At 58.4% G+C, this 55,978-nt stretch carries 53 protein-coding genes and 2 pseudogenes (1 of these 55 cut by a window edge); 24 read left to right on the plus strand and 31 right to left on the minus strand.

Annotated features, from left to right (window positions below):
* Window positions 1–727: IS630 family transposase (locus AB4Z52_RS28845; RefSeq protein ID WP_442221309.1), on the plus strand; the 727-nt coding region annotated here is incomplete at its 5' end.
* 162 nt (window positions 728–889) lie between these two features.
* Here AB4Z52_RS28845 and AB4Z52_RS28850 read toward each other — a convergent pair.
* Together AB4Z52_RS28850 and katG are read right to left on the minus strand one after the other, a co-directional pair.
* Window positions 890–1,024 (minus strand): annotated as a pseudogene (locus AB4Z52_RS28850) (VapC toxin family PIN domain ribonuclease); the annotation flags it as partial.
* 505 nt (window positions 1,025–1,529) lie between these two features.
* A complete protein-coding gene (gene katG, locus AB4Z52_RS28855; protein ID WP_442221310.1) occupies window positions 1,530–3,710 on the minus strand; it encodes a catalase/peroxidase HPI in 2,181 nt (726 codons plus the stop codon).
* A 139-nt stretch (window positions 3,711–3,849) separates the two neighbouring features.
* On the opposite strand from katG, the gene AB4Z52_RS28860 reads away from it, so the two are divergent.
* Window positions 3,850–4,764 (plus strand): LysR substrate-binding domain-containing protein, encoded by a 915-nt coding sequence (locus tag AB4Z52_RS28860; RefSeq protein ID WP_442221311.1) that lies wholly within the window; start codon window positions 3,850–3,852, stop codon window positions 4,762–4,764.
* Window positions 4,765–4,992: 228 nt separating this feature from the next.
* Window positions 4,993–5,163, plus strand: coding sequence for a hypothetical protein (locus AB4Z52_RS28865; protein WP_442221312.1), 171 nt, complete (start codon window positions 4,993–4,995; stop codon window positions 5,161–5,163).
* Between the two features lie 154 nt (window positions 5,164–5,317).
* Here AB4Z52_RS28865 and AB4Z52_RS28870 read toward each other — a convergent pair whose 3' ends face one another.
* Window positions 5,318–6,403: a LacI family DNA-binding transcriptional regulator gene (locus tag AB4Z52_RS28870; RefSeq protein ID WP_442221313.1), complete on the minus strand. Its 1,086-nt coding sequence runs from the start codon at window positions 6,401–6,403 to the stop codon at window positions 5,318–5,320.
* A gap of 221 nt (window positions 6,404–6,624) precedes the next feature.
* On the opposite strand from AB4Z52_RS28870, the gene AB4Z52_RS28875 reads away from it, so the two are divergent.
* The 5 genes from AB4Z52_RS28875 to AB4Z52_RS28895 all read left to right on the plus strand — a co-directional run bounded on the left by AB4Z52_RS28875 (window position 6,625) and on the right by AB4Z52_RS28895 (window position 12,474).
* Window positions 6,625–7,578 carry a sugar phosphate isomerase/epimerase family protein gene (locus tag AB4Z52_RS28875; protein WP_442221314.1) on the plus strand — a complete coding sequence of 318 codons (954 nt, stop codon included), beginning with the start codon at window positions 6,625–6,627 and terminating at the stop codon, window positions 7,576–7,578.
* A 58-nt stretch (window positions 7,579–7,636) separates the two neighbouring features.
* Window positions 7,637–8,869, plus strand: a complete 1,233-nt coding sequence (locus tag AB4Z52_RS28880; protein WP_442221315.1) for an ABC transporter substrate-binding protein — start codon at window positions 7,637–7,639, stop codon at window positions 8,867–8,869.
* Between the two features lie 70 nt (window positions 8,870–8,939).
* The gene (locus AB4Z52_RS28885; protein WP_442221316.1) at window positions 8,940–9,827 is read left to right on the plus strand and encodes a carbohydrate ABC transporter permease; all 888 of its coding nucleotides are present in this window, start codon (window positions 8,940–8,942) and stop codon (window positions 9,825–9,827) included.
* The gene (locus AB4Z52_RS28890) at window positions 9,827–10,711 is read left to right on the plus strand and encodes a carbohydrate ABC transporter permease (protein WP_442221317.1); all 885 of its coding nucleotides are present in this window, start codon (window positions 9,827–9,829) and stop codon (window positions 10,709–10,711) included. The genes AB4Z52_RS28885 and AB4Z52_RS28890 overlap by 1 nt, the downstream gene beginning before the upstream one ends.
* 104 nt (window positions 10,712–10,815) lie before the next feature.
* A complete protein-coding gene (locus AB4Z52_RS28895; RefSeq protein WP_442221318.1) occupies window positions 10,816–12,474 on the plus strand; it encodes a GMC oxidoreductase in 1,659 nt (552 codons plus the stop codon).
* A gap of 61 nt (window positions 12,475–12,535) precedes the next feature.
* On the opposite strand, the gene greA is transcribed toward AB4Z52_RS28895, so the two are convergent.
* Window positions 12,536–13,018, minus strand: coding sequence for a transcription elongation factor GreA (gene greA / locus AB4Z52_RS28900; RefSeq protein ID WP_442221319.1), 483 nt, complete (start codon window positions 13,016–13,018; stop codon window positions 12,536–12,538).
* Window positions 13,019–13,317: 299 nt separating this feature from the next.
* Here greA and AB4Z52_RS28905 point away from each other — a divergent pair, with 299 nt between their 5' ends.
* On the plus strand, window positions 13,318–13,755 hold the full coding sequence (locus AB4Z52_RS28905; protein ID WP_442221320.1) for a VOC family protein: 438 nt from the start codon (window positions 13,318–13,320) through the stop codon (window positions 13,753–13,755).
* Between the two features lie 35 nt (window positions 13,756–13,790).
* Here AB4Z52_RS28905 and AB4Z52_RS28910 read toward each other — a convergent pair whose 3' ends face one another.
* A complete protein-coding gene (locus AB4Z52_RS28910; RefSeq protein ID WP_442221321.1) occupies window positions 13,791–14,753 on the minus strand; it encodes an MYG1 family protein in 963 nt (320 codons plus the stop codon).
* Between the two features lie 507 nt (window positions 14,754–15,260).
* Between AB4Z52_RS28910 and AB4Z52_RS28915 the strand changes: the two genes are divergently transcribed.
* The 3 genes from AB4Z52_RS28915 (at window position 15,261) to AB4Z52_RS28925 (ending at window position 16,906) form a co-directional block, all read left to right on the plus strand.
* Window positions 15,261–15,959 (plus strand): RNA polymerase sigma factor, encoded by a 699-nt coding sequence (locus AB4Z52_RS28915; protein ID WP_442221322.1) that lies wholly within the window; start codon window positions 15,261–15,263, stop codon window positions 15,957–15,959.
* 88 nt (window positions 15,960–16,047) lie between these two features.
* Entirely contained in the window at window positions 16,048–16,569 is a 522-nt protein-coding gene (locus AB4Z52_RS28920) for a DUF4142 domain-containing protein (protein ID WP_442221323.1), read from the plus strand.
* Between the two features lie 46 nt (window positions 16,570–16,615).
* Entirely contained in the window at window positions 16,616–16,906 is a 291-nt protein-coding gene (locus AB4Z52_RS28925) for a cupredoxin domain-containing protein (protein WP_442221324.1), read from the plus strand.
* A 233-nt stretch (window positions 16,907–17,139) separates the two neighbouring features.
* Here AB4Z52_RS28925 and AB4Z52_RS28930 read toward each other — a convergent pair whose 3' ends face one another.
* The 7 genes from AB4Z52_RS28930 to AB4Z52_RS28960 all read right to left on the minus strand — a co-directional run bounded on the left by AB4Z52_RS28930 (window position 17,140) and on the right by AB4Z52_RS28960 (window position 22,644).
* Window positions 17,140–17,292, minus strand: coding sequence for an entericidin (locus AB4Z52_RS28930; RefSeq protein WP_442221325.1), 153 nt, complete (start codon window positions 17,290–17,292; stop codon window positions 17,140–17,142).
* Window positions 17,293–17,427: 135 nt separating this feature from the next.
* Window positions 17,428–17,766: a hypothetical protein gene (locus tag AB4Z52_RS28935; RefSeq protein ID WP_442221326.1), complete on the minus strand. Its 339-nt coding sequence runs from the start codon at window positions 17,764–17,766 to the stop codon at window positions 17,428–17,430.
* Window positions 17,767–17,918: 152 nt separating this feature from the next.
* Window positions 17,919–19,199, minus strand: a complete 1,281-nt coding sequence (locus AB4Z52_RS28940) for a TRAP transporter large permease (RefSeq protein ID WP_442221327.1) — start codon at window positions 19,197–19,199, stop codon at window positions 17,919–17,921.
* Window positions 19,190–19,756, minus strand: coding sequence for a TRAP transporter small permease (locus tag AB4Z52_RS28945; RefSeq protein WP_442221328.1), 567 nt, complete (start codon window positions 19,754–19,756; stop codon window positions 19,190–19,192). The genes AB4Z52_RS28940 and AB4Z52_RS28945 overlap by 10 nt, the downstream gene beginning before the upstream one ends.
* 122 nt (window positions 19,757–19,878) lie before the next feature.
* Window positions 19,879–20,856, minus strand: a complete 978-nt coding sequence (locus tag AB4Z52_RS28950) for a TRAP transporter substrate-binding protein (RefSeq protein WP_442221329.1) — start codon at window positions 20,854–20,856, stop codon at window positions 19,879–19,881.
* 75 nt (window positions 20,857–20,931) lie between these two features.
* Complete coding sequence (locus AB4Z52_RS28955) at window positions 20,932–21,837, minus strand: amidohydrolase family protein (RefSeq protein WP_442221330.1); 906 nt, start codon at window positions 21,835–21,837, stop codon at window positions 20,932–20,934.
* A 45-nt stretch (window positions 21,838–21,882) separates the two neighbouring features.
* Complete coding sequence (locus AB4Z52_RS28960; protein ID WP_442221331.1) at window positions 21,883–22,644, minus strand: FadR/GntR family transcriptional regulator; 762 nt, start codon at window positions 22,642–22,644, stop codon at window positions 21,883–21,885.
* Between the two features lie 154 nt (window positions 22,645–22,798).
* Between AB4Z52_RS28960 and AB4Z52_RS28965 the strand changes: the two genes are divergently transcribed.
* Window positions 22,799–23,074, plus strand: a complete 276-nt coding sequence (locus AB4Z52_RS28965; RefSeq protein WP_442221332.1) for an FAD-dependent oxidoreductase — start codon at window positions 22,799–22,801, stop codon at window positions 23,072–23,074.
* A gap of 82 nt (window positions 23,075–23,156) precedes the next feature.
* On the opposite strand, the pseudogene AB4Z52_RS28970 reads toward AB4Z52_RS28965, so the two are convergent.
* Both AB4Z52_RS28970 and AB4Z52_RS28975 read right to left on the minus strand, forming a co-directional pair.
* Window positions 23,157–23,453 (minus strand): annotated as a pseudogene (locus AB4Z52_RS28970) (PfkB family carbohydrate kinase); the annotation flags it as partial.
* Window positions 23,454–23,503: 50 nt separating this feature from the next.
* Window positions 23,504–24,031: a hypothetical protein gene (locus tag AB4Z52_RS28975; RefSeq protein ID WP_442221333.1), complete on the minus strand. Its 528-nt coding sequence runs from the start codon at window positions 24,029–24,031 to the stop codon at window positions 23,504–23,506.
* Window positions 24,032–24,184: 153 nt separating this feature from the next.
* Between AB4Z52_RS28975 and AB4Z52_RS28980 the strand changes: the two genes are divergently transcribed.
* Window positions 24,185–24,751, plus strand: a complete 567-nt coding sequence (locus AB4Z52_RS28980; protein WP_442221334.1) for a hypothetical protein — start codon at window positions 24,185–24,187, stop codon at window positions 24,749–24,751.
* 266 nt (window positions 24,752–25,017) lie between these two features.
* On the opposite strand, the gene AB4Z52_RS28985 is transcribed toward AB4Z52_RS28980, so the two are convergent.
* The 4 genes from AB4Z52_RS28985 to AB4Z52_RS29000 form a co-directional block, all read right to left on the minus strand.
* Window positions 25,018–25,461 carry an SRPBCC family protein gene (locus AB4Z52_RS28985; RefSeq protein ID WP_442221335.1) on the minus strand — a complete coding sequence of 148 codons (444 nt, stop codon included), beginning with the start codon at window positions 25,459–25,461 and terminating at the stop codon, window positions 25,018–25,020.
* A 283-nt stretch (window positions 25,462–25,744) separates the two neighbouring features.
* A complete protein-coding gene (locus tag AB4Z52_RS28990) occupies window positions 25,745–29,140 on the minus strand; it encodes an acyl-[ACP]--phospholipid O-acyltransferase (protein WP_442221336.1) in 3,396 nt (1,131 codons plus the stop codon).
* 91 nt (window positions 29,141–29,231) lie between these two features.
* Window positions 29,232–29,513: a YiaA/YiaB family inner membrane protein gene (locus AB4Z52_RS28995; protein WP_442221337.1), complete on the minus strand. Its 282-nt coding sequence runs from the start codon at window positions 29,511–29,513 to the stop codon at window positions 29,232–29,234.
* A 31-nt stretch (window positions 29,514–29,544) separates the two neighbouring features.
* Window positions 29,545–30,231 carry a PspA/IM30 family protein gene (locus tag AB4Z52_RS29000; protein WP_442221338.1) on the minus strand — a complete coding sequence of 229 codons (687 nt, stop codon included), beginning with the start codon at window positions 30,229–30,231 and terminating at the stop codon, window positions 29,545–29,547.
* A gap of 109 nt (window positions 30,232–30,340) precedes the next feature.
* Between AB4Z52_RS29000 and AB4Z52_RS29005 the strand changes: the two genes are divergently transcribed.
* From AB4Z52_RS29005 to AB4Z52_RS29015, 3 genes are all read left to right on the plus strand, one after another.
* Window positions 30,341–30,943 (plus strand): TetR/AcrR family transcriptional regulator, encoded by a 603-nt coding sequence (locus AB4Z52_RS29005; RefSeq protein ID WP_442221339.1) that lies wholly within the window; start codon window positions 30,341–30,343, stop codon window positions 30,941–30,943.
* 463 nt (window positions 30,944–31,406) lie between these two features.
* Window positions 31,407–32,357, plus strand: a complete 951-nt coding sequence (locus AB4Z52_RS29010; protein WP_442221340.1) for a tagatose kinase — start codon at window positions 31,407–31,409, stop codon at window positions 32,355–32,357.
* The gene (locus tag AB4Z52_RS29015) at window positions 32,354–33,631 is read left to right on the plus strand and encodes a D-tagatose-bisphosphate aldolase, class II, non-catalytic subunit (protein WP_442221341.1); all 1,278 of its coding nucleotides are present in this window, start codon (window positions 32,354–32,356) and stop codon (window positions 33,629–33,631) included. Before AB4Z52_RS29010 ends, AB4Z52_RS29015 begins: the two co-directional genes overlap by 4 nt.
* 26 nt (window positions 33,632–33,657) lie before the next feature.
* On the opposite strand, the gene AB4Z52_RS29020 is transcribed toward AB4Z52_RS29015, so the two are convergent.
* From AB4Z52_RS29020 to AB4Z52_RS29030, 3 genes are all read right to left on the minus strand, one after another.
* On the minus strand, window positions 33,658–34,653 hold the full coding sequence (locus AB4Z52_RS29020) for an alcohol dehydrogenase catalytic domain-containing protein (RefSeq protein WP_442221342.1): 996 nt from the start codon (window positions 34,651–34,653) through the stop codon (window positions 33,658–33,660).
* A gap of 57 nt (window positions 34,654–34,710) precedes the next feature.
* Window positions 34,711–35,481: an L-iditol 2-dehydrogenase gene (locus tag AB4Z52_RS29025; protein ID WP_442221343.1), complete on the minus strand. Its 771-nt coding sequence runs from the start codon at window positions 35,479–35,481 to the stop codon at window positions 34,711–34,713.
* Window positions 35,482–35,794: 313 nt separating this feature from the next.
* Entirely contained in the window at window positions 35,795–37,120 is a 1,326-nt protein-coding gene (locus AB4Z52_RS29030; RefSeq protein WP_442221344.1) for an ABC transporter substrate-binding protein, read from the minus strand.
* 338 nt (window positions 37,121–37,458) lie between these two features.
* Here AB4Z52_RS29030 and AB4Z52_RS29035 point away from each other — a divergent pair, with 338 nt between their 5' ends.
* Window positions 37,459–38,475 carry a LacI family DNA-binding transcriptional regulator gene (locus AB4Z52_RS29035; protein WP_442221366.1) on the plus strand — a complete coding sequence of 339 codons (1,017 nt, stop codon included), beginning with the start codon at window positions 37,459–37,461 and terminating at the stop codon, window positions 38,473–38,475.
* A 46-nt stretch (window positions 38,476–38,521) separates the two neighbouring features.
* Here the strand turns inward: AB4Z52_RS29035 and AB4Z52_RS29040 are convergent, their stop codons facing one another.
* The 6 genes from AB4Z52_RS29040 to AB4Z52_RS29065 form a co-directional block, all read right to left on the minus strand.
* The gene (locus tag AB4Z52_RS29040) at window positions 38,522–39,337 is read right to left on the minus strand and encodes a 3-methyl-2-oxobutanoate hydroxymethyltransferase (RefSeq protein WP_442221345.1); all 816 of its coding nucleotides are present in this window, start codon (window positions 39,335–39,337) and stop codon (window positions 38,522–38,524) included.
* A 58-nt stretch (window positions 39,338–39,395) separates the two neighbouring features.
* A complete protein-coding gene (locus tag AB4Z52_RS29045; protein WP_442221367.1) occupies window positions 39,396–39,707 on the minus strand; it encodes a MocE family 2Fe-2S type ferredoxin in 312 nt (103 codons plus the stop codon).
* A gap of 160 nt (window positions 39,708–39,867) precedes the next feature.
* The gene (locus tag AB4Z52_RS29050; protein ID WP_442221346.1) at window positions 39,868–40,692 is read right to left on the minus strand and encodes an ATP-binding cassette domain-containing protein; all 825 of its coding nucleotides are present in this window, start codon (window positions 40,690–40,692) and stop codon (window positions 39,868–39,870) included.
* Complete coding sequence (locus AB4Z52_RS29055; protein ID WP_442221368.1) at window positions 40,689–41,657, minus strand: ABC transporter permease; 969 nt, start codon at window positions 41,655–41,657, stop codon at window positions 40,689–40,691. Before AB4Z52_RS29055 ends, AB4Z52_RS29050 begins: the two co-directional genes overlap by 4 nt.
* Window positions 41,658–41,882: 225 nt before the next feature.
* Window positions 41,883–42,869, minus strand: a complete 987-nt coding sequence (locus AB4Z52_RS29060; protein ID WP_442221347.1) for a sugar ABC transporter substrate-binding protein — start codon at window positions 42,867–42,869, stop codon at window positions 41,883–41,885.
* 134 nt (window positions 42,870–43,003) lie between these two features.
* Window positions 43,004–44,032: a sterol desaturase family protein gene (locus AB4Z52_RS29065; protein WP_442221348.1), complete on the minus strand. Its 1,029-nt coding sequence runs from the start codon at window positions 44,030–44,032 to the stop codon at window positions 43,004–43,006.
* 303 nt (window positions 44,033–44,335) lie between these two features.
* Between AB4Z52_RS29065 and AB4Z52_RS29070 the strand changes: the two genes are divergently transcribed.
* The 3 genes from AB4Z52_RS29070 (at window position 44,336) to purU (ending at window position 47,681) form a co-directional block, all read left to right on the plus strand.
* On the plus strand, window positions 44,336–45,364 hold the full coding sequence (locus AB4Z52_RS29070; protein ID WP_442221349.1) for a LacI family DNA-binding transcriptional regulator: 1,029 nt from the start codon (window positions 44,336–44,338) through the stop codon (window positions 45,362–45,364).
* Between the two features lie 202 nt (window positions 45,365–45,566).
* Entirely contained in the window at window positions 45,567–46,736 is a 1,170-nt protein-coding gene (locus AB4Z52_RS29075; protein ID WP_442221369.1) for an NAD(P)/FAD-dependent oxidoreductase, read from the plus strand.
* A gap of 60 nt (window positions 46,737–46,796) precedes the next feature.
* Window positions 46,797–47,681: a formyltetrahydrofolate deformylase gene (purU, locus tag AB4Z52_RS29080; RefSeq protein WP_442221350.1), complete on the plus strand. Its 885-nt coding sequence runs from the start codon at window positions 46,797–46,799 to the stop codon at window positions 47,679–47,681.
* Between the two features lie 109 nt (window positions 47,682–47,790).
* Here purU and AB4Z52_RS29085 read toward each other — a convergent pair whose 3' ends face one another.
* Both AB4Z52_RS29085 and AB4Z52_RS29090 read right to left on the minus strand, forming a co-directional pair.
* The gene (locus tag AB4Z52_RS29085; protein WP_442221351.1) at window positions 47,791–48,252 is read right to left on the minus strand and encodes an SgcJ/EcaC family oxidoreductase; all 462 of its coding nucleotides are present in this window, start codon (window positions 48,250–48,252) and stop codon (window positions 47,791–47,793) included.
* A 206-nt stretch (window positions 48,253–48,458) separates the two neighbouring features.
* Window positions 48,459–50,495, minus strand: a complete 2,037-nt coding sequence (locus AB4Z52_RS29090) for an oxidoreductase (protein WP_442221352.1) — start codon at window positions 50,493–50,495, stop codon at window positions 48,459–48,461.
* Window positions 50,496–50,641: 146 nt separating this feature from the next.
* On the opposite strand from AB4Z52_RS29090, the gene AB4Z52_RS29095 reads away from it, so the two are divergent.
* Together AB4Z52_RS29095 and AB4Z52_RS29100 are read left to right on the plus strand one after the other, a co-directional pair.
* Window positions 50,642–51,280 carry a TetR/AcrR family transcriptional regulator gene (locus AB4Z52_RS29095; RefSeq protein WP_442221353.1) on the plus strand — a complete coding sequence of 213 codons (639 nt, stop codon included), beginning with the start codon at window positions 50,642–50,644 and terminating at the stop codon, window positions 51,278–51,280.
* Between the two features lie 170 nt (window positions 51,281–51,450).
* Window positions 51,451–52,764 carry a DUF3422 domain-containing protein gene (locus AB4Z52_RS29100; protein ID WP_442221354.1) on the plus strand — a complete coding sequence of 438 codons (1,314 nt, stop codon included), beginning with the start codon at window positions 51,451–51,453 and terminating at the stop codon, window positions 52,762–52,764.
* On the opposite strand, the gene AB4Z52_RS29105 is transcribed toward AB4Z52_RS29100, so the two are convergent.
* Complete coding sequence (locus AB4Z52_RS29105; protein ID WP_442221355.1) at window positions 52,727–53,590, minus strand: DMT family transporter; 864 nt, start codon at window positions 53,588–53,590, stop codon at window positions 52,727–52,729. The two genes, AB4Z52_RS29100 and AB4Z52_RS29105, sit on opposite strands and share 38 nt — an antisense overlap.
* Window positions 53,591–53,680: 90 nt before the next feature.
* On the opposite strand from AB4Z52_RS29105, the gene AB4Z52_RS29110 reads away from it, so the two are divergent.
* A complete protein-coding gene (locus AB4Z52_RS29110; protein WP_442221356.1) occupies window positions 53,681–55,099 on the plus strand; it encodes an aminotransferase-like domain-containing protein in 1,419 nt (472 codons plus the stop codon).
* A gap of 68 nt (window positions 55,100–55,167) precedes the next feature.
* On the opposite strand, the gene AB4Z52_RS29115 is transcribed toward AB4Z52_RS29110, so the two are convergent.
* On the minus strand, window positions 55,168–55,978 hold the 3' portion of the coding sequence (locus AB4Z52_RS29115; protein WP_442221357.1) for a LacI family DNA-binding transcriptional regulator. It continues 206 nt past the right edge of the window; only the last 811 of its 1,017 coding nucleotides appear in the window; the start codon falls outside the window, past its right edge; the stop codon is at window positions 55,168–55,170.

Consider the following 55,978-nt stretch of genomic DNA (forward strand, 5'->3'; position numbering starts at 1 on the left):
GGCGGCCAAGGATCATGGCTATCCGCACGAACTGTGGACGACGCGGCTTTTGGCCCGCCATGCGCGCGAGCACGGACCGGAGGCCGGACATCCCTGTCTGGCCCGTCTGGTTCAGGGCACGGTGAGCAAGCTTCTGAGCCAGGAGGAAATCAAACCGCACAAGATGCGCTACTATCTGGAACGTCGCGATGGCGAGTTCGAGCAGAAGATGGCGGAGGTCTTGTGTGTCTATCGCCAGGTGCAGGTCCTGAAAAAGGCCGCAGCCGGATCGAACAAATCGGCTAAGCAGGTCGCGATCGTCTCTTACGACGAGAAACCTGGGATCCAGGCGATCGCGACGACGGCACCGGATTTGCCGCCTGTACCAAGCGTCTATCCGACCTTTGCGCGTGATTTTGAATATAAGCGTCATGGCACGCTCAGCCTGTTGGCTGGAATTGACCTGCTGACAGGCAAGGTCCACGCGCTCGTCAAGGACCGCCACCGCAGCCGCGAGTTCATCGAATTCCTCAAGCTGCTCGATTCCGCCTATCCGGCCGGCACCGCGATCAGGTTGATCCTCGACAATCATTCCGCACACATCTCGAAAGAAACCAAAGCCTGGCTCGATAAACAACCGGCAGGCCGCTTCGAATTACCTTCACCCCTAAACACGGCTCCTGGCTTAACCTCATCGAGGGCTTCTTCTCCAAGTTCGCCCGCTCCGTCCTGCGCCACATCCGGGTGAGTTCAAAGCACGAGCTCAGGGAACGCATCATGGCCGGCATCGACGACGTCAATAACCACCCCGTCATCCATACTTGGTCCTACAAGCTCGCCGAGGCTTGATATGATTCAAACCAAGAAAACGCGCTACTAGGAATCGAACTCACGACGACTTAGATTAATATCATTTATGTGGGGACCAAGGATCGATCACTTTCAACCCGCCCGCCTCGAAAGGGCTGGTGTCGCGAGTTGCGACCGCGAGGCCGTTCGCTGCTGCCGTAGCTGCAATATATCCATCAGCCTTGCCGATCGCTTTGTCCCCATTGAGGGACGGCGTCGTCGTGAGCGATCTCACATCGGTGTTGCCTTGATAGACATTGCGTCAGAGGACGCAGGTATTGCGCCCATAGGTTTAAAGATGTTCGATGCGGAAATCGGATAATTGTTTCCAGCGATTTCATTATTTCGAGCGGGCCCGCCGCTTTGGGATCGGTGCTGGTTAGTCTGATCGGCAGATTGACTGCAGCGGCAGGTGGCGGCGATGCGGCCCCTTATGCCACACCGTAGTACCAGTACAATTATCTCTACCATGCTGATGATGATGCACTGAATGCTTCAAAGCCGTTGTAAGCGCCGGAACGAGCAGAACATTGGTCGAGCTCGTCGGCGCAGTAACGGTCGCGGCTGGTAGAGTTTGAGGATTCGGCAAGCGTCCGCGGTCCAGTTGAGCCGCTTAACACGGCGAGCTCCGCTGATCAAATTTGCGTATAGCGATGCCTGGACGTAGCAACAAAGACTACGTCCAGGCGAGTTTTTGTCGATCAGACGAGATCGAAGCGATCGGCGTTCATCACCCTGGTCCAAGCTGCGACGAAGTCCGTTACGAACTTCTCCTTCGCGTCGGACGAGGCGTAAACTTCCGATAGGGCGCGCAGTTGCGAGTGCGAACCGAAGATCAGGTCGACGCGCGTTGCCGTCCACTTGACCACGTTCGTCTTGCCGTCGCGTCCTTCGTAAACGCCGTCCCTGCCATCAGCGGGAGACCACTGCGTGCCCATGTCGAGCAGGTTGACAAAGAAATCATTCGTCAACGTCTCGGGGCGCGATGTGAAGACCCCGTGCTCGGGCTTGCCGACATTCAGCACACGCAAGCCGCCGACGAGCACGGCCATTTCCGGTCCGGTCAGAGTGAGAAGCTGAGCGCGGTCAACCAGTGCCTCTTCCGGCTTCATGAACTGCCGGCCGCCGACAAAATTGCGAAAACCGTCGGCGCGCGGCTTGAGTGCGGCGAAAGACGCAGCATCCGTCTGCTCCTGCGACGCATCCATGCGGCCCGGCGTGAACGGCACGACGATATCCTGGCCGGCAGCCTTTGCCGCTTTTTCGACGCCGGCAGCGCCGGCAAGAACGATCAGGTCGGCAAGCGAGATCTTCTTTGCCCCTGGCTGCGCGGCGTTGAAATTCTTCTGAATGCCCTCAAGAGCACCCAGAACCTTCGCGAGCTGCGCGGGCTGGTTCACCTCCCAGTCCTTCTGCGGTGCAAGCCGGATACGTCCGCCATTGGCACCACCGCGCTTGTCGGAACCGCGGAAGGTGGAGGCGGAAGCCCAGGCGGTCGAGACCAGTTCCTGGACCGAGAGGCCGGTCGCAAGGATCCTACCCTTCAGGTTGGCGATATCCGCGTCGTCTATGAGCGGATGATCAACGGCGGGGATCACATCCTGCCAGATCAGGTCTTCTGCGGGGACTTCCGGGCCGAGGTAGCGAACCTTCGGTCCCATGTCGCGGTGGGTCAGCTTGAACCATGCGCGCGCGAAGGCATCGGCGAACTGGTCCGGATTTTCGAGGAAGCGGCGCGAGATCTTTTCGTATGCCGGATCGAATCGGAGCGCCAGGTCGCTGGTCAGCATGGTAGGAAGGTGCTTCTTCGATCCGTCATAGGCATCCGGAATGGAAGCCTCGGCATTCTTCGCCGTCCATTGATGGGCGCCGGCGGGGCTCTTGGTGAGCTCCCATTCAAAGGCGAACAGGTTTTCAAAGAAGTAGTTGCTCCACCGGGTCGGCGTCTGTGACCATGTCACTTCCAGACCAGCGGTAATGGCGTCGGCGCCGATGCCGGTTCCATACTTGCTTTTCCAGCCGAGCCCCTGATCCTCGATGGCACTCCCTTCAGGGTCCGCGCCGATCAGCGACGCATCGCCGGCGCCATGGGTCTTACCAAAGGTATGACCGCCGGCGATCAGCGCCACGGTCTCTTCATCGTTCATCGCCATGCGGGCAAACGTTTCGCGAATGTCGCGTGCGGAGGCGAGCGGATCCGGATTACCATTGGGACCCTCCGGATTGACGTAGATGAGACCCATCTGCACCGCACCGAGCGGTTCGGCCAGCTCGCGTTCGCCGCTATAGCGCTCGTCGCCGAGCCAGGTGCCTTCCGGACCCCAGAAGAGCTCCTCCGGCTCCCATACATCGGCGCGGCCGCCGGCGAAACCGAAGGTCTTGAAGCCCATCGATTCCAGGGCAACGTTACCCGTCAGGATCATCAGGTCGGCCCAGGAGATCCTGTGTCCGTATTTCTGCTTGATCGGCCAAAGCAACCGGCGGGCCTTGTCGAGATTGGCGTTGTCCGGCCAGCTGTTGAGCGGCGCAAAACGCTGCTGGCCGGCGCCGGCGCCGCCGCGGCCATCGGTAATGCGGTATGTACCGGCGCTGTGCCACGCCATGCGGATGAACAGGCCGCCATAGTGACCGAAGTCTGCCGGCCACCATTCCTGCGAATCCGTCATCAGTGCGGTAAGGTCTTTCTTCAGGGCGTCGAGATCGAGCTTCTTGAACTCCTCGGCGTAGTTGAACGCCTTGCCCATGGGATCAGCACGACCGGCCCCATTGTGAAGGATCTGGACGTTCAGTTGGCTAGGCCACCAGTCGCGGTTTGCTCTGCCACTTCGGGCCGTATTGTGTGCGACGGGACATTTGCTCGCATTGTCGGTTTCCTGGTCCATGATCTTCTCCATGATAGCTTTTAGTGTCTGCCGTCTGAGAGGTCGCGTCGTCTCGCGCAGCCCTCCCTCGCCTCTTCCATATCGGAAGTACCTCATAAATTTAAGTTGGATTTACTGATCGTCGCGATAAGGTGGGGTTATGACAAACTTCACATTGAAACAGCTTCGTTATTTCGAAGCCCTGGCACGAGACGGTCGTTTCCGGCGCGCAGCGGACGCCTGTTCGATATCTCAGCCGGCGTTGTCAATGCAGATCAAGGAACTCGAGCAGGAACTGGGCAGCGCGCTTTTCGAGCGGACCGCGCGTCAGGTGAAACTGACGGCCTTCGGCCAGATGTTCGCGCTCCGGGTTCGTGACATCCTTCGTGCGGTGGACGAACTGGGGGATCTGGCCCGCGCTTCGCGAGATCCGCTGCTGACGCGCCTGCGTATCGGCATCATTCCAACGATTGCGCCCTATCTGTTGCCGGCAATCATAAACGATCTGACGAGAACGTTCGATGGTATCGAGATACAGGTGCGCGAGACGCTGACGGGAAAGTTGATTCAGGAATTGGCGCAAGGCGAGCTGGACATGGCAATCGTTGCGCTGCCAGTGTCGGAACCTGCCTTCACCGAGCTCAAGTTATTTGAGGAGGAGTTCGTGCTGGTCCGGCGACGCGAAGACGAAGGCAAGCCGGTACCCGAACGCGATGCGCTGCGCGAAATGCGGTTGCTGCTGCTCGAGGAAGGGCACTGTTTTCGTGATCAGGCTTTGTCATTCTGCAAGATAGGGTCGACGCGCCCGCGCGAAGTTATGGAAGGGAGCTCCCTGTCGACGCTGGTCCAGATGGTAAGCGCCGGCATCGGCATAACCTTGATCCCGGAGATGGCGGTATCGGTGGAACAGCGCTCGGCAGAGGTTTCGATCTCGCGATTCCAATCTCCCCAGCCCTCACGTACGATCGGAATGATCTGGCGCAATTCAACGCCACTTGTCGCACAGTTCCTGCAGATATCCGAAGTCATTCGCCGCTCGGCCGACACCGTGCGCGAGCGGCATGCTGTCGGATGACCGTTGTGAGGGGAAGCGAATTGGAGATCCTGCAGTGAAATGAATTCTCTGCGCGTTTTGCGGGCATCAACCCGACAAGGTCAGCCGATTAAAGGGCGATTCCTTTATCTTGATCCTTGCTCCGCGCGGATATGTCGAAAAAATGTGATTTTATCGACATATATTCTCGTCTTGTCGTCGCTGTCGACATATCAGCATGACGTGTCGACAAATCTGGGGAACCCCGACATGTCATTCGATTCCAAACGCCCCTACAATGATCTCCATCCCCTTCTCCCGAGCGTCGAAATTAAGACGCTTGTCGGTCTCGGGCTTCTTGAAGAAGTGAAGGCAGGGCGCGAAAATCTTTATATCTACCCTGCCCTATTGATTCTGCTTTCGGACAGGAGCACGCCTTAAGACGCCATCTCGATAGATGGCTCTCGATATAGCAGTAATGATGCCGATCGGTACGGCGATATTACTTTGTAAGTAATAATATAAAAAATAATATATTGAAGATGGTATTGTTATTATTTTAAGAAAATTCGGCATCACTTTTGGTTGCGGCCGATCATCTTTCGCGCACATCCGAAGGCGGGCTCCCGATGCTCTGGCGGCGGATAAACCGACTTGAAATAACCTGCAGCAATGGCTCCTCCTCTTCTGCACCTTCCATTAGCCGCAACAACGTCGACACGGCAGCCTGCCCCATTTCCGCAACCGGTTGCTCGATCGTCGAGAGTGGCGGATGGCAATATTCGCAGACCGGCGAGCCGTCAAAGGACACCATAGAAAGATCCTCAGGAATGCGAACGCCCCTCGCCTGGATGCCGCTGATGAAGGAAATCGCCATATCGTCGCTTGCAGCGATCACAGCTGTTGGCTTGATTTCGAGTTTCGTGAAATCCTCGACTGCCTGCCTGCCCGTCTCGAAACCGAACTGATAAGATAGCACGCCACCCGAGCGCACGATGGTATTCGTATCGAGTCCGGCATCCTCCAGGGCCTCGACGAGCCCCGCGAAGCGTTCGATGTCATGGTAGTTGTCGCCTGGGCCGGCGATGTAGAAAAAGCGCCTGTGGCCAAGCGTAATGAGCACTTCCGCCGCCTCCTTCACCGCACTGCGATCATTGGTGACGACTGACGGAAGCGCTGCCCCGCTCATGTCGAGCAACAGCGAGACGATCGGCAGCCCCGCTTCGGCAAGCGATCTTTCTCCGACTTCCGGCAGTTGCGAGGAGAGAATGATCGCACCGCACACCGTGCCGCCAAAGGCGAGATTGAGAATGTGGCGCTCAGAGGTCTCATCACGGTCAAGGTTGGCGATCATCAGATGATAGCCGTTCTGGCTCAGCGACTGGTTGATGCTCTGCAACACCTGGGGGATGACCTGCGATGCACCATAATGCAGCGAACCCGGCAGAATGATCATGATCATGTTGGATTTGCCGACCCTCAGATTGCGCGCCATCGCATTCGGCGTGTAGCCGAGGGCTTCCGCCGCCGCTTTGATCTTGACACGCGTCTTCTCATTTACTCGGCCAGGGTTGGCGAGCGCCCGGCTGACGGTGGATATTGCCACCCCCGCCAGTTTCGCCACGTCGGCCATCAGCGGGCCAGAGCTTTCCTCCTGAGGCAAGTTTTTGTTTTTTTTCACGCTTTGGTCTTTCGTCGGAAGGCTTGCTTTGGCCGATGCTAGGACAATCGTGTCATTTTAGCAAACGATTGCCAAAATCCGCTTGCATAAAAAAGCGACCTGTCTATTATCTAGTCACGGCAATCGTTTGCCATTTGCAGTGCATTGAAATTATTCGAGTAATTTGCTGCAGAACCTCGGTTCCGCAAGCGATTTTCTACGCCCAGAAAACGGATGGCGTCATGACTTCAACCGAACGGCTTCGCTTTGGCGTCGATCTCGTCACCTTCTTCCACCCCGGATTTTGGGGTGTCGAGGACTATGATGGCATCATCGATTTGTCCCGCAACGAGCCACGCGCCTTCTGGGACAAAATTCTCGACAGCGTGCAAGCCTCCGGCGTCACCGGCGTGGAGCTGACCTTCTCGCCTTTCAACTGGCAGGATGCGACGAAGACCTACGGCTCGGTCGAAGCTTTCGCCGGCGAACTAACCAGACGCGGGCTGACGCTAGCAAGCGGCTTTTTTGCCGAGCTGGAGGCCGCCGGCGACTTTACGGAAGCTGCTGCGCAGGTTGCCATTATCGAAAAAGCTAAGAAATATGCCGAATTCCTGAAGGCGTGCGGCAGCGACATCATGGTCATCGGCGCGCCGTTGCGCCAGACGCTCGGCGCCCAACCGGTGCGATTTTATGATTTCGAACAGGCGCGCAAGATCGCCGACTTTCTCAACCGCCTGGGCGCTGTTCTTTACGCCAGGGGTGTACGGCTTGCGCTCCACACCGAGGCGCACTCGATCTTTGCCGCCGCACGCGATGTCGATCTGATGATGCTGCTGACGGACCCGGCTTATGTCCATATGTGCCCGGATACGGCTCATATCATCGTCGCGGGGTCTGATCCACTCCAGCTTGTCGACCGCCATCACGAGCGTGTCATCATCGCACACTGGAAGGATGCGCTCGGGGCCATGCCGGCAGAAACCCCGATCGACCAACATATCCATGATCGCCACCGCCCCTATTTCTGCGGTTTCGGCCTTGGCCGCGTCGATTGGCCGGGCTGGATCAGGCTGCTGCGCGATCGCGGCTATCAGGGCTGGGCCATTCTCGAGCTTGACGCCGCCCCCGATCCGATCAGTGACATCGCAAACGGGCTGACGCTCGTCCGGCAGGCGTTATTGCCGATCTATCGTTAGGTTTCATAACCCGAAGACCAACGGCCCCGCCAAGAGGGCCTTTTGAAGAGGTGGAACAATGAAGAGTGAAATCAAACTGCTATTGGCGGGTGCAGCGCTGTTTGCGGCCCTCGCTCCGGCCCGTGCGGAAGACAAACCGAAGGTCGAGGTCATGACCTCCTGGACTTCCGGCGGCGAAGCTGCGGCTCTCGAGGTTATCAAGCAGGAATTCGAGAAGCGCGGCGGGGTCTGGAAAGATTCTTCCATCGCCGGCTTTGGCGCCGCCGACGCCGCCTTCCAGAACCGCCTGGTAGCAGGCGACCCACCGACCGCCAAGCAGAGCGTCCTTGGTTTCGCCAATGCCGATTTCGTCAATCAGGGCCTTTTGAGCCCGATCGGCGAGGTGGCCAAAGCCGGCAAATGGGCCGATGTACTGCCGAAAGCGATCTATGATTTGGTGTCCTACAACGGCCAGGTCTATCTTTCCCCGACCGGTGCCCATGGCGAAAGCTGGGTGTTCTATTCCAAGGACACCTTCGCCAAGGCCGGAATTGCCGAGGAGCCGAAGAGCTGGGACGAATTCTTCGCGGCTCTAGACAAGCTCAAGGCCGCCGGCGTGCTGCCAGTCGCCTGGGGCGGCCAATCCTGGCAGGAATCCAAGGTCTTCAACATGATCCTGCTGACCCAGGTCGGCATTGACGGCTTCCAAAAGATCTATGCCGACAAGGACAAGGGTGAAGCCTCAACCGCCGGCGTGAAGAAGACCCTCGATATTCTCGGCAAGCTGCGCGCCTATGTCGATGAGGGCGCGCCGGGCCGCAACTGGAACGACGCCACCGCCATGGTCATCACCGGCAAGGCCGGCGTGCAGTTCATGGGCGATTGGGCCAAGGGCGAGTTCATCGCTGCCGGTAAAGAGCCGGGCAAGGATTACGGTTGCATGCTCGTCCCGCAATCGCCAGGCATGGTCTATGTCGCCGACTCCTTCTCTTTCCCCAAGCTCGGTGACGCGGCTGCCCTGAAAGGCCAGACGCTGCTGGCAGAAGTCGCCATGGATCCGGTCGTCCAAGTCGAGTTCTCGCTCAAGAAAGGCTCCATACCAATGCGCACCGATGTCGACAAATCGAAGCTCGACGTTTGCGCGCAGAAGGGTCTGGAGCTGATGAGCGCGGGCAAGATCGTGCCGGATCAAGCGCTGATCCTTTCCCCGCAGCAGGCCGGTGCGCTCAATGACTTCGTCGACGAGTTCTGGACCAACACCTCCGAGGGTTCCGCCGCCGGCGCCGAGAAGTTCTTCGCGATCTTCGAATAGAACGTCGTCGGGGCCGGTTGGCAAAAAGCAGCCGACCGGTCCCATTCATTCCTTTTGAGCGAGTTTGCCGATGCAGGCCAAGCGCAAACGTTCCCTTGCTGCGACATACGCGCTGCTGCCGACGTGGATTGTGGCGATCTTCATCTATATCGGCACCATGGTCTGGTCCGTGAGGCTATCCTTTACGGATTCGACAATCTTTCCCTCGTCCAATTATGTCGGTTTCGCTCAGTACGCGAAGCTGTTCCGGACTTCGAAATGGCTGATCTCGCTGGAGAACGTCGTGATTTTCGGCGTGCTTTATGTCGGCGGTTGTCTGGCGCTGGGCTTTCTGCTTGCAGCCTCGCTCGACCGCAAAGTCCGCTTCGAAAGCGTCTTGCGCACCATCTTCCTCTATCCCTATGCGATGTCCTTCGTGGTCACCGGCCTTGTCTGGCAATGGATGCTGAACCCTACGTTCGGCATTCAGGCGAATGTGCGGGCGCTGGGCTGGAATAGCTTTGTCTTCGACTGGATCGTCAGCCGCGACATGGCGATCTACACCGTGGTCTTTGCCGGCGTCTGGCAGGGCGCGGGCCTCGTCATGGTCATTGCCCTCTCCGGCATGCGCGCGATCGGGGAAGACCAATGGAAGGCAGCGCAGATCGACGGCATTCCGATCTGGCGTATCTACCTGTCGATCGTCCTGCCGCAGCTTGGACCGGCGCTTGGAGCATCGGGCATGTTGCTCTCCATGGGCGTCGTCAAGACCTATGATCTCGTCGTGGCACTCACCGGTGGAGGGCCGGGCTCTGCAACCGAGGTGCCGGCAAAATTCATCATGGACAATCTGTTCGAGCGACAAAATCTCGGCCTTGCCACCGCAGGTGCCACGGTGCTGGTGCTCTCGGTCGTCATGGCGGTCGCCCCGTTTCGTTATGCGCTTTATGTGCGCGCCAAAAGAAACAGAGCGCACTGATGGCAGCCCGTCATCCAAACGGCCCCAAACCTTCCCGGCTGACGGTCGGTCGCATCGGGCTCTATGTGTTCCTGATCATCTCGGCGCTGTTCTTCCTGCTGCCGCTTTATACGATGGTTGTCACCTCGTTGAAGACGATGGAGGAGATCCGCCAGGGCCGCATCTTCGCCTTGCCCAACACTGTCGATTTCAACGCCTGGAAAACCGCGTGGTCGGGCGCCTGCATGGGCACGCAGTGCCTCGGCGTGCGCCTCGGTTTCTGGAACTCGGTGAAAATCACCGTGCCGGCGGTGGTAATCTCAGTCTTCATCGGCGCCGTCAACGGCTACGCTCTCTCCTTCTGGCGGCCGAAAGGCTCCGGTTTCCTCTTCGGGCTGCTGATGGCCGGAGGGCTGATCCCCTATCAGATCTTCCTCTATCCGCTCGTCCGGCTGCTCGCCAACCTCAGTCTCTATAATTCGGTGGCGGGGGTCGTCCTTGTCCACGTGATCTTCGGCCTGCCCCTGGTGACGCTGCTCTTCCGCAACTATTTCGTCGCGATCCCCGAAGAGCTCTGCAAGGCCGGGCGCGTCGACGGCGCCGGATTCTGGCGCATCTTCTTCGAGATCATGCTGCCCATGTCGGTTCCCATGGTGGTCGTCGCCTCCATATTCCAGTTCACCGGCATCTGGAACGACTTCCTGATCGGGCTCGTCTTTGCCGGCCGCGATAATCTGCCGATGACGGTTCAGCTCAACAATATCGTCAACACCACGATGGGCGAGCGTGCCTACAACGTGAACATGGCCGCCACCATCCTGACCGCCCTCGTTCCGCTCGCCATCTACTTCTTTTCCGGCCGCTGGTTCGTACGCGGCGTGACCGCCGGTGCCGTGAAGGGGTAATTCCATGCAATCCGCCGTTTCCATCAAGAATCTGAAGATTGCCACGACCTTTCTCTGCGGCGCGCTCCTGTAAACACCGCTTCCAGAACATACGGATATTGCTCATGTCTCAGACTATCTATGACGCGCTGGTGATCGGCTCTGGCGCCGCGGGCTCCTTTGCCGCCAAGGAATTGACGGCGCAAGGGCTTTCGGTGCTACTGCTCGAAGCGGGGCCTTCCGTGACACAGAAAGACTTCGATCCATCCCGCAAAAAAGCGCCGGCCAGCAGTATCAATATCTGGGAGCGCGCACGCGCCACGGTCAGGGGCCAGCCCATTCAGGCGCGCGCTGCCTTCTTTACCGAGCGTTTCAGCCATTTCTTCGTCAACGACCGCAAAAATCCCTACACGACACCGAAGGATGCGCCGTTTCTCTGGATTCGCGGTCGCCAGAGCGGCGGGCGCCTGCACAGTTTCGGCCGTGTGTTGCTGCGCTGGACCGACGATGATTTCAAGATCAAGTCGCGAACCGGCAAGGGCGTCGACTGGCCGGTTTCGTATGACGAGCTGGCACCCTACTACGCGGAGGTGGAATCCTATCTCGGACTTTATGGCAATGAAGACGGTGCCGAGACCCTGCCGGACGGCATCTATACGCATCCCGCAAAATTGACGCCCGCCGAAGAGACCTTCAAGGCCGAGGTGGAAAGCCGCTGGCCGGGGCGGCGTGTCGTCTCCTGGCGCTATATTGCCCCGGACACCGAACGTACGCCAATGCCGTTGCGCGAAGCGCTGGCGACCGACCGTCTCACCATTCGTCACGACGCTATCGTCCGCCGTATCACAACGGATGACAGGAGCGGCAAGGCGACGGGCGCGGAATTCATCGATCGCCTAACGGGCAAGGTGGAGAATGCCCACGCCGCACTGGTGGTGCTTTCGGCGTCCCCGATCGAGAGCGTGCGGCTGCTGCTCAATTCGGCGTCCGCGAGGCACCCCGATGGGCTCAGCAACAGCTCAGCTACGCTCGGACGCTATTTCATGGACCAGCTGCCTTGCCTCGCCTTCGGATCTTTTCCGAAAGCAAAAGGCTGGGCGGTCGACAATTCCGCGCCAGCCGACCCTTTCTACAATCCCTCGGGCGGCATCTTCATCCCGCGTTTTGCAGCGAGCGATGCCTCTCGCGGAGACTTCGACTATCAGGGCAGCGTCGGCCGCGCGCCGGTGGCGGATGACCAACCTTCACGGTTCGCCTTCTTCGGCTTCGGCCGCATGCTGCCCGATGCGGATAATCGCATCATGCTCGACCCCAGGCGCAAGGACGCCTGGAATATCCCTGTTCCGCATATCCGTTGCATCATGGGTGCAGAGGAACATGCGTTGCTGCGCCGGCAGGAAGAGACGCTGATTGAGACAGTGCGCAGCGTCGGCGGCGACCTTGAATTCATCGGTTCGCCCACGGGGCTCAAGGAAATGGGGCGCGGTGCATTCCCCGACGCCGATCCGTTCAGCCGGTTCATGTTCCGCAAATGGTTCCGCAAGACCATGTGCATGGGAGCTGCGATCCATGAAACCGGCGGCGCCCGCATGGGATCGAACAAGGAGACCTCGGTGCTTGATCCATATAATCGCAGCTGGGATGTCCCCAATCTCATCGTCACTGATGCATCCGCCTTCCCCGGCAGCGGGGTAGCAGGGACGACGCTGACTGTCATGGCGCTTACATTGCGTGCCTGCCGAAATCTTGTCGCCGACTACCGGGCAGGCAGGTATCGTGTATGAATTCGTCGTGAAAGCCGCTGTTGGAAAGCCGTTGCATTTGAATTATGGCCATTTGGGCGTTCTACGAGATGGCAACGATCTCAAGCTCCTGAGCGCCTACGCCCACGAGATCGCCAACGGCTTTGCCCATCAGCAATCTTGCCACCGGCGACACGAAGGAAATTGATCCCTCCTTGGGGTCCGCTTCGTCCTCTCCGACAATACGATAGGTCTGCACGCGCCCGTCGTTACGGCTGAAGGTCACGGTACTCCCAAAGGCGACGGCGTCAGTTGAAGCAGGCTGCGGGACAAGCTGGGCCGTGCGAACTCTTGCCGCAAAGTAGCGCGTATCACGCAAGGGGTTTGCTGCTTGCCGCCGTCGTTCATTCACGTCTTCGATCGTGCTCGCAGCATCGTAGGCTTCTCGAGCGTGTTGGAGCTGTAGCTCTAGGGCCTTCAACCCCGCGTCCGTAACAAGGTTCGGGTGCGGCGAAATTGAACGATCAGGCAGCAGGGTTTCCGAAGCAGTTTCGAAACTCTCTTCTTTGGTGAACGCAACGGCCATCGAACTCCCTTTAAGCGCGGTGCGCGCCCTAAAGCGCATGGGGCGATTGCCACACGTTTGTCAGAGCATACACTGACAACCGATGAAGCGCCAATCGTGCACCATCGCCTGCCGACGCCGACCGACGCTCTAAGAGACCGTTTGAAAACGGGGCGGCGGGCGGCCCATTATCCAAGCTTCTGATGTGGACAGCAGCGAACCGTGCCTGGATGGCCGCGGGTGTTGGGGGCACCTCAAGCGTCCGTTGTTAGACCGGGCGACGCCTTGTAGATTGGAACGACCCTTTGGAGATTGGAAACATGGCGCTCAAGCGGATGGACAACGTCGGAATCGTCGTCGAAGACCTCGCGGGGACGATTGATTTCTTTGGCGAACTCGGCCTCGAACTCGAAGGGCGGGCCACGATCGATGGAGAATGGGCCGGACGTGTCACTGGACTGGGCGATCAGCGTGTCGAGATCGCCATGATGCGCACACCGGACGGCCACAGCCGGCTCGAGCTCTCCTGCTTCCTCACGCCGCCTGTCGTCGCAGATCACCGGAACGCCCCGGTCAACGCCCTAGGCTACCTCCGCGTCATGTTCGCCGTGGACGACATCGACGAGACGCTGGAAAGACTCCGCAGGCACGGCGCACAGCTCGTAGGCGAAGTAGTGCAGTATAAAGACGCGTATCGGCTCTGCTACATCCGCGGGCCTGAAGGACTTCTCATCGGACTTGCCCAAGAACTCAGCTGAGCGCAGTACAAATACAAATGGCAAAGAGTGATGGCTCAGCTTGAGACGAAGCCAGTATCGGCTGTTGATTTCAGGCCGATGGACATAGCCTCCCTTACCGCCAGCTCTGCCATGGCAAGAGCTGCCTCGCGGGTCCTTGCAGCAGCGATGAAGCGGCCATTGTGGCAAAAGCTCGCGCCATCTATACCGCAAGCCGCCTCCAGATCACCATTGGTCAGACCAGCCCAGGCCGCAGGCAGATCGGCCCGCAGCTCAAACCCTTCGTCCCGGCAGCGGATGCCGGTCAGGCACCAATCCTTTTCGCGCGGGTGAACGACAAACAGCAGATGATCGGCACCCGCTTTCGCGATGGCAGGATAGAAGGGCATCCCCATTGGCAGTTCCAGAATGCGACCTTGCCCGGTATCCGCAATTGCCCTTTTCACAAGCGCCTCGGCCCGCAATTTCGCAGCACTTTGGCCTATCCTCGCCTCGACGAAACTACGGGCAATGGCGAGCGCTGCATAGAACGCGCGATCCTCAGCCTCGGGAGCCGTCTCGTCGAAAACAGGCTTCAAGGTTTCCAAGAGCGCCGGGAGTGTGAGCCCAGCCAGCGGCCCTGCGACGGAAGGACTGATCGCACCGTTGTCCAACAGATCGACCGGCAGCACAAAACCGGCATCGAAAGAGGCGTGCACCATCTCGATATGTGCTTCGGGAAGGCCATAGGCGGAAAGATAGTCACGGCCGTAGTGCTTCCAGATCAATCCGAACGAACTCAACGGTTGACCATCGTCCCGCAGTGGCGCGCCGCGCTGGTGATGATCGAAGATCTGCGCGGCGGCGTCATATATGCCGCCCACATCGTAGATAACGCGGTCGACGCCCGGTGTGATCCATTCCGGCGCTCTGCTGCGGATGACACGAGCCTGCGGGAAAAGCCGGGTCAGGATGACGCTGGACAACAATTCGTCGGCATGGAAGCCACCGGAATGGGTGACGAGGAAATCTGGGATCATGCCGGATGCGCCTTGTTTTTCGCGGAGGGCCAGTTGCGGTTGGCACCTGATAGCCTTTGCAGGATGCCACCTCAACCCACCATTCGCCCAAACAGCGTCTTGGTCTACCCTGATATCAGGCGGCTAGGCTGTGTGCACTCGACATGCGGCAAAGGCATATGGCTTTGATTCCAGGTCAGGGACGCTTTGAACCGATCATATCGGTCGCACCTTTCGCTGCGCTGCGCTATGCTGACACCTTGCGATACTCTTCATGGTTCGCCCTGGAATGCGACCGAGGGCCGGCTGGTCTACGTGCAAGGGAAATGGCGCGCGCGGTCGCTTCTTCATCACAATCGATGCACACCTCGGGCTTAATTCCGACCGGTCGTGGTAGAAGGGAGAACCCCGCTTTTCGACGGGGTCTCTTTGTCGTTCGGTAGCGGTTCGGCCGGGACCAGATAGGGAAGTGCTCTTTTTCGGAACGTTTTTGCGTCGGCGACGTCCAATCGCCGACTGGAGGTGGAGATGAAGATATTTGCTCAGCACGCAGGCGAAACGGAGCGGTCGTCTGGCCGTGATGTGGACCTCGATCTCATCCAGCGCGCACTTCGACGTGATCCTGATGCGTTTCGAACGATCATGCGGACCCATAATCAACGCCTTTTTCGCATCGCTCGAAGCGTCGTGCGGAATGACAGCGTCGCGGAAGATGTCGTACAGGAGGCCTATGCTCGGGCGTTCCAGCATTTGCAAAGCTTTGAAGGCAACTCCTCCATTGCGACCTGGCTATACCGGATCGTCCTGAACGAAGCATTGGATCGCCTGCGCAAGGCATCTCGAAGGCCGGAAATCCACCTGCCGCCGAGTGGGCCGCAGGCGGACATATTGCAGTTTCCAAACGGAATAGCCATTGACGACCCGGAGAAGACCATGGCGCAACGCCAGATACTGCGCATGGTAGAGCAAGCGGCAGATGAACTGCCTGACGTCTATCGTCTCGTCTTCGTGGCAAGGGTGATCGAGGGCATGAGTGTCGAGGAAACGGCAGTTCTCCTTGAGATAAAGGCGGAAACCGTCCGGTCCAGATTGCATCGGGCAAGACATCTGCTGCGAAAGCAGATCGACAAGCAGATCGGCCCCCTTTGCCTTGACGCCTTCCCGTTCGCCGGAAAGCGATGTGAGCGATTGACTGCCAATGTCATGAAGCGGCTCAGCCTGGAATAATAATCGGGAACGTTTGCTTCCAGCCGGCATCCAATGGGCATCAACAACAGCGCCGGCGTCGTATCGACGCCGGATAGAGGAGCCCAAAATGTTCACGCGATTGACTGCGGCATTCGCCGCCATCTGCCTATTGAGCCCGGCCGCCTATGCGGCCGGCCCTGCCCCGACTGACCCCCAGATTGCGCACATCGCCTACACCGCCGGCGTTATCGATATCGAGGCGGCCAAGCAGGCAATCAAGATATCCAAGAATGGCGACGTGATGGCATTTGCCAAAGACATGATCCGCGATCATGAAGCCGTCAACAAGGAAGCCCTTGCTCTCGTCAAGAAACTCAAGGTGACGCCTGAGGACAACGACACCAGCCGCGCCTTGACGAAGGCAGCGACCGAAGAACGTCAGCACCTGGCAAAACTCCAGGGTGCGGCGTTTGACAAAGCCTATGTCGAAAACGAGGTCGCATACCACAAGCAGGTCAATGGCGCCCTGGAAACGCTTTTGATCCCTTCAGCGCAGAACGCCGAGCTCAAGGATCTTCTGCAAACGGGGCTCAAGCTCTTCCAGGGCCATGAGCAGCATGCGGAACACGTCGCCACGATGCTGAAGTGAGATAAAGCCAATGCGATCAACGCGGTGCGTTTTGGCGCTGGGAGGAGTGGCCTTGATTCTGGCCGCTCCGCCTTCCCAGGCCGCAACCCTTCAGGTCACCATTGAGAAGCTGAGCTTCCAGCCTGCCGAGATCAACGCCGCGGCTGGCGACACTATCGAATGGATCAACAAGGATGCAATGGCGCACACCGCGACGGCAGATGGTGTCTTCGACGTGGTCATTCAACCACACAAGTCGGCATCGCTCGTTTTGAAGAGCGCTGGCGCGTTGAACTACTATTGTCGCTTTCATCCGAATATGCGGGCACGCATCATCGTGTCCGCCGCAGGGCAGTGACGTTCTGGCTTTCAACTCGATCGACCGACACTGTGAGGATCTCGTCCCATTTCTGGGAGGAAACCGAATTAATTCTCCCCGGCCATCTCGATAGGCAAATACATGATTTGTTGTCGGTCGCCCCTGCAGGCGCGCGCGAGCCCGCCTTGCGGTATCCTGGCAAAGGCGGAGGTCTTCCTGCGGTATAGCGTTGAACTGGGTGCCGTCCGATCCGAAGCGGCGAGTAAGCAATGCTAGTTGGAAGATGCCTTCAGGACGCGCTTTGTGCTGGAGTTCATTGCATCGCCTGTGGCATGCGCATCTTTAGCCATGCCAGCCACGGTGTTGGCACAGGACGTCAGCACCAAAAAGGCGAGCATGGCTGAGGCGACGTAAATGTAGCGCATTGAAAACTCCTACTGAATGCCCGGAACGAATTTCTCCCAATTTACCCGAGAGCTCATCGTTTTCAAGCAGATCGGCCCGGCTGCGCGCGAGGTGGCACGCAGCCGGAGGCATCGCGATGGAGGGTGACCTGTGCGCTAGTCGATAACCGGGCAACCGCGTCTGTTGGCAAAGGACATGCGGTCGGGGCCGCCGTCATTCCAACCGCGCACGACAATGCGTCGTCCGTTCATCTGAATAGAATCGATGCGTCGGAAGCCTTCGGCGCGCGCGGCATCGACGAGGTCGCGCCGACTGCAGCCCCCTTGGTCCCAGTCCCGTGGGCGATCCCAGTTCTGGTCTTGCCTGTGGCTCCATCGTGGCTGCCCATAACCCTCGTCGTTGTTGTATTGTGCCATTGCAGATGAGGGTATGAATTGTGTCGCAGCCAGGCCGGCCAACGCGATGACAGAAATTCGTGCGAAACGTCCAAACATCTTTTGCTCCTTCAGTCAGGTGACGCCATGAACAAATAATGCGGCACCCTACCTGAACGCAATCCGAACAAGCCTGTCATCGTTCTCCTGGCTCGGTTTTATCGCAACTGGCCGAGCGGCAGGCAATGATCGTCCAGGCGAGGTCGGTCTTCCTATCGAAAGAGATCCTGGATGAACATGGAGGTTTCCGGTACCAGCGTCACGATCATGAGCGTGATCCAAAGTGCAAGCATGAACGGCCATATCGACCGCACAACCTTGCTCACAGGCACCTCGCCAATGGCACAGCCCAGATAGAAGACGGCGCCGACAGGCGGGGTATTCAACCCGATCGTGGAATTGAGCAGGACAATGATCCCGAACTGAACAGGGTCCATGCCGTAGTGGGTGACGATCGGCAAGAAAATGGGCGTGCAGACCAGGATGTGCGCTGCCATGTCCAGGAAAATGCCGAATATGAAGAGTGCCAGGTTGACTAGTATGAAGATCACCCAGGGCTGGGTGCTGACATGGCTGAGCGCGTCGCCCGCCATGTCGGCAACGCCGTATATGCTCATCAGATAGCCGAACATGGTCGATATCCCGATAAGCAACAGCACCACGCCGGTGGTTTTCGTGGCTTTCGCCACGGCTTTCAGGAAACTTTCGAATGACAGGCTTCGATAGACCAGAACTGTCAGAAACAGCGCGTAGAGCACGGCAACAGCGCCGGCCTCAGCTGCTGTGAAGACGCCCGACAGGATACCTCCAACGATGATGACGATGATGAAGAGGCCGGGAACCGCTGCGGCAAGGCTCCGCCAAACTTCGCTCCATCCTGGAAACACACCTTTGCTATAGCCGCGGGAGCGAGCAACAAAATAGGCGGTCAGCAGGTTGGCGACGGTGAGTATCATGGCAGGAATAGCACCTGCCATGATCAGGGCATTCATCGATACGACGCCTCCGGCGGCCAACGAATAGATGATCATATTGTGGCTTGTCGGCATCAGGGCGCCGACGAGCGAAGAGTAAGTCGTGACGTTGACGGCGTAGTCCGCATCGATCCCTTCCTTTTTCATTAGGGGGATAAGCGCCGAACCCATCGCGGAAACGTCGGCGACCGGCGAACCTGAAACGCCACCGAACATCGTGCAAGCGACGACATTGGTCATTCCGAGGCCGCCGCGGACATGCCCAACCATCGCCTTCGAGCAACGGATGAGCCGGTCGGCAATGCCGCCATACATCATCAATTCGCCGGTAAAGATGAAAAACGGTATCGTCAGGAACGAGAACGTACCCATGCCTGAGGCCATACGCTGAAAGACGACGGCAAGCGGCAATCCTTCATAGAGAACCGTGGCGATTGACGAAAGGCCGATGGCAAAGACTACCGGCATGCCGAGAAGCAACCCGACCGCGAACGTTATGCAGAGTATAATCAATGCCATGAAGGTATTACCTTGATTTTCAAAATGGCCGCCACGATCCGCTCGATCGCAAAGAGGGCGATCAGCACCCCGCCCACCGCCAGCGGCACGTAACTCCAGGCCTGCGATATCGTCAGGCCGGGGTTGACGTAGGGGGCCATCGCGACACCCAGGACGACGCCGCTCCATGCCATCGACAGCCCGAAGACGACCATACCGAGATAAACGATAACCTCGGCCGCAAGACGAAACGGGTAAGGTGCCAAGTTCAGCAGGGAATCCATGCCGATGTGGCGCCCGTCCCGCACACCGACCGCAGCCGCAAGACAGGTGACATAGAGGATGACGACGAGGGCGAATATCTCCGTCCAGGCCGGCGAATCGTTCAACACGTAGCGCCCGAAGATTTGGTAAAGCACGGCCACGACGATCAGGATCGTGCCGACGACCGCTATTTTGAGGCATATCCGCGAAAGCCAGGCATGGAACGCAAAGTAGGCCCCGAGCAAGCCGCTGGTATTGATTGTGGTCCGGACATCCTCGCGATTGTCCTGTGGTGCGTTCAACTGCGCAGCCATGGTCTGTCTCCGTCGCTGGAAGGGTAAGCGGAACTCGCGCACTCTCCGGCGACCATTTCAGCCGCCGGCGGTGGGTCATCGAAGAGACGCCGGGCGCCTGCGTCAGTCGCTGTGCGGTTCCGTTATTTCATTGTCTTGATCTGGGTAATCATGTCCTTCAGCGCCGGATCACTGACGAACTGATCGTAGATCGGCTTCATCGCCGTTTCGAAGGGCGCTTTGTCGATCGTAATCACTTCGACGCCGGCTTGCTTTATCTTGTCCTGCGATGTGGTCTCCATCGCGTCCCAGAGCTGACGCATATAGGTGACCGACTGCTTGGCGAGTTTACGCACCAGCACCTGCTCTTCAGGCGTGAATCCGTCGTAGACAGTCTTGGACATGAGAAGGACATCGGGCGACATGGAGTGCTCGGTCAGCGTGTAGTACTTGGTCAGTTCATAATGATGAAAATTATAGTAGCTCGGCCAGTTGTTCTCCGCACCGTCGATCAGGCCGGTCTTCAGACCGGTATAAACCTCGCTGGTCGGCATTGGGGTGGCATTGGCGCCGAGCGCCTTCATCATGGCCACCCAGACGTCCGATTGCTGGACGCGAATTTTCATGCCCTTCAGGTCTTCCATCTTCCGCACCGGCTTTGTGGTGTAGAAGGAGCGGGAGCCGGAATCGTAGAAGGCCAGCCCAACGAGGCCATGCGCGTCGCAATCCGAAAGGATCTTGTCGCCGATCGGTCCGTCGAGAACCGCGCGCATTTGCGCCTTGTCATGAAACATGAAGGGCAATACCGGAACCATCATGGCCGGGCAGATGGTGTTCAGCACACCGGCATTGACGCGAATAAAATCGAGTGCACCAAGCTTGACCTGCTCAATGGTGTCTTTTTCGCTGCCGAGCTGAGAGTTTGGAAAGACCTTGATCGTATATTTGCCATCGGTCGCCTTGCCAAGCTCGTCGCTCAAATATTGCACAGCCTTGACTGTCGGATAGTCCGGTGGCTGGACGTCCGCCGAGCGGAACTGCCGGGCTTGCACTGAAGAAAGCGGACCAAGTGCTGCTAAGGCTACCAATGCAGCCGTGATGATATTGATGCGATATTTCATTATTTCTCTCTCCCAATTTACAAGGCAACTTCATGTCGTTTTGTCGCGCCGAAACCTCCTCGCACCGGCAAGACCTCAGTCGGGCGCGCGCCTCTTCGACGGAAATCCGTAAAGTGTCTCGGGATTGTCGACGAGCGCCAGGTTGCGGGCATTGATGTCGGGAAACCATCCCATGACAGTGTCCGTCAACGCAGCATCGTTTGGGTATTGGGCTTGTACTCTGGCAAGGTTATGCGGCCAGTTGGTTCCCCAGACGATCCGCTCTGGCGCATGGCCTGCTATCGCTCGCGCCATCGCAGCAACATCCTCGTAGGATGGTGCGCCGGTCCTCGACGATTCATAGCAGCCCGCGAACTTGAACCAGCATCGGCCCTTGTCGATAAGGCGCTTCAAAGCACCAACTTGACGGCTTTCCGGATTGTTGCCTGAGAAGAACTTGCCGTGATGATCGAGCACCCAGCGGGATTTGAGCCGCGCAAGCCGCTGTTCGTGCGCGAGAATATCGCCGCCGTCGAATTGTATGGCCAGCATCCAATCCCTCTCGACTGCCAGCGCGTCCACGGCTTCAAGCGCATCGAGGCCGACAGCACCGCCGGGCAGATCCATGATCCTTGCGCCGACGACGCCGGCTTGCGCAAGCGCGTCGAGTTCCGCCTCGGAGGTTTGCGCACTGATCACTCCCACGCCACGGGCGATCCCGCCCATTTCCCCCAGGCAGGCGAGAAGATTCCCGTTGTCGCGTTGATGCGAATTGCCCTGGGTAACAACCACGCGTCCAATGCCGAGCCAGTTCATCACCCGGCGATATTGATCAGGCGTCGGCAGGCTACCCGCCGGCAGATCCGGCCCGGGGGGCAAGGACGGAAATCCAGGAAGATACATGTGCGCCTGGGTATCGACCGCGTCCTCGGGAAGTGCCGTGCGTGGTGGCTCTCCAGAAAGAGCACGTACCAGATTGGCCTCAATTCCTAGCGCCGTCATCAGGACTCCCCGCTCTCCTCCAGCAGAGTTGTCGTATATGTCGGCCTAACTTCTGTCAATGACATCATACATGTTTCGTTGCTCTCGCAGCAGCATGCGGTAACGTTCCTGGCTTCCTCTCAGATGCCTTCGCATTGCCGCGCGGGCTCCCTCTTCATCACCCATCGATATCGCTGCGACGATCTGCCGATGCTCTTCGTCGATAAGCACAATGTAGGCCGATTGATCCACGTCAAACTCACCGCCGCCCATGGCCGCGCGCGGTATGACACTCGGTCCTAGCGCGGACAGAAATTCCCTGAAGCGGAGGTTGTTCGTAGCCTCGGCAATGGAAAGATGCAGGGCGAAGTCGGCCCCACTCGTCGGCATCCCTGCATCGAGGCATTTGCGAACCGCATGATGTCTCTCGAAGATCATCTCCTCCTGAGCCGGCGATCTGCGCAGTGCTGCAAGGCCCGCAGCTTCAGTCTCCACGGCGGCTCTGAGCTCCAGAAGCTCGATCACCGAGGACACCTGCGCGGGATCGAGTTTTCCGAAGGACGGTATCGATGGCCACGGCTGCGGATTGAGAATGAAGACCCCCGCACCTTGGCGAGCTTCAACCAGGCGATCTGCCCTCAGACCCGAGATCGCCTCTCGAATGACCGTGCGGCTGACCCCGTGAATTTCCGCCAGACGCAATTCACTTGGCAATTTGCTTCCGGGCGGAAACTCACCGGCCGCAATTGCCTGGCGCAGGCTGGCGCTGAGGCGACCCACCAGCGTTCCCGGTTTTGCCTCCCATTGCGGCTTTTGCTGTACAGCCAATTCGGTGTCTCCTTCGAGCGGCACGGGCGCGTTGATGCGTTACGAACTCGTACATCAACTTGTCGGTCGAAGCCATGCTTCCGGTCGCACGGCAATCAAAAAGAATGGCAGCTTGTATGATGACTTTTAAAATCACTTAGCCGATCAGGCGCGGGTGGGCATAGCGTTGGTCGGCGATGGCGCGCACGTCATATCGCCCTTCGGTGGCGAGGGCGTCAATGTCACCATGCTCGATGCAGCCGAGCTTGCTCGCCATCTGATCACCATCTCGGCTTGGCCGGACGCCGTCCGTCGTTTCGAGGCAGGTAATTTTGGTCGCCTCGTCGAACCGGCAACTCACGCCGCCGAGGCTGCTGCGACCGCACTCTCCCGCCTCGGCCCGGAGTTAACGCTGAAGCACCGGCGAGTTCAGGCGCCTGGCCGTACCTAGCGCAAGGGAAGGGCCTAATCGGCAGTAACGTGCGCAACCGCGGCCCGGATAGTTCCCGATTACGAAATAAAGCGCCGTATATTTATCCGTTGAGCAGCGCTTCGATCTCTGCCAGCGACGGCATGGATGGTGCCGTGCCCCGTCGCGTCACCGAAATTCCGGCAGTGGCGCATCCAAAGCGCGCGGCCAAAACGGGTGCGATTCCGCGCGAAAGCGCAGACGAGAACCCGCCGACAAAGGCATCGCCTGCCCCGGTCGTGTCGATCACCGGGCCTGCCGCAATCGCGGGCAAATGCACCGATTGGGCAGCGGCGTGAAAGAGAACCCCACGTTCGCCGAGTGTTACAAGTGCTGCTCCTGCGCCCTTCGCCAACAGCGCACCGCTCCGAATAGTCGCCGCCGGCTGACGCCCTGGAGCGGGTTCGATCATCATTTCCATTCCCAGAGTTGGCGGGTCGCAAAGGGTCGGCGACTGATGATGAATCCAGGTTGGTTCAATCTCTGTGCGTAGCTTGCTGCATCTTCGTCGTTGTTGAGGCCGATGAACAACATCTTCATCGACTGTGCCGTCGGCTTGCCTTTCTTGCGAAAGGAAAACCCGACGGCACAAACGGGATATGTCCACCCGACTGTTAGCAGATTTGTGAACTCGCCTTCGCTAAGGTCGGTCGCTTCGCCGGCCACTGCCAGGAATTGGCCGAGAGCGAAGAAATGCTGGAACATGCCAAAGGCAACGTCCTCCTTGAGCTGGCTGCGCTTGCCGCTGGCCGTATCGTTCATATAAAACAGGCTGTCATTTTGACCTTTGTGCCTGGAGAGCGCATAACTGATCTGGGCCTTCTTGACCAGGATTTCCATCTGAAGATCATAGACCTGAAACTCGTCGGGATTCTCGCGCAGATCGTCGATCTGCTTTTTCAGGTCGACCATGTAGTCTTTGTAGAATATCATTTCCATCGCCACTCCATACTGCCGGTGCGCTACGATTTCAAACTGTCAATCTAGGCAACTCCGAGCGCACCAGAAACGTCCATTTTATCTAGCATCCACAGCCATCATAGTGTTGAAATTCGCCGTACGGAGGCGATACTCTGGCGTATGAAGAACTCGATGACGCGTCATTCGGGAATTCTGGCCGCACTTCTGTCACTGGCATTCATCAGTGCCGGACCGGCTGACGACGGTCGTTGGTATGCTGGGGATTACTCCTTCTCCGATGAACTTGGCGGCTTCCGCATCTTGTCGGTAAAGGGCTCAGGTACAACGGCCGATCCGATCGAAATCGACGAGGAACTGGATACGGCCTCCCCCGTCACCCTGGTGATCAGGGCCGCACAACCATCTGAGCTTCAGACTGCTTTCCACCTGCGCATCGTCACGCTGAACAAGAGCGGATTGGCCTGGATCGGGTTCGATTTCGAACTTCAAGAGATCCTCGGCAAACCGAGCAACTTCTATGACGGCCTGTCATTTGGTCAAATCCAGCCCAATCCGGACTTCATTTCGTCCAACCGGTTCGAACACTTTGAAAGCCAGTTCGAGCCCTTTGATCGGCTGCTCTTCGACAGCGGCCACGTCGATCCGCTTGACCGATCGGCGTTCGGCTTCTTCGTCACCGACGTTACGCCGGTCGCCGAGTTCTACCTTGTGGAGGACCCGCGCATACCTTCCACGTAAGGCCCCGTATCGCAGCCAAAGCGAGCGCCGAACCGCCAACGCGCCGAGATTGCCGCAGGCCCCTGCGGTGAGAACTGGTTTTGGCAATTGGTAAGTTGGAGCTCGCCCGAATGACAAAAAATAGGATCGGGAATAGTCCACGAGCTGGCGGGCAGAAACAGGCCCCGGCTGCAATATCCACTTTTGCCGGCACCGGCAGAAAACCGCTTGGGATCGGATCGCAGGAACGCGATCCGATCCCAACAGCTTTACTCGATCCTGTCGCGCTATTCGTTGATATCAGGCTCGACGAGCTTTGCCAGGTTCCTTAGCGATTCCTGCCAGCCGAGATAACAAGCCTCGAGCGGAATGACATCCGGCACACCTGCCTGAGTTATATTCACCTCGGTCCCAACCGAAACCTTTGTCAACGTGACATCGACCGCCATTTCGCCAGGCAAGCTGGGGTCATCGAATTTGTCGGTGTAGCGCAGGCGTTCGCTTGGAACCAGCTCGACATATTCGCCGCCAAAGGCGTGACTTTTGCCCGTCGTAAAGTTTCGGAAGGACATTTTGAACGTGCCGCCAACAATCGGCTCCAAGTGATGCACAGTACAGACAAATCCGTTCGGCGGGAGCCACTTGGCGAGCGCGTCCGCTTCGAGAAACGCGCGATAGATTTTCTCTGGACTGCTTGCCAGGACGCGATGCAAGCGTACGGTATTTGGCATGGTCGTAGTCCTCCTTGTTAATAGGCTGCCTAAGGACGAATGAGGCTTTGCCGATCCGACATGGGATCGATCTACTGCTAAAATATGTTGCTCAGCCTTCAAGCAGCAAAGTTCTTAGCAAAACCACGTGACCGTCCGGTTCGGGGCCATGAGTTGTCTCCAATCATCTTCCGTTCCTTTCCAAACCAGGAAAATCTCCCGAAAACTCGAACCAAAAAATGATCTAGGTTAAAGCGGGCCGATCACTGCCGGAACAAGCTCTGGCTAAGCTACAGCGGTGGTTTCATGCAGCGTTGAGTGACGGTTCCGCGCTTCGAGCGACCTTGCTCGCGGTGACAAAGTCCACCTTTCCGGAACCGAGAACCGGCACGTTGCCAATGTTGATCTCAGCCGGCACCATCAAGTCCATTGCTCCCGTCGATTTGGCAAAGGCAATGAATTCGGCTCGGCTGGCGTTCGGCGCATCGGTCAAAAGGATCAGCCGCTCGCCCTTCTTGGCATCAGGGACAGACGAGACGACCGAAAGGGCGCCTGGCCAGAGCTGTCCGGCAAGCGCTTCCACCGCGGCGAGCGACACCATCTCCCCTGCGATCTTTGCGAACCGCTTGGCACGACCGCGGATTTTGACGAACCCGTCATCGTCGATCGTGACGATATCGCCCGTATCGTGCCAGCCGTCCTGGAGTGGCTCGACGACGCCTGGATTTTCAGCACGAAGGTAACCGGCCATGACGTTTGCCCCGCGAATGAAGAGCCGCCCTCCCTCGTCGATGCCGGGGACCGATTCAAGCTTCCACTCCATTCCGGGCATGATTTTTCCGACCGTTCCGGAGCGATTGTACATCGGGGTATTGAGCGAGATCACCGGCGCCGTCTCCGTCACGCCGTAACCTTCGAGGATGCGCAGGCCGAACTTTTCCATGTAGGTTTCCCGCGTCGAGGGCTTCACCGGCTCGGCACCTGAGAAAATGTAGCGGATCGACCGGAAATCATAAGGATGCGCCGTACGGGCATAGCCGTTCAGGAACGTATCGGTTCCGAAGATGATGGTCGCGTTCGAGACGTAGATCAGCTCCGGCACGATGCGGTAGTGCAGCGGCGACGGATAGAAATAGACAGGCACGCCTGAAATCAGCGGCAGGACGGTGCCCGCCGTCAGGCCGAAGGAATGGAAGACCGGCAGGATGTTGAACACCTTGTCGCCGGAATGGAAATCGATGCGGGAGGCAGCCTGGGCGGCATTCGACAGGATGTTGCGGTGGGTCAGCACCACACCCTTTGGCGTTCCCTCCGACCCCGAGGTGAACAGGATGACAGCCGGATCATCGGAATGGCGCTTGACCAGTGGTCGATATTTGTGGAGCAGCCCGCGAACCTTTTCGATCGGCGAAATGGCCGCCCGGAGATCATCGAGCCAGACGATTTCCACTTGCTTTTCGAGCTCTTCGATCACCAGTCCAAGCTTGGCCTGCGTCACGAAGGCCCGCGAGGACAGCACCTGTTTCACCTCGGCCGCCTTGCAGGCAGAGAGGATGTTAGCCGCACCGGCGGTGAAGTTGAGCATAGCCGGCACCTTGCCGGCCGACATGACGCCGAGGAGAGTGGCAGCAGTGCCGTTGGCGTTCGGCAGCATGACGCCGAGCGTCTTCGCATCGGGGAACATGCGCTTGAACTTGGCGCCAAGCACGGCCGCACCCGTCAGCAGCTTGGCATATGACAGCTTGCCGGAGATCGGATCTTCGACCGCCAGCCTGCTTCCGCCCTGTTCGCGCGCCGTTTCGATGATCCGATCAAGCACAGTCGTCTCGACGTCTGTCGTGCGGAATATCAGCATCGACATGACCTGGTAGAGCGCCGCGCCGGCGGCAATGCGCCGCTTGCGGCCCTTGAGCTCGGCAGGTACCTCCAGCCTCACCGGCTCGAGGATCGTCACCTTGACCTTCGGGAACAGGCGACGGCGGACATGGCCTGATGTCATGTAGGAGGCGTAACTCTTTTCCAGCCCGTCGATGCGAACCGGTACGATCATGGCGCCGGTCTTGTCAGCGACCATCGCGGCGCCATCATAGACTTTCATCAGGCTTCCGGTCACGGTCAGGCGACCTTCGGGGAAAATACCGATCGGGCTGCCGTCCTGAACGACCTTGATCAGTGAACGCGTCGCCATCGGCTTGGTCGGGTCGAGCGGCAGGAATTTGCACATTTTCAGAAACGGCCGCACCCACCAGACCTGTGCGATTTTATAGTCGATTGCAAAGACCGGCTCTTCTTCAGTGATGGCCAGAGCTAGCGCGCCGTCCAGCAGGCTCACATGGTTGAGCGCAATAATGGGTGCGGGGCCGGCCTTCTTGATGTTTTCCAGGCCTTCGACTTCCAGCCGCATGAAGGCGCGGAACAGGATCGAGATGAAATCCCGGAAGGGATTGGTCGGCAAGGTCTTCAACATCAGCCAGGCAACACCGATATTGATGACCGACAGAGTGAGGATGATCATCGGGATCGACATGCCGGCAACCTGCAGGATGGCGACCAGTGCAAGCCCGGTTGAAATGAACAAGGCAGACAACACGTTGGCAGCTCCGATGACGCGGGCGCGGCGATCCTCATGTGCCCATGTCTGCATGGCGGCAAAAGTCGGGACGGCGAGGAAGGCGCCGCCGACGGCCATGCCTGAAAGGTCAATCGCAACGCGGATAGTGTTCTTACCGGCGAAGAAGGTGGCGATCGTTTCGGCTTGCGCCACCGAATGCAGACCCCAGAGGTTCCAGGCAAGGTCGAGGCCGAATAGCGCGACGATGCAAGTGCCGATCGGCGCGGGCAACAGCACGACGCGGCCGGCCGACATCCAGCCGGCGATAGCCGAGCCGATGGCGATCGAGATCGCGAAGATCGCCAGATAGGCAGGAACGACAATCTCGGAACCGCCGAGGATTTCCTTGACCATGATCGGCAGCATCGACATGACGAAGGCACCGACGAACCAGAACCAGCAATTCATCAACGCCGAGCGCCAAATGCGCTTGTCGGATCGCAGCTCGTTGACCAGGGTAACGCTTGAGCGGAAGACGTTCTTGTCGATGACGAGGTCCGGCGCCTTCGAGCCGGTTGGCGGGATCATCCGGGCGGAAAACCAGCACAGTATCGAAAGACCCATCATCATCGGGCCGAAGATCCAGACGTTGTCGCCCTTCGTGAAGGCAAGTGCGGCAACGATCGTGCCGGTAAGAATGGCGATGAAGGTGCCGCCCTCGATCCAGGCGTTCGCCTTGGGCAAATCCTTGCGTTCGAGATGGTCGGGGAGGATGCCGTATTTGATCGGGCCGAAGAGCGAGGAAATGACGCCGAAACCAAAAAGCGCCAGCATCAGGATCCAGATCGATGCAAAGGCGATGCCGATGACGGAGACGGCCGCCACCGCAATTTCGCACCGCTTCAGAAGCTCGGCCATCTTGGCCTTGTCGTATTTGTCTGCGAGTTCGCCGGCGATTGCCGAGAGCAAGAGGAAGGGCACGATGAAGATACCGCCGGCAAGCGTGACGAGCGAGGCGCCTTCTGCTGCCATCTTCACAAGAATGACGAAGACGAGCGTCTGCTTCAGGAAATTGTCGTTGAAGGCGGTGAGAAACTGCGTCCAGAAGAGCGGCGCAAATTTTCTTGAAGTCATCAGATTGCGTTGCATGGCGGGTACCCCTTTTCGCCGAAGAGAAGGCCACAGAGTTGTTACGCAAACGTTGCGCGGCGTAACAACCCTGTCGTGCAGTTAACAAACGCTAATTCTCGCTGCTACGATTGAAGTTAACGAGAAGCTTTTCAGTCTTTGCGTCCTCGATCTTACGGATCAACTTCTCGGATTCGGAGTTGTCGCGCAGGGTCTTCGTAATATTCACCGTCGTCTGCACAAGCATCAAAATGCCCATCGCCAGATAGCCTTTGCCCCATAGATCGAGGGGCATCATGTAAAGGCCGGCGGCGAGCATGAAAGCTGCCGTGCCGAAGGAGATATAAGAAAAGCTGACCCAGCTTGAGGAATGCTTTTGAAAACTGTCGTTCATTGTCTTGGTCCCTTCGTTGCTGAATTGCGGTCTAGGCTAGATTGTTCGTGCGGGCGCGGAGCCGGGCGAGCACATCATCGGCGGATGAGCGCAGCGGTGCACCGCAGCCGGCATTGGCGAGCTTCTCGATGATTCCGGCAGAGCGAGGCGTGCTGTCCATCTCCTTGATGACGGAAGCGATCGTCTCGTTCTGGCTCTGTCGGGTGCGAAGGCGGGCAAGTGTCTCCTCCGCCTCGTCGAGCGTGGCAAGACCGGAGCCGGCAGCGGCAAGGTCGAGCTTCTGGGCTTCTTGCGTGGCGCGGGCCAAGCGCGCACCGCGCTGCAGCTCTTGCAATCGTGCCTCTGCGGCACGAACCGTCCCCTTCAATTTTGCAATCGACGTTGAGAACTGGGCTTGAGCCTTTTCCGACGCATCCTGCTCGGCTTCGAGGTAGGCGATTGCGTCGGCCGCCTCCCGGGCAAGGCTCTCATTGCCTTTTTCCAGCGCGGCAAGGGTGCGCGTCTCGAGGTCAGCGATCCTTGAGAGGATCGTGGCATGCTGCCTGCTTTCCTGCTCGTTCTGCGCAATTGCGACAGCCACGGCGTGGCGGGCAGCCTGGATGGCGTGTGCCGCATCGCGAATTTGCTGGCTCAACAGCGGCATGGCGTTGCGGTTGGCGAAGGCCTGATCGGCGTCATACGCCCTGCCCCGCAGCAGTGTGACAATTAGATTGAACATTTCGTGTCTCCCGTTTATGAACGTTGTTCACGAAATGGTTTTGACATAACTCTGAACGTTGTTCAAGATTATTTTTGAACAACGTTCAGAAAACAAAATGGAATGGTTAATGGCCGGAAGAAGGGCGGAAAAACGCGAGGACCTGAAGGCACGGCTGATCGAGGCCGCACGCAACAGAATTGCCAAAGAAGGCCTCGCCAACTTGCGGGCGCGAGACGTCACGCAGGACGCCGGCTGCGCGCTCGGAGGACTTTATACGGTCTTTTCCGACCTCAGCGAGCTTGTTTTCCATGTGAACTCCGGCACGCTCAAGGCCCTTGAGGGCTCGCTTGCCCTGACCGCGGTCAAGGATCGCACGCCGACTGATCGACTGCGCAATTTGGCCCGTGGATATCTCGCGTTTGCGGTTGCCAACCGCAACCTTTGGAAGGCTCTGTTCGAGCACTATCCGCCCGAGGGCAGCCCGACACCTGAGTGGCATCTGGCAGAGCATATGTTTCTAATGGGCGTGATCGCCGAGCCCCTCGCCGAACTGCAACCCGATTTGTCAGCGGAAGACAGGGCTATTCGTGCCCGCACCCTGTTTGGGGCCGTGCATGGTGTGATCAGCATCAGCCTCGAGGCACGGTTCGTTGGCTTGCCGCCAGAGCGTCTCGAACGCGAACTCGATGAGTTCGTTCTCACCATCGCTGCCGGAGCGGCGACAAGGTAAGGTCCGAGATCTTCTCAAGCCTGATAATAATGCCTCCTCCCTTCGCCCCACCGCCACGGCCTTGGGGCAAACCGCCGAAAAATGCCGATTCTCCTCGTCCTCCGACGCGGCACGATTAGGGAGCATTGATTCGGTATCGGCTTACAGCTCCTCAACGTCAGTCAGCCATGACAGCGAGGGCTCCTGGGAAATTCGCTATTGACTGCCGACCGGTCGAGCTAAGCCAGAGAAAATTTTATTTACTCACAGATTATTTATTTTTTACTCACGTAAATTTTGAATATTGACCTGAACCAACCTGTTGTGATTTCATCCGGCCGACCGGGAGACACTACCCCTCGACATCGATCGACATACGGTCCGGCGGAAGTGGCCACGGACGTCGCTGGTGCCCTGGCGGGCTTTCTCAACGGCGACGGCGTATGGCCGGATGTTCGCTCCAAACAGGCAAGACGGTAAGAGAATGAGCAAAATACTGACGATAGGGGAAATCCTGGTCGAGATCATCGCCACGGAACGCGGGGATGGTTTTCGCGAGGCGATCAACCTTGTCGGACCCTATCCATCCGGAGCGCCGGCAATCTTTATCGACCAAGTCGGCAAGTTGGGCCAGCCATGCGCGATTGTCTCGGGGGTGGGACGAGACGATTTCGGAGAGGTCAACCTCGACCGGCTGCGGGAAGACGGGGTTGACGTTTCGGGAATAGAAATTGATCCGCAGGGCACCACCGGCAGCGCCTTCGTGCGCTATCGGGCAGATGGCAGCAGAGCCTTTGTCTTCAACATTCGCAACAGTGCGTGCGGCACGATTCCATTCACGGACAACGTCGCCCGACTGGTCAACGAATGCAGTCATTTGCATGTGATGGGCTCTTCCCTTTATGCGCCCTCTGTCGTCGATAGCGTGCAAAGAGCAATTTCCAGGATCAAGTCGAAGGGAGGAACAGTGTCGTTCGATCCGAACTTGCGAGCCGAAATTCTCGACAGCCCTGGCATGCGGCAAGCGCTTCATGCCGTGCTCGCGCAGACTGACGTCTTCCTCCCAAGCGGTGAAGAACTTTTCCTCTTTGCCGATGCGAAAAGCGAAGAGGAGGCGGTTGCAAAACTCCTCGCAACGGGCATCAAGGTGATCGTGCTCAAGCGTGGTGCAGAGGGGGCGACCTATTTCGACGCTCAAGGCAGTGTTCAGGGACCAGGCTTTGCAGCCGAAGAGATCGATCCGACGGGCGCTGGCGACAGTTTCGGCGCGACGTTTGTTACCTTCTGGTTGAACGGCGCCAAACCTTCTGTGGCACTCGACTACGCAAACGCTTCGGGCGCGCGCGCCGTTATGAAATCCGGCCCGATGGAAGGCGCGTCGACGCGCGCAGAGCTCGACGCCTTCATCGCCTTGCAGAGAGGACACCAAGCATGACGGAGAACTTTCTCAAGGACATCGCCTCTTGGCGGCAACGGCCCGGGATGCGCGCCATCCCGTCAATCTGCTCTGCCCATCCCCTGGTGATCGAAGCCGCAATGCGACGGGCGGCGGCAGAAAACGTCCCTGTCCTGATTGAAGCCACCTGCAACCAGGTCAATCAGGACGGCGGCTATACGGGCATGACGCCCGGCGATTTTCGCACATTTGTTGAGACAATCGCCGATCGGGTCGGCTTTCCGGCAGACCGGGTTATCCTCGGCGGAGACCATCTCGGTCCCAATCCGTGGAAGGACCTGGCCGCCGCCGAGGCGATGGCCAAAGCCGAGGTGATGATCGAGGCCTTTGCCAAAGCAGGTTTTACGAAACTTCACCTGGATACCAGCATGGGATGCGCCGGCGAGCCGGTGGCACTGCCTGACGCTCTGACAGCCGAGCGCGCGGCCCGGTTGGCGGCAGTCGCAGAGGCAGCAACGGCCGGCGCGGACGTCAAGCCGGTCTACATCATCGGCACCGAGGTGCCCGTTCCCGGCGGAGCACTCGAAGAACTCGACGTGCTTGAGGTCACACGACCCGAGGCGGCAGTTGAAACCGTGAAGATCCACAGGCGAGCCTTTGCAGATGCTGGGGTCATCGATGCGTTTGACAGGGCGATTGCCGCCGTTGTCCAACCAGGCGTCGAGTTCGGAAATCACAACGTCATCCCATATTGCAGGACGAATGCCAGGGATCTTAGTGCAGTGCTGAACCGGATCCCCGGATTTGTCTTCGAGGCACACTCCACGGACTATCAGACGCCTGAGGCGCTTCGCGGCCTTGTCGAGGACGGCTTTGCCATCCTCAAGGTCGGCCCAGGTCTCACCTTCGCGCTACGCGAGGCACTCTACGGTCTCGACGAGATCGCAGAGTTCCTTTTCCCGGGTCGCCGGAGCGAAACGCTGTGCACGGTTTTTGAGCGGATAATGATTTGCGAGCCGAAGAACTGGGAGAAATACTATCACGGCACCGCCGATGAAAAGCGGCTGCAACGGCACTTCAGCTACAGCGACAGAATTCGATACTACTGGCCGCACCCCGATGTCGCCCAAGCTGCAAGCACCCTCATGGCACTGCTTGAAGGCGTGGCGATCCCCGAAACGCTGATCAGCCAATATCTGCGCGGTTGCTATGAACCCGTTCGAAACGGTCTGATCAAGCCGGATGCCCACTCGCTTGCGATCGGCTATGTTGACTTGGTCCTGCGCGACTATTTTGAAGCGTGCAGACCCTAGTTCCGTTTCCCCGATAGCTGCGTTAGCTACTGAGCCTCAGAGAACTGCACTTTCATTGTCTTTGCCGATGCACCGCCTTTTCGAAAGAACGGGATAAGTTCGGCGAGCGGAAGCCGGTGCGAAACAAGCTTCTCCATGAAGCAGTCGTCCTGGTGCAGGATCGAAAGCGCCTCCGGGATATTCTTGTTCAGCGAGTGAGAGCCGACCAACCTTATCTGTCGCCGGAATATCTCGAAGGGTGCCACCTTGACAAAGGCATCGGGAGCGCAGACGCCGAACACCAGGGCGGTTCCTCCGTCGGCGGTATAGGAGATCATCTCCCCCACAATTTTCGGCAGTCCCGTTGCATCCGCGACGAAGTCGAAATGCTTTGCCTTGAGATCGCCAGACCCGGAAACGACCGGCCTTAAGCCGAGGGTCTCAGCGAAACGAAGCCGATCCTCGTTGATGTCAGCGACGGCGACGCCCTTGACGCCTCTTGCTCTTAGCGACAGGGCCAGAAGCAGGCCGATGGGACCGGCACCAAAGACCAATGCATTGCTTGCATCGCCGTATCCTGCGACCGCCAAACCGTTGAGGACGCAGGCTAACGGTTCTGCAAGGGCTGCAGTGTGGAAGGAGAGCTTGCCGATGTCATGCAGGTGCTTTGCGTCGACGATGGCATATTCGGCAAAGCCGCCATCGGTGGTGACGCCGTACGCCTTCAAATCTCGGCAAAGATTGTAGCGGCCCTTCTGGCAGGACCGGCACGAACCACAGGGAATATTCGGATCCACCACGACCCTTGCACCTTCCTCAAGGTCGGTAACGTCCTCTGCGACCGCAACCACTCTCCCCGAGAACTCGTGGCCGGGGACAAGCGGAAATGTGCCATTGCCATAGCGCCCGTAGAGAACGTCGATGTCGGTGTGGCAAAGTCCGGAAGCCATGACCTGGACAAGGGCATGGCCCGGCCGCAGCGATGGGACGGCTAGGTCCGTTGTGGTGGCACTCCCGATCTGCGTATATTGAATTGCTTGCATATCCCTCACCTGCTGATCGGATACACATTGCGTTGATGCGGATGCGCCGACCCTGGGTCAGCTCATCCAGTTGCCGCCGTCAACATTGTAAGTCTGGGCAAGAATGTAATCGCTGTCCGAGGAAGCCAGAAACACCGCAAGTCCCTTGATGTCGTCCGGAGTTGCAAACCGGCCGATCGGAACCGACTTGGCAACGGCCGCCTTCTTCTCGCCCGGCGCCAGGCCTTCCCATTTTGCAAAATGAGCGTCAACGATATCCCAATGCTCGCCGTCGACAACGCCGGGCGCAATCGCGTTGACATTGATGCCATGTTTCACGAGCCCAAGCGCAGCCGATTGCGTGGCGGAGATCATCGCTGCTTTGGACGCGCAATAGAGCAACACCAGCGCCTCGCCACGCCGCCCGGCCTGGCTTGCCATGTTTATGATCTTGCCGCCTTTTCCGCGAGCGATCATCGCGTTGGCGACAGCCTTCATCACAAAAAGCGGGCCTTTGAGATTGATGTCAAAAACCTTCTCATAGCTTGCTTCGGTAATATCCGTGATCGGGGCCATGTCGAACACGGCGGCATTGTTGACGAGGATGTCGATCCCGCCCAGCCGCTTGTCGGTCTCACCAACAACCCGCTCGATCGCCGCCAGATCAGTCACATCGAGATGAACTGCGGAGGCCTCCGGGCCAATGCCGCTGGCAGCCTTCGTCGCACGATCAATATCAATATCTGCGATGACAACGCGGGCGCCCTCATGAACGAAAGCCTCCGCAAATCCCAAGCCTATTCCACGCGCTCCACCGGTAATGAACGCGACCTTGTCTTTCAATCTCATAATATGTTCCCTTCGGACATAGATCCCATGACGATACCCATCAGGCCGCCACGGATGGCGACTCGACCAACGGATTTTCGACCAGCCTTGTCAACGCAGTTCCATCCGCGCGGAAAAGGTGACAATTCGAGGGCTCGATCGCTAGACGAGCGTCGCCTGGTCAGGCACAACGATGCCATGGTCACCGCATGCCGTCCGGTCGTAGCGCTCGTGGGCAATGTCGAGACTAAATCTTCTCGAAAAGTTCCGGCGGGCTATCGCCCGCCGGAACTCCTGGGAGGCGCCCGCAGATGCTATCTGCGGGCGAGAAACCCTATTTCTTTGGATATCCGGCCCGGCTCATCTCACGTTCGACCTGCTTTTGGGCGTTATCGAGCGCGCTAGCTACCGTTTGTTGACCAGCAAGAGCTGACCCGATCTGCTGACCGACAACCGTTCCGATCCCTTGGAATTCCGGTATGGCGACGAATTGAACGCCAGTGTACGGCACGGGGTCCTTGGTCGGCTTCGACGGATCGGCCGCCATGATGGCCTTGAGAACCGTCGCAGCGAATGGCGCTGCCTTTTGATATTCCGGCAGGGCATAGGTGGACTGACGCGTGCCAGGAGGCACAGCCACCCAACCTTCCTTTTCACCAACCAGCTTTACGTAGTCCTTGGACGTCGCCCATTTCAAAAAGGACTTTGCGGCCTCAAGCTTGGTGGAGGTGGCCGGTATCGCAAGGTTCCAGGACCAGGACCAGCTTGAGCCATTTGGAGTGACTGCGACCGGCGCGCGCGTGAAACCCGCCTTGTCGGCGACCTTACTCTGCTTGGGATCGAAAACGCGGCCGGCAGCCGATGTCGCGTCGATCCACATGGCGCAATGGCCCGTTGAGAACAGTGCCTGGTTTTCATTGAAACCGTTTGCCGTGGCGCCGGGAGGACCGTACTTGGTCATCAATTCCACATAGTCGGTTACCGCTTTTTTCCAGGGCTCCGTGTTGAGCTGTGGCTTCCAGTCCATGTCAAACCAGCGGCCGCCATATGTGTTGATCATGGTGCCGAGGAAGGCCATGTTCTCGCCCCAGCCAGGCTTGCCTCTGAGGCAAATGCCATACTGCTCTTTCGACTTGTCAGTCAGCTTGGCGGCAAATTCCTTAATCTGATCGTAAGTCGGCTGATCCGGCATTTTTAGGCCGGCGGCGTCGAAGAGATCCTTGAGATAAAGCGTGAAGGAACTTTCGGTGTAAAAGGGCACGGCATAGAGTTTGCCGGCGACTGTCAGACCGGTTTTAATTGGCGGCAAAAGATCGCCGTAGTCGTAGTCATCGCCGAGGTCATCGACTGGCGCGAGCCAACCTTCTTTTCCCCAGATAGGGGTTTCATAGCCGCCGATCGTCAGTACGTCGTACTGGCCGCTTTTCGTCGCGATGTCGGTCGTCACCTTCTGCCGCAAGACGTTCTCTTCGAGCACAACCCAGTTGAGCTTGTTTCCCGTAGCCTTTTCCCAGGCCGGCGAAAGCTTTTGCATGATGATCATGTCGTTGTTGTTGACGGTCGCAATGGTGAGCTCCTCAGCGTATGCTCCGCCTGCCAGCAAGGCGGCGGACGCGACGGTCAACGATAGGTAGATGATATGCCTCCTGGCAGTGCGCATCGTATCTCCTCCTTTACGAATGCATACGCATAAAATTACATGCGTAAACTTTTATTGCGCGAGTGCTAAAACATGTCAAGCGCCCTGCGAAAATATTCGAAAGGGCATGCGGCACCAATTTCCAGATTATCGCACGGGAACTATAATCTTGACGTGCGTTACACCCTCTGTCAGGTTTCGACAGAGGTTTATATTCCTGCTAGGCAAGGAAGGTTGCCGGCAAATCGTCGGCCCGGATACAAGCGGTCGCCTATGGCCGGTCGTTTCTCGGCCGAGGCGATTTGACGCCAAGCAATTTGCAATAGGGACGGTACCGCGTGAAGACCGAAATCAGGACGATGGAAGATTTCTCCGAATTCGTGGGGTTATCGAGGCCCACGGTCTCAAAATACTTCAACGACCCTACGTCGGTCCGAAAGAAGACGAGAGACATTATAGAACAGGCGGTCAAGCATTCGGGGTTCCGTCCGAATATCTTCGCCGTAAACCTGAACCGTCGTCGCACGAACATACTGGGCATAATCATACCCAATTCGACCGACCCATTTTACATGGCCCTCACCCGGCAGATCGAATTCATCTCGGACCAGGCCGGCTTCCTCGCCTTCGTCCTGAGCTCGGACGGCAAGCCGGAAATGGAAGAGCGAGCCATCGAGACATTCAAATCAATGAATGTCGCTGGCGCGATTATCGCACCCTTGGGTGTTCAATCGCATCAGCAAAAGCTCGCCCGGCTCGGAGAGAGCATTCCTTTGATCTATGTCGACTCGCCGCTCGATAGCGTCTCGGCGTTTGTCGGGACGAACAACAAGCAGAGCTTCCGGCTGATTGTCGACTATCTGTCGCGGTCGGGGGATGCGCCTTGCTATTTCGGGATGCCACTCGTCAACAATAACGCCCATGAGCGCCTGAAGGCCTACGAACTGGCCATGAACGAGCTCAAGCTCGAGCCGCGAATTGTCACGACGAAAAAAGATACATCTTGGGATTTTGAAAAATTTGGGTTCGACGAAACCTTACGCATTTTGGAAAGTGGAGGCTTCCCGACGAAAACCGTGCTCTGCGCCAATGATCGCGTTGCCTTCGGGGTCATTGCTGCGGCGTTTCAAGCGGGGATCAAGGTGGGCCGTGGTGACGATTGCGACCTGCGGGTCGCAGGCCACGACGACCAGCCCCTTTCACGATACACCTGCCCGCCGCTGACCACTGTTGCACAAAACTACAATGAGATAGGCCGCCTTGCCATCGAGCTGCTGTTGCACAAGCTCGGAGAGAACGCCGAGCGGAAAACAATATTTCCAGTCAATGAGCGAATCCTCCTGACGGCCGAAATCAAGCTGCGAACTTCAGCATAATCTCTGGTGACGGCCTTGATCAGATCAAGGCTGTCCGTTGGGCCTCCTAGGAGATCGCGATGCTGGCTTCGAAGCGGGCAAATTCGGCGTCCTCGATAGGCACGGCATGCTGCGGAGCCGGATAGGCGCCGGTCTCGACATCGGCGATAAACTCCTTGAAGGCGGCCACCCTTTCCTGCTGTAGTCGCTCGTATTCGGCCGCGAAATTGCGATAGGTCTTGGCGTGCCTTGGCTTGTGGCCCGTCGTGTGGCCGAGCACGTCCTCGGCGAAAAGATATTGTGCGTCGGCTCCCGCCCCGGCACCCATTCCGAGCATGATCATCGGCGTGCTCTTTGAGATCACCTCCCCAACACGATCCGGCACGACTTCCAACTCCGCGCCGAAGCAACCAATAGCCTCAAGCCGCCTGACGTGATCCCATACCGCCTTGGCGCTTTCGGCGGTCTTGCCGACCGCCTTGAAGCCGCCGGTCCAGGTGGCTTGCGAAGGGATCAAGCCGACATGGGCGACCACTGGAACCGCGTTGTCGCAAAGCACTTTCTGGATATCGAGCGAGGCGGCGCAGTAGATGCAATCTGCACCGATCGCCATGAAGCCGAAGGCCTCGCGCAGGTAATCTTCAGCGGTGGCGAGCTTGCCGAACGGTCCGAAGGGCAGGCCCACTTGGACAAAGCAATTTCCGGCAGCCTCGCGCATTTGTGGACTGAAGAAACGGCCCTCGATCGAAAGCATGTCGATGCCGGCGGCCGCGGACGCCTTGGCTTCCTCGATCGTCGTGACGTAGAGCATGGAGATCTTCTGGCCACGCGCCTTCATGGCACGGATGTCAGCGACTGTCGGACGGCTGTGATAGAGGCCCATTGGCTTACCTTTCAAACTGTGAATGTGTTGCGAAGAGCCTCAAGCCCAGTCGTCATGCTCATAACTCGATAAAGACGCGGTCGTTTTCGACCTTGACTGCAAATGTTTTCAGGTTGACGCAGACGGGCATCCGCATCGCTTCACCGGTGCGATAGTCAAACACGCCATTGTGCTTCGGGCATTCGACGGAATGGTCCATCACCAAGCCATCGGCCAGATGGATCTTCTCATGCGTGCACAGACCATCGGTGCAATAGAACTCATCCTCCGGGCTTCGAAATATGCAAAACGTTCGGCCCTGATGGTCAAACCGTATGACTTCTTCCTGCTCCACGTCGCCAGTTCCACAGGCTTCCACCCATTGAGGCATGTCACGAATACTCTCTTCTTTGTTGTCGCTTAGGGTCAAACGGCCCGGACCATTGGTGTCCGGGCCGCCGTTGTGTCCGCACGAGAGGGCGTGCGGACTGGGAGAACTCAACGAACACCGGCTGGCGGCCGACATGCCCGTAGCTCTGTTCGATGCCGTGTCAAAGCGCCTGCCTTGCCGGCTCCGGATTGCCTTCGCTCGTCACCATGTAGCTTTCGATCTCCGCCTCCAGCTCGGCCATCTGCTCGCCACCCGCCATAAGATCGGTGATTTCCTCCCGGCTCTTTTCGCCCTTTCGGAAGTCCGCGGCCTTCGAGCCATGGATGAGAACTGCGAAGTGGTCGCCAACGGTCAGCGCATGGATGACATTGTGGGTGATGAACACCACGGCGATGCCCTTCTGGCGCGCTTGAAGCACGATGCGCAGGACGTGGGCCGCTTCCTTGACCCCAAGTGCTGCCGTCGGCTCATCCAGGATCAAAAGCTTGGCGCCGAAATGAACGGCGCGGGCGATCGCCAGAGCCTGGCGTTCGCCGCCCGAAAGGCCACCGACGAGGCGATCGCCATCGTCGATGCGTGTAATCCCGAGTTCGCGCATTTCCCTAACGGCGATCTCATTGGCACGGCTGCGGTCGTAGACCGTGAAGGGTCCCCAACGTTTCGTCGGTTCGGCCCCCACAAAGAACGACCGACCAATGCTCATCAGCGGAAATGTCCCGCCGAACTGGTGCACGGTCGCAATCCCGTTGTCGCTGGCGTCGCGAGGGCTATCGAACGCGATGGCATTGCCGTTGATTTCCATGCTGCCGGATGTCGGTTTATGGACACCGGAGAGGATTTTGATCAGCGTCGACTTGCCGGCCCCGTTGTCGCCGAGCAGGCACAGAACTTCGCCTGCTTTGACCTCGAGCGAGATGTCGTTGAGGACGTCGATAGGGCCGAAAGACTTGTTGATTTGCGTGAGCTTGAGCAGGGGCGATGTCATGATCGGGTTCCCTTCTTCGCACGTGGTGCATAGGTCAACGCCATGGTGCGGAACGTGTTGTTCATGAGGACGGCGGCAAGCAACAGGACGCCGATGATAAGGCTTGCCCAGTTGGCGTCGAAGCCAGTGTAGAAAATGCCCTGGTTGACGACTGAGAAGGTCAATGTGCCAAGCACGATGCCGACCACCGAACCATAACCGCCGGTGAGCAGCACGCCGCCGATGACGACCGCAATGATCGAATTGAAGATGAACGACTGCCCCGCGGCGACCTGGGCGCTGTTGTAGAGGATCGCCTGCGACAGGCCCACGAAGGCAGCGCACAGCCCGCTGCCGGTAAACAGAGCAATCGTCAGGCGCTCCGTCGGAATGCCGGCATTTCTGGCGCTGATCTGGTCACCGCCCATGGCAAGGATCCAGTTTCCATAGCGCGAGAAGTTCAAGATGAAACCGACGATCACGATGAAGGCAATCCACCAGAAGAGGGTCACCTGGAACTTGCCGCCGACGAACTGGCCGAGCAGCAGCTTTGCGACCGGTCCGCTCTTGAGTGCGACACTCGTGCTGCCGGCAAGGATAACGGATAGACCCAGCGTCAGGCCGGCCACAGCAAACAGGGTGGCAAGGGTGACGACAAAGGAAGGCACTCTCGTGCGGATCACGAGCAGTCCATTGATGAAACCCACCACCAGACCAAGACAGAGCGCGGCGAGAATGCCGACGATGATCGGCGCGCCATAATGGCCCGACACGATGGCAATCATCATGGAGCTGGCGGGAATGACCGAGCCGATGGAAAGATCGAGATGTCCGGCAATCATCAACAGTCCGATCGGCAGAGCGATAATGCCGAGTTCGGAGGCAACATTCAGCCAACTGGCCGCGCCGCCCGATGTCAGGAAGCTGGCGCCGCCGAAGACCGAGAAAAAAGCAAAGACGATGACAAGGCCGATGAGCGAACCCATTTCAGGGCGGCGCAGCAGGCTGCCGATCGAGGGCCTCGAAGCGCTCGGGATAGACGTAGCCGCTCTTTCCAATGGCTGGGCTAAAGTTTGAGTTTTCATGAATAGACCCCCCTGGGGCTTGTAACTACATGTTTATCGTGGAGCCGCCGGCCTTCGGCGGATGCCACTGCGGGAGATGTCCGGCCATCGCAGCACGCTCCTTAGGCCGGACACTCGGCATGCGGGCTAGCGAGCGCCGGCTGCCACACCGTTCAGTGTCGCTTCAACGTTTGAGGCGTTCACGATGCCAGGACCGGTCAGGACCGGTTTCGTTGGCAGGTCGAGCCCGAAGTTGACGGAGGTGTTCAGCAGCGACACGGCCAGATAACCTTGCAGATAAGGCTGCTGATCGATTGCAAAGAGCTGCGTTCCGTCCTTGATGCGCTGCAGGGTAGACTCGTCCATGTCAAAGGTCCCAAGTCTGACCTTATCGACAACGCCGGCCTGCGTGATTGCATTGGCCGCGCTATTGGCGTCGCCGGCGCTGATCGTGATAAGTCCGTCGACGGTCGTGTCCTTCAAAAGAGCAGCCTTGATGGCTTGAGCGACGGCGGTGGGGTTGCCGAAGCTGGTGGACGGCAGAGGTAGCTCTGTCGATTTCCCACCACCCTTCGTGAGACCGTCGGCAACGCCCTTGCACCGGGCCTCCGTGTTCGCAGCGCCCGGCAATGTGTTGACACAGAGCACATTCTTGGAGCTGCTTTTGCCGAAATATTCGCCGCCGGCGACACCTGCAATATATTCGTCGCTGCCGATATAGTTCATGGCGCCCAGCTTCTTGGCTGCGTCCATACCGCCGGCATTGTAGATGATGAGCGGAACCTTGGCATCAACGACTGCCTTGAAGGCCTCGTCCATGGCTTCAGGTACCCAATCCGGACCGACGACGGCGCTTGGATGTTGGCTCAGCGCGGTGCGGATAAGATCGGCAGCGTCCGGTCCGAGATTGTCGTAGTTCTGGGGGCCGAGCCAGGTGACCGAGCCGCCCTGCGCCGCGACGAGCTTGCCGGCATCATCGGGGCCCTTCTTGACCTTGGACCAGAAAGGGTCATCCGCCTTGCCACCAATGACGAAGATCTTTGCTCCCTTGGTCTCCGCCAGGACCACCGTGGCGCTTGTCGCCATCAGGGTTGCCGTGACGGCGACCGTCAATAGGCGCTTCAATTTGTTCATTTCTTCCTCCTCCTAGTGGCCGTCCCCTGACGGCCGTTAAATTCATCAACGACGTGAACGATCGGTGCTTGCAGCCCGACCCGTGGAAATCCGATTCTCCTCAACCGGACCTCGAACTCATCGTTTCTCGAGCGTCACCGCTGGCTGGCGGTCGCCGTATTCTTGGCGTTCATCCGCGCTTTCTTTTCCTGGAACCGTGCCTGCATCTGGGCCTCACCCTCCCTGGTCCCGTCGTGCCAGGTGCCGAACCACCTATCGAGCGGGATCAGCCCGTCGCCGCCGTAGTTCACCTCGAAGTACTTGTGGTGCAGGTAGTGAGCATAGGCGTGGCTGTCGACGGCGGTATCCTCCGTGACCTCGAGCTTTTCGAAACCAATATGGCCGTTGACCGCGCCAAATCCGGCGATGTGCAGCTGGAAGAGCGCCACGATCGGATTGGATGGGATAACAAGGTGCCACAGCACCACGGCGTGATAGAGAAGGCCCTCCACCGGATGCATCGACAGCGATGACCAGGGCGACGGATTGACCGAATTGTGGTGCACCGAGTGGATCCACTTGTAGAGAATTGGCGTGTGGATCAATCGGTGGATGACGAAGAAATGCACCTCGTGGATGACCGGCGCGATGAAAACGAGTGCGGCCAGATAGTATGGATGGTCGCCCCAATTGACCCAGGAAGCCGTGCCGTTGGCGAAGCACCAGAGCATCAGCACTTCGACCAGCGTCCAAAGCGGGATCGAGATGAAGAAACTGCGCATGAAGTTGTCGATGTTCTGGCTCTTGAACCAGAAGACGTCCGACGGCTGTTCAGATGGAAATTTGACGTTGTATTTGAAGCGATTTCCCTGAACACGCTTCACATAGTAAAACAGCTCTATGGAGCCATACATGACGAAGATCGCAGCAGCGTTGACCGCATAGAGATAGAGTGGCCAGCCCCAACTCAACGTCTTCATCGTCTCGATACTGGGAACGACGAGGTACCAATAGGCAAGTGCCGTCGCCATATGGAATGCGTTCCACGGCCAGATATATTCCGGAAGCCAATGCAGGACCTTCAGGAATTTCGGCGGCCAAGCCCAGAAGGGCGCGACCTCGATGCGCCCGTTGGGTGACCAGTCGCCTCGCTTGTTTCGTGTGCCAAACTTCAGATCGTCCATGTTCAATCCTCAAGTACGCAATGTGCGTTGCTCGACAGCAGCTTTAATGTTGCTCAGGGAAATCCGTGCCAGTGCTGGAGGCAATGCGAGACCCTCGGCGCCCAGCGACGAGGCCCGTTCTCACATTCCACTTCGCTGACTGTCTTCCTCCCAAACGGCCGGTATTCCGAAGCCGCCTTGTCTGGATGGAGTAAATGACTTGACGCCTCACAACGCAAGTGTTCTTGATATGCCGAGATATAAACGTCTCATTTGTATCATATTAGCTTGCATTCTGATACGAAATGATACGAGGAGTGAAATATGACGCGGCCGACGATACGTGATCTTGCGACTGCTGCAGGCGTTTCCATAGCCACTGCAAATCGAGTGATTGGCGGCAGCGGCAACGTCAGACAATCGACCATGCAGCGCGTGAAGGAAGCGGCCCAGGAAATCGGGTTCTACGGATTGGGGGCGATCGACAGCAGGATCACTGCTGCAAAAGCCAAATATCGTCTCGGCTTCCTGTTGCATCAGCCATCGCGGCAATTCTACCTCAATCTCGCTCAGGCTTTGCGATCGGCGTCGCAGCGGATATCCGATTGCGTGCTCGAACTTCGCATTGAGTTTCTCGACGATCTGTCGCCACAAAATACGGCGGCGAAGATGCTGGAATTGGCCGAGACCTGCGACGCGATCGGCGTTGTTGCGGCCGTTCATCCGATTGTCATTCGGGCCGTGGAAACGCTGCAGCTTCAAGGCAAGCCGGTGTTTGCGCTGATTTCGCAGATCGACTCAACGGGCCAGGTGCATTTCATCGGCATCGATGGCTGGAAAGTGGGTCGAACGGCCGGCTGGATGTTCGACCAGGTTTGCGATCGGCCGGGCAAACTCGGCGTTCTCGTCGGCAATCCCAGATATAGATGCCAGGAGATGAATGAGAGCGGATTCCGCTCCTATTTTCGCGAGTGTGCGTCCGAGTTCACCATCCTCGAACCGCGCTCCACCTTCGAATCGAAGGCGGTTGCCGAGGAAATGACCGAGAATTTGCTAAGGGAACATCCGGACCTGCAGGGTCTCTATGTTGCCGGCGGAGGCATCTCCGGCGCTCTGGCCGCGTTGAGATCGACAGGCAATGCCGGAAAGGTCATGCTGGTCGGCTATGAACTCATGGACGTAACGCGAGAGGCTCTTCTTGATGGCGCGATGACATTTGTCATCTCTCATCCTCTTGCCCGTCTGGCGGAGGAAGCCTTGTCAGGCATGGTCCGCTCGGTGAAGGCAAGGGGAGGCGACGGAAACTTTACAAGTGTCCTCCCGTTCGAGATCTACACGCGCGAGAACATTTGAAAGCTGGTTCAATGCTACGCCACTGATATGTTTTCACTCATTTCCGAAACAACTGATATCTTTTGATACATTATATCATTGGCGTGTTGGCCCCTTCGCAGACCTCGCGTATGGTCTATGCATGCTTGGGAGGCAAGGTCTCGTGACACAACACATCGCCATCATCGGCGCCGGCGAATGCGGCGGCCGCGCCGCACTTTCTATGCGCGAAAGAGGGTTTCAGGGTTCGATAACGCTCATTGGCAGCGAAACCTTGGCCCCCTACGAGCGGCCACCATTGTCAAAAGACGCGATCCTTCTCGCGGCAGAACCTAAGTATGTCGCAGAAACCGAGCGTTTCGCATCGCTTGGCATCGATCTAAGGCTCGGCGTTTCGGCGACAAAGCTGGACCGTGGTCTCAGGCGCGTTTTGCTCTGCGACGGAACGTCTGTCGTCTATGACAAGCTGCTTCTCGCCACCGGCGCTCGGCCCCGCGCGCTGCCTGCGACGGCCTCCCCAGACGGCCGCGTCCGGACGCTTCGCAACCATGCCGACTCAATGGCGATACGCGCCTGCCTCGGACCGGGGCGCAGGCTGGCAATCATTGGCGGTGGATTCATCGGCCTGGAACTGGCCGCCAGTGCAAGGAAGCTTGGCACCTCCGTAACCTTGATCGAGGGGCTGCCCCGCATCCTGTCGCGTGGTGTCCCATCGGAGATCGCCGAGGCCGTCGCTTCTCGTCATCAGGCCGAAGGCGTAGACATTCTCTGCAACGCCCGCATCGCCAAGATCGAACACGCCGAGGCCGTCGTGCGTGTTTTTCTGGAGGACGGCTCGGTGATCGAAGCGGATCTTCTGGTTGTCGGCATAGGGTCTGTCCCGAACACGGAGATTGCCGCCGAGGCAGGCTTGACAATCGACAACGGCATTGCCGTCGATACGCACCTGCAAACGAGCGATCCGGACATTTACGCCGCCGGCGACTGCTGTTCTTTCCCGATCCTTCACTATGGTCACCGCCGCATCAGGCTGGAATCGTGGCGCAGCGCCCAGGAGCAGGCGCTTCTTGCCGCCGCCAATCTGATAGGCGCCCGGGAGGTTGTCGCCGCCGTCCCGTGGTTCTGGTCGGACCAGTACGACATGACCTTGCAGGTTGCCGGACTTGCAGACGGCGCGGCAACCACCATTCGCCGCGACCTGTCTGCGGAGGCATTTATTCTCTTCCATCTGGATGGAGACGGCCGTCTGCTTGCAGCGAGCGGCATTGGTCCTGGCAATACGATCGCCCGCGACATTCGTCTGGCTGAAATGCTGATCGCTGCCGGCCGTCATCCTGATCCGGCAGCCCTTGCCGCCCCGGAGGTCAAGCTGAAGCAGTTGCTCGCCGCCTGATCCCTCGCCTTTTCGATATCGAACCAATAGATCGCCCGCTTGTCTCGACTGAGGATTGTCATGACCTCCTATGTACTCACCGTTTCCTGCAAATCGACCCGCGGTATCGTCGCCGCCATCACAGGTTATCTCGCCGAACAGGGTTGCAATATCATCGACAGTTCGCAGTTCGACGACCTCGAAACGGGCCTGTTCTTCATGCGCCTGAGTTTCGCCAGCCAGGAGGGCATCACGCAGGAGGAGTTGGAAAAGGGCTTTGCGGTCGTTGCCGAGCGCTTCCAGATGAAGGTGCAGTTCTACGACAGCAAGCGCCGCATGAAGGTGCTGCTGATGGTCTCGCGCTTCGGCCACTGCCTCAACGACCTGCTCTATCGCTGGAAGATCGGCGCGCTGCCGGTCGAAATCGTCGGCGTCGTCTCCAACCACTTCGACTATCAAAAGGTCATCGTCAACAACGATATTCCCTTCCACCACATCAAGGTGACCAAGGAGAACAAGTCGCAGGCCGAAGCCCGGCTGATGGAGGTCGTCGAGCAGTCCGGCGCCGAACTGATCGTGCTTGCCCGCTACATGCAAGTTCTGTCTGACGCGGTGTGCAAGAAGATGTCCGGCCGGATCATCAACATCCACCACTCGTTCCTGCCGTCCTTCAAAGGTGCCAACCCCTACAAGCAGGCCTATGAGCGCGGCGTGAAGCTGATCGGTGCGACGGCCCATTACGTCACCGCCGATCTTGACGAAGGGCCGATCATCGAGCAGGACACCGCGCGCGTCACGCATGCGCAATCGTCCGAGGACTACGTCTCGATTGGCCGCGACGTCGAAAGCCAGGTGCTCGCCCGGGCCGTGCACGCCCATATTCACAGCCGCGTCTTCATAAACGGGAACAAGACGATCGTCTTTCCGGCAAGCCCCGGATCTTACGCGTCCGAGCGCATGGGCTGAGGATACGGCCACTGAAAACGCACCTAAATGTCGTCCAGGAACAAGCTGTCCGACGAATATCGGTTTCACGTGCGAGCCCCTCGCCAAGATGGCGATCGGGCCACCGGCATTATTTTTCCGGCATCATCGAAGAATGGTGCGAGGTGATCAACCACTTACCTTTCTCGTACTCGTAGGTGTAGGTGTACCGAGCCGGCACCTTCGAACCATCCTTGAAGGTGAAGGTGTAGGTACCCACATCCACCGCCCAGTTGCATCCGATCTTGATGTCCCGGCTGTCGATATTGCCCTTCGGCTTCTTCTCAAGGAAGTGCTTGAAATACTCTATTCGTTCGGCCCTGGTCAGACGTGGCTTGTTTGCCAGAGTGGCGAGAAGGACGGAGTCCGCACTGTAGTTCTTGACGACCTCCTCCGGGTCGAGCGTCGCAAGCGAGGTATTCCAACGGTCGAAAAGCCCGGCGATTTCCTTTTCGCTCACGGGAGCGCAAGTCGAGGTCTCCGTCGTCGCGGCCGTGGCAGGCTGGATCTGGGTGAGGCCGAAGATGATGGTAGCGGCAATCATCGCACGCATGTTCAGGCTCCTATCTGGCGGTTCCGGCGACGTCACGGTCAACCAGCATGGCTGGATATCCAACAGGTTGACTTAGCGCCCACATCTGCCGGCTGGTTGCGAACCAATCTGCCAAGCGGCATACCGACATTCGGCCCGGAACGACCATAGCGCAACCGGAATCATCATCGAAAGCGTTGCGAACCATATTCAGCTCGCGACAAAGCTCAGATATCCTTGGCCAGCCGCAGCGCGTCGTAGATTGCCGCGTGGGTGTTACGTGCTGCCACGGCATCCCCTATGCGGAAAAGTTGAAACTCACCGTCCGGATTGCGAATGACCGATTGCGGCTTTGCGCACAGAAGCTGGTCGTGCGAGATTTCGCCGAGGTTGCTCGAGGCCGGCTTAAGCTCGAAATATAGTTCGTCAAGCGGGATCGTGCCGTGGTTGACGACGATCTGATCAACCGTGCGCTGCTTGGCGACGCCGCCGTAGTCGCTGCCGACATGGGCGATAATCTGGTTGCCGCTCTTCTCGGCTGCTTCCAATCGATAGGTGACGGTGAAGATAACATCGAGCTTCTGCAGCGAGCGCATGTAGGGAACCAGGTTCATTGCCATGACTTCCGGAGCGAACGAGCGGTCCGGGGTCATGATTTCGACTTTCGCGCCGGCCTTGGCCAGGAATTCTGCAGCCTGCAGACCGGCATGGTCGCCGGCATCGTCGAAGATGAGCACGTTGGTACCGGGTTTCACGTCGCCCGAGATGATGTCCCAGGACGATACGACCAGCTCGTTGCCCTTTGAAAGAACGTCCGTATGCGGCATGCCGCCGGTGGCGACAATGACGACATCGGGCTTTTCAGCCCCGACAGTCTGAGCTTCAGCCCAGGTGTTGAAGTGGAAGGTCACTCCAAGCTTCTGACACTGGCTCATGCGCCAGTCGATGATGCTGATCATCTCCCTGCGACGCTCGCTTTGTGCGGTGAGCCTGATCTGTCCGCCTGGATCGTTCGCCGCCTCGAAGACGACGACCTCATGGCCACGCTCGGCTGCGACGCGTGCTGCTTCAAGACCGGCCGGACCAGCTCCGACGATGACAACCTTTTTGCGAACATCGGCTTTCTCGACGACATGCGGCATGGTCTGCTCACGGCCCGTTGCGGCATTGTGAATGCAGAACGCCATTCCACCCTGGTAGATTCTATCAAGACAGTAGTTGGCGCCGACGCAAGGACGGATATCGTCCTCACGCTTCTCGATGATCTTTCGAACGATATGCGGGTCCGTCATATGGGCGCGCGTCATGCCGACCATATCGACTTTGCCAGCCGCAATCGCATGGCGGGCGGTTGCGACATCCGGGATCTTCGCTGCGTGGAAAGTCGGGAAGTTCGTGGCCGCGCGGATTTCGCCGGCGAAATCGAGATGCGGCGAGTTTGCCATGCCCTGGATCGGGATCACGTCAGTCAGGCCCGGGTCGGTATCGATATGGCCACGAATGACGTTCAGGTAATCGATCAGGCCGCTGTCCCGCAGCCGCCTGGAAATCTCAATGCCATCCGCCTTTCCCGTCCCGCCCGGGAGACATTCGTCAGCGGTGTAGCGCACGCCCAAAATGAAATCGTCGCCGACCCGTTCGCGCATAGCCTTGAACACGTCGAAACAGAACCGCATGCGATTGTCGAGCGAGCCCCCGTAGGGGCCATCCAACTCATTTGTCAGCGGCGATGCGAACTGGTCGATCAGGTGGCCGTAGGCCTCCAGCTCGACGCCGTCCATGCCACCGGCCTTCATGCGCTCGGCAGCGTCGGCGAAGTCCTTGATGATGCGCTCGATATCCCAGTCCTCGATCTTCTTGGGAAATGCGCGATGTGACGCTTCGCGATGGTGCGACGGAGCGACTACAGGCAGCCAATCCCCCTTGTCCCAACGCGTGCGACGCCCGAGATGGGTAAGCTGGATCATGATCGCAGCTCCCTCCTCGTGGACGGCATCGGTCATTTCCCGGATCCACGGAACGATCTCGTCCTTATAGGCGAGCAGGTTGTTGAAGACCGGCGGACTGTCCCTCGACACCGCCGCAGAGCCGGCCGTCATGGTCAGCGCGACGCCGCCCCTTGCCCTTTCCAAGGTATAGGCGCGATACCGCTCCTTGGGCATTCCGTCTTCCGGATAGGCGGGCTCGTGTGAAGTCACCATGATACGATTGCGAAGCGTTAGGTGCTTTAGTTGATAGGGCTGAAGAAGGGGATCGTTCGACATGCGCCTGCCTCCGGATTAGAAACGTCGGCGCGAACGCTATGTGGAATGTACATATGTGTCAATGCAGAAAACAGATAGGTCATGCCTGAGGACATAAGTGTACATTTTTCTTGTGCAAACCGTTGCGTTTTGTTAGGAGATGTTCCATGGAGCAGGCTATAGGCGACACCGGTTGGCGCGGATCACAGGAAGGTTGGCTGGAAGCGGCCTACGATTGCCTGCTGGAATCGGGCGTGGATTCGGTGAAAATTCTGCCGCTGGCCAAGAAACTCAACCTCTCGCGCACAAGCTTTTATTGGTTCTTCAAGGACCGCGAGGAATTGCTCGCCGCATTGGTGGCCCGGTGGCGAGAGAAGAATACCGGAAGCATCGTCAAGCAGGCGCAAGCCTATGCAGAATCTTTGGCCGAGGCGATGCTCAACGTATTCGATTGCTGGCTGAATAGCGACCTTTTCGACGCAAAGTTCGAATTCGCCGTTCGCAGTTGGGCACTGCAGTCCGATGAACTTCTCGCCGAGGTCCGAGACGCCGATCTGACGCGCCTGGAGGCGCTCAAACAGATGTTCATCCGTTTCGGCCATTCAGAGATTACCGCCGATGCGCGGGCGCGAACGACCTATCTGGTCCAGATCGGCTACATCTCCATGCAATCCGAAGAAGACATTGTGGTGCGGATGAAACGCATCCCTGAATATATCGCAATCTATACCGGCCAAGTGCCGGAGCAACGGGAGCTCGACCGGTTCTTTTCGCGACATGGCTACCAGCCGGACCAAAGAGAGTAAGAACGACAGGCGCGGTTCATTGAGGATGCGAACTGTCGGCAGGCGAAGCTCTGGCTCGGCACGAGCCTGCGGCTTGCAGGCGCAATGGGCAACTCGCATAATTCGGCGAATCGCCATTCGGCCCTGTCGCGGTCGCGCTGTGACCAGCCGCAGGAGAGGAGCCTGAACCTATGCCGCTCGATACTGAGCATCTATTGCGAAGAGAACTGCACAACGAGCTCCACGCAAGGCCCTCTCTCTACTTTGATGGCAACACCGACGTTTGGCATGTCGCCATCGTCGGCGAAGACCGACCGCCTCCAGTCCCGACGGACTTGCCCGGGCTGGAACAGGTGGCCACCACCGGCCAAGGAAATCACGGCATAGGGCGGCTCGGCGAAGGGCGGATAAAATGGGAAGCTCACACAGAGTTCCTGACCTTGACCTTCGTGGTCCCGGCGTCGTCCCTGTCGCCAGGCGAAGCGCCACAGGCTTTCGCCGCCTGCGTCCGGCACATTGACGGGAAGGTCATTTCGGCCGTCCGTGTTCTGGTGCGCGACGAAAAGGAGGGCCAGCGGCTGGAAAAGCCGCAAGGAGACTTCGTTGCGTCAAAGGTTGGCGGTGGCGACGGCGAGGTGCACTCCAACTTCCGACTAAACGATAGTGGTTTTGTCGAGTTCCGGCTCTTCAACCGCAATCTGAACGCCTATCGAACCGGGCGAATGGTCAGACGCTTGCTGGAGATCGAGACCTATCGAATGATGGCGCTGCTTTCCCTGCCCATGGCGCGAGAGACGGTTACACGGCTTTCGATGTTCGACCGGCGCCTGGAATTGCTTATCGCCCATATGCGAAGCGCTACGAAAGTCGACAAGGCGCTTCTGTCCGAGGTCACCAAACTCTCATCCGAGGTTCTCAATTTTTCGGCACTCGCACGTCAGCGTTTCGGGGCGACCAAAGCCTATGCCGACATCGTCGCAAGCCGATTGCTTGAACTGCGAGAAGAGCGCGTCGAGCAACGGCAACGGATTGGAACATTCATCGACCGGCGTTTCCAGCCGGCGATACGTTCGGTTCATGCAGCCGGGCGGCGCCTGGATGAGTTGGGAGAGCGGGTCAGCCTTGCCGGGGACCTTCTTCGAACGACAGTCCAGGTTCAACTGGAGGATCAAAACGCCTCACTCCTGACCTCGATGGAGGAGCGGGCGCGTGTGCAGGTGCACATCCAGCAGGCGGTCGAAGGTTTCTCCGTAATCGCCATCACTTACTACACGGTTGGCCTCGCAAAAATTTGCCTCGAGAACATCTCCGAACTCGGCATAGATCCGCACATCGCGAAACTAGCGGTCCTTGGTGCTATTCCGCTGGTACTTCTCGCTGTCTGGAGGACCGTGCGGCATGTGCGAAAAAGCATCGGCGGTCACGGCGAAATGCAGATGGCCCATGCATCTACTGTTCTTCCTCTTCCTACCGAGCGAACCGACGAGCACCGGCCACACACATGATGACGGCAACCGTAACTGCAAGCATTCCCCAGGTGACGGCCTCGTGCAGGAGGGTTGCAGCAAGCGCCAGACCGAAGAATGGCTGGAGAAGTTGCAGTTGCCCGACTGCAGCAATTCCGCCCTGCGACAGACCACGGTACCAAAACACAAAACCGATCAGCATGCTGAACAGCGACACATAGGCCAGACTGATCAGCGCCGGAGTTCCGATGCCGGAGAATGTCGCTGGCATGGAGAAGAGCGCGACAGCAATCATCAGCGGCAACGACAATACGAGCGCCCACGAAATGACCTGCCATCCACCCAGCGTTCGCGACAGTTTGCCGCCTTCGGCATACCCAAGCCCACAGACGACGATCGCGGCCAGCATCAGCAGGTCGCCGACCGGCGATGCGGTGACACCCTGTGCAAAGGCGAATCCGGCTACCAATCCACTGCCAAGCACCGAGAACAGCCAAAAGGCCGGTTTCGGCCGCTCTCCACCTCGGATCACAGCGAAGATTGCCGTCGCCAGCGGCAGCAGACCTATAAAGACGATGGAATGCGCTGACGTGACGTGTTGCAGTGCCAAGGCCGTCAGCAACGGGAATCCGACCACGACGCCCGCTGCCACGACCAATAGCGATGCGATCTCGCTCGGTGTGGGGCGTTTCTGTTTCAGCAGGATGACAAGGACAAGGGCAAGAATTCCAGCGATTGCGGCTCGCGCGACGGTGAGGAAAACCGGATCGAACTGCGTCACAGCCACGCGCGTGGCAGGAAGCGATCCGCTGAAGATCACCATGCCAATAAAGCCGTTAATCCATCCCTCTGTTGTACGGTCCATCATCCACTCCATTTCCGATTGAGGCGCCTCTTATCCAGTAAGCGCATTGGCATTGCCAGATACGATCTGATACGGTTTGTGGAAACCGTTATGGTCGAGGAAGCAATACGGATGGATGGAAACGCGGCAGGACGCACCCGAATAGCGATGGTCATGGATACGATCAGGCAGCGCATCGCCGGCCGGAGTCTGACGCCGGGTGCAAAGCTGCCGTCGGTCCGCGCACTGGCAGCGACATTGAAGGTGTCGATCTCGACCGTCGTTGATGCCTATGAGCGTCTGGTTGCAGAAGGCGCGATCCTGTCCAGACCAGGCTCCGGATTTTACGTCGCCAACCAGGCAGCCCCCTTTGCTCTTGCCGACGTCGGACCGAAGCTGGATCGAGCAGTCGATCCGTTCTGGGTCTCGCGTCAGTCCCTGGAGGCAGGTGAAGTCGACCTCAAGCCGGGTTGTGGCTGGCTCCCGCCCTCATGGCTGCCTGAGGAAAGCGTTCGCCGTGCCCTGCGAACACTCTCGCGCGCCGACGGGTCAACGCTGACCGACTACGGCTCGCCGCTCGGATTGCCTCCTCTTCGCCAACTCATCGCCCGACGCATGGCCGAACGAGGCGTCGAAGCTTCTCCGGATCAGATCATGCTCACGGAATCGGGCACGCAGGCGATCGACTTATTGTGCCGCTTTCTCCTTGAACCCGGCGACACCGTGCTGGTCGATGATCCCTGCTATTTCAACTTCCATGCGCTGCTGCGAGCCCATCGGGCAAAGATCGTTAGCGTGCCCTACACCCCATCCGGCCCGGATATCGAGGCTTTTGCCCGGACAGTGGCGGAGCATCGACCTCGTCTCTACATCACCAACTCCGCCATTCACAACCCGACTGGTGCAACCCTTTCCCCTGTGCTCGCCCACAGGGTCCTGAAACTTGCCGATCAGTTCGACCTGACGATCATCGAGGATGATATCTTCGCCGATCTCGAGCACATGACAGCACCACGGCTTGCAGCGTTCGACGGGCTTGACCGCGTCATTCATATCGCCAGCTTTTCGAAGACTTTATCGGCGTCAGCGCGCTGCGGATTTATCGCGGCCAGACCGCAGTGGATCGATGGCTTGACCGATCTCAAGATCGCCACATCATTTGGCGGCGGTCGGATGACCGGCGAACTGGTCCTGAATGTATTGGGCGACGGCGGCTATCGAAAACATCTGGAGGTCGTGCGGCACCGTCTCTCAGTTGCAAGGCGCGAAGTCTCGGCCAAACTCAAAAATCTGGGCGTAACGCCCTGGTTGGAACCCCAGGCCGGAATGTTCCTCTGGTGCCAACTGCCAGACGGGATCGACGCAGCCGATGTCGCGCGTGCTGCACTGGAAAGAAGGATAGTCATGGCACCCGGCAACGCATTCAGCTTGTCGCAATCAGCCACCAGCTTCATGCGCTTCAACGTGTCCCAGACGCTCGATCCCCGTGTTTTTGATGTGCTGCGTGATGTGCTGGTAGGACGTTGCTGACCTGCATTGCACGCGTCTTGTCGCGACATTGATCGCCAGATCGAAAGAGGTTTCATCTCAGGAAGGCTCTATCCGGCGTTCAAACCGGCACCGCAACCGCAAGAGTTTCGCACGATGAGTTTCGTTTCCAACCTGACGGTCTCAAGCCCCTTTTCGGGCCGCTTTATCCGATCGAGCAGCATGGTCGCAGCGTTACGCCCGATTTCCAGACAGGGCTGGGCTATAACAGTCAGCTGCGGTTCAAAACAATCCGCCCATTCAAAATCATCGAAACCGACAAGTGCGATGTCTTGCGGAACCCGCAGCTGAGTTCGCTTCAACCCCCTCATGGCACCGATGGTCGCCATATTATTCCCCGCCAGTATTGCCGTTGGTGGCACTGGAAGCTGCATCATCGCTTCGACGGAAGCGGCGGCCGTGTCGACGTCGCGCGAACCGGACGCGATCGGGCAATCGCTTTCGGCGAGGTTCAGCCGTTTTAGGGCGATCATAAATCCCTCGATGCGCTCGCGGGTTGTCGCAAATCCGACCTGCCCCGGAATGAGGCCGATACGCCGGTGACCATGGTTGAAGAGATGATCCACCAGAACTTCAACGGACGCGGAGTTCTGTACGCCGACCTGATCGAAATCTGCGGAAGCCAGCCGGTCCACCAGCACCGCGGGGATTGCATTCTCTTTCAGGTAGGCAAGCGCACTTTGTTCGGTATCGGAGCAGGGGGCGAGAATAATGCCATCGACCCGGCGCTGGTGCAGCGCCTGGACGACTTCCAGCTCCTTCTCCGGGATATCATGCGTATCGGCGAGAAACACCGTCATACCGACAGCTGCACATTCACTTTCAACTGCCCGGATAATGTCGCTAAAATAGGGGTTGGAA

The organism is Rhizobium sp. 2YAF20, from assembly GCF_052114685.1.
Classification (GTDB): domain Bacteria; phylum Pseudomonadota; class Alphaproteobacteria; order Rhizobiales; family Rhizobiaceae; genus Rhizobium.

What these genes read in the sequence shown, in the direction of transcription:
- AB4Z52_RS28885 (WP_442221316.1), top strand. Translation starts at nt 8,940, where the DNA reads ATGCAGGCCAAGCGCAAACGTTCCCTTGCTGCGACATACGCGCTGCTG.
- AB4Z52_RS28910 (WP_442221321.1), bottom strand. Translation starts at nt 14,753, where the DNA reads ATGATCCCAGATTTCCTCGTCACCCATTCCGGTGGCTTCCATGCCGAC.
- AB4Z52_RS29010 (WP_442221340.1), top strand. Translation starts at nt 31,407, where the DNA reads ATGAGCAAAATACTGACGATAGGGGAAATCCTGGTCGAGATCATCGCC.
- AB4Z52_RS28990 (WP_442221336.1), bottom strand. Translation starts at nt 29,140, where the DNA reads ATGCAACGCAATCTGATGACTTCAAGAAAATTTGCGCCGCTCTTCTGG.
- AB4Z52_RS29040 (WP_442221345.1), bottom strand. Translation starts at nt 39,337, where the DNA reads ATGGGCCTCTATCACAGCCGTCCGACAGTCGCTGACATCCGTGCCATG.
- AB4Z52_RS29025 (WP_442221343.1), bottom strand. Translation starts at nt 35,481, where the DNA reads ATGAGATTGAAAGACAAGGTCGCGTTCATTACCGGTGGAGCGCGTGGA.
- AB4Z52_RS29105 (WP_442221355.1), bottom strand. Translation starts at nt 53,590, where the DNA reads ATGGACCGTACAACAGAGGGATGGATTAACGGCTTTATTGGCATGGTG.
- AB4Z52_RS28980 (WP_442221334.1), top strand. Translation starts at nt 24,185, where the DNA reads ATGACGCGTCATTCGGGAATTCTGGCCGCACTTCTGTCACTGGCATTC.
- AB4Z52_RS29100 (WP_442221354.1), top strand. Translation starts at nt 51,451, where the DNA reads ATGCCGCTCGATACTGAGCATCTATTGCGAAGAGAACTGCACAACGAG.
- greA (WP_442221319.1), bottom strand. Translation starts at nt 13,018, where the DNA reads ATGGCCGTTGCGTTCACCAAAGAAGAGAGTTTCGAAACTGCTTCGGAA.
- AB4Z52_RS29085 (WP_442221351.1), bottom strand. Translation starts at nt 48,252, where the DNA reads ATGCGTGCGATGATTGCCGCTACCATCATCTTCGGCCTCACCCAGATC.
- AB4Z52_RS29055 (WP_442221368.1), bottom strand. Translation starts at nt 41,657, where the DNA reads ATGGGTTCGCTCATCGGCCTTGTCATCGTCTTTGCTTTTTTCTCGGTC.
- AB4Z52_RS28915 (WP_442221322.1), top strand. Translation starts at nt 15,261, where the DNA reads ATGAAGATATTTGCTCAGCACGCAGGCGAAACGGAGCGGTCGTCTGGC.
- purU (WP_442221350.1), top strand. Translation starts at nt 46,797, where the DNA reads ATGACCTCCTATGTACTCACCGTTTCCTGCAAATCGACCCGCGGTATC.
- AB4Z52_RS28865 (WP_442221312.1), top strand. Translation starts at nt 4,993, where the DNA reads ATGTCATTCGATTCCAAACGCCCCTACAATGATCTCCATCCCCTTCTC.
- AB4Z52_RS29015 (WP_442221341.1), top strand. Translation starts at nt 32,354, where the DNA reads ATGACGGAGAACTTTCTCAAGGACATCGCCTCTTGGCGGCAACGGCCC.
- AB4Z52_RS28930 (WP_442221325.1), bottom strand. Translation starts at nt 17,292, where the DNA reads ATGCGCTACATTTACGTCGCCTCAGCCATGCTCGCCTTTTTGGTGCTG.
- AB4Z52_RS29005 (WP_442221339.1), top strand. Translation starts at nt 30,341, where the DNA reads ATGGCCGGAAGAAGGGCGGAAAAACGCGAGGACCTGAAGGCACGGCTG.
- AB4Z52_RS29095 (WP_442221353.1), top strand. Translation starts at nt 50,642, where the DNA reads ATGGAGCAGGCTATAGGCGACACCGGTTGGCGCGGATCACAGGAAGGT.
- AB4Z52_RS29050 (WP_442221346.1), bottom strand. Translation starts at nt 40,692, where the DNA reads ATGACATCGCCCCTGCTCAAGCTCACGCAAATCAACAAGTCTTTCGGC.
- AB4Z52_RS28905 (WP_442221320.1), top strand. Translation starts at nt 13,318, where the DNA reads ATGGCGCTCAAGCGGATGGACAACGTCGGAATCGTCGTCGAAGACCTC.
- AB4Z52_RS29045 (WP_442221367.1), bottom strand. Translation starts at nt 39,707, where the DNA reads ATGCCTCAATGGGTGGAAGCCTGTGGAACTGGCGACGTGGAGCAGGAA.
- AB4Z52_RS28945 (WP_442221328.1), bottom strand. Translation starts at nt 19,756, where the DNA reads ATGGCTGCGCAGTTGAACGCACCACAGGACAATCGCGAGGATGTCCGG.
- AB4Z52_RS28995 (WP_442221337.1), bottom strand. Translation starts at nt 29,513, where the DNA reads ATGAACGACAGTTTTCAAAAGCATTCCTCAAGCTGGGTCAGCTTTTCT.
- AB4Z52_RS28985 (WP_442221335.1), bottom strand. Translation starts at nt 25,461, where the DNA reads ATGCCAAATACCGTACGCTTGCATCGCGTCCTGGCAAGCAGTCCAGAG.
- AB4Z52_RS28955 (WP_442221330.1), bottom strand. Translation starts at nt 21,837, where the DNA reads ATGACGGCGCTAGGAATTGAGGCCAATCTGGTACGTGCTCTTTCTGGA.
- katG (WP_442221310.1), bottom strand. Translation starts at nt 3,710, where the DNA reads ATGGACCAGGAAACCGACAATGCGAGCAAATGTCCCGTCGCACACAAT.
- AB4Z52_RS29020 (WP_442221342.1), bottom strand. Translation starts at nt 34,653, where the DNA reads ATGCAAGCAATTCAATATACGCAGATCGGGAGTGCCACCACAACGGAC.
- AB4Z52_RS28920 (WP_442221323.1), top strand. Translation starts at nt 16,048, where the DNA reads ATGTTCACGCGATTGACTGCGGCATTCGCCGCCATCTGCCTATTGAGC.
- AB4Z52_RS29035 (WP_442221366.1), top strand. Translation starts at nt 37,459, where the DNA reads ATGGAAGATTTCTCCGAATTCGTGGGGTTATCGAGGCCCACGGTCTCA.
- AB4Z52_RS28940 (WP_442221327.1), bottom strand. Translation starts at nt 19,199, where the DNA reads ATGGCATTGATTATACTCTGCATAACGTTCGCGGTCGGGTTGCTTCTC.
- AB4Z52_RS28875 (WP_442221314.1), top strand. Translation starts at nt 6,625, where the DNA reads ATGACTTCAACCGAACGGCTTCGCTTTGGCGTCGATCTCGTCACCTTC.
- AB4Z52_RS28860 (WP_442221311.1), top strand. Translation starts at nt 3,850, where the DNA reads ATGACAAACTTCACATTGAAACAGCTTCGTTATTTCGAAGCCCTGGCA.
- AB4Z52_RS29065 (WP_442221348.1), bottom strand. Translation starts at nt 44,032, where the DNA reads ATGGACGATCTGAAGTTTGGCACACGAAACAAGCGAGGCGACTGGTCA.
- AB4Z52_RS29090 (WP_442221352.1), bottom strand. Translation starts at nt 50,495, where the DNA reads ATGTCGAACGATCCCCTTCTTCAGCCCTATCAACTAAAGCACCTAACG.
- AB4Z52_RS28895 (WP_442221318.1), top strand. Translation starts at nt 10,816, where the DNA reads ATGTCTCAGACTATCTATGACGCGCTGGTGATCGGCTCTGGCGCCGCG.
- AB4Z52_RS29075 (WP_442221369.1), top strand. Translation starts at nt 45,567, where the DNA reads ATGCGCGAAAGAGGGTTTCAGGGTTCGATAACGCTCATTGGCAGCGAA.
- AB4Z52_RS29030 (WP_442221344.1), bottom strand. Translation starts at nt 37,120, where the DNA reads ATGCGCACTGCCAGGAGGCATATCATCTACCTATCGTTGACCGTCGCG.
- AB4Z52_RS28950 (WP_442221329.1), bottom strand. Translation starts at nt 20,856, where the DNA reads ATGAAATATCGCATCAATATCATCACGGCTGCATTGGTAGCCTTAGCA.
- AB4Z52_RS29070 (WP_442221349.1), top strand. Translation starts at nt 44,336, where the DNA reads ATGACGCGGCCGACGATACGTGATCTTGCGACTGCTGCAGGCGTTTCC.
- AB4Z52_RS29000 (WP_442221338.1), bottom strand. Translation starts at nt 30,231, where the DNA reads ATGTTCAATCTAATTGTCACACTGCTGCGGGGCAGGGCGTATGACGCC.
- AB4Z52_RS28935 (WP_442221326.1), bottom strand. Translation starts at nt 17,766, where the DNA reads ATGTTTGGACGTTTCGCACGAATTTCTGTCATCGCGTTGGCCGGCCTG.
- AB4Z52_RS28890 (WP_442221317.1), top strand. Translation starts at nt 9,827, where the DNA reads ATGGCAGCCCGTCATCCAAACGGCCCCAAACCTTCCCGGCTGACGGTC.
- AB4Z52_RS28975 (WP_442221333.1), bottom strand. Translation starts at nt 24,031, where the DNA reads ATGGAAATGATATTCTACAAAGACTACATGGTCGACCTGAAAAAGCAG.
- AB4Z52_RS29110 (WP_442221356.1), top strand. Translation starts at nt 53,681, where the DNA reads ATGGTCGAGGAAGCAATACGGATGGATGGAAACGCGGCAGGACGCACC.
- AB4Z52_RS29060 (WP_442221347.1), bottom strand. Translation starts at nt 42,869, where the DNA reads ATGAACAAATTGAAGCGCCTATTGACGGTCGCCGTCACGGCAACCCTG.
- AB4Z52_RS28880 (WP_442221315.1), top strand. Translation starts at nt 7,637, where the DNA reads ATGAAGAGTGAAATCAAACTGCTATTGGCGGGTGCAGCGCTGTTTGCG.